This window comes from Kordia jejudonensis (assembly GCF_001005315.1).
Classification (GTDB): Bacteria; Bacteroidota; Bacteroidia; order Flavobacteriales; family Flavobacteriaceae; genus Kordia; species Kordia jejudonensis.
Genome location: NZ_LBMG01000013.1, coordinates 1 through 57,671, shown reverse-complemented (window position 1 = coordinate 57,671; position 57,671 = coordinate 1). Strand labels below are relative to the sequence as shown.

Genomic DNA, 57,671 nt, shown 5'->3' with positions numbered 1-57,671 from the left:
TAGAAAAACGTAGCGAAGTGTCTTTATCAACAGGAAGTTTTGGAACTATTAGAGCTACAGCAGATTTTACAGGACCGTTGAACGAGTCAAAAACATTATTATATCGTTTTAATGCCGCTTTTCAAGAAGCAGATTCTTTTAGAGATGTTGTAAACAATAATGCACTTCTAATTTCGCCTTCGCTGAGTTACATTCCAAACGAAAGTACTTCATTGAATGTGGAAATGATTTACAGCGATTCTGAAGGTAATTTGGATAGAGGTCAGCCAATTTTCGGTTCAATTAACGGAGAATTTGATTTGAATAGTACGCCAATCACAAGAAACGTTGGTGCTTCAAGCGATCATTATAAAAATAAAGAGTTCATTTTTATGGCAAATTTTAGTAAAAAGTTTGCAGAAAATTTTGGTTTTAATGCACAATACATGAAACAAACTTGGGATGAAGATTTAGCCGAACACCGAGTTGACGGAACAGCCGTTGATATTGATGGAAATGTAATTCCGACACTTGCGCGTATGCGTTACGACGAAAGACAACAATATTGGGAAACAGATAATTTTAGCACATATTTCACCTATGATATTGAAAAGGGAAACATTACCAATAAAATATTAGTTGGGTATGATGCCACGCGTTGGGAACGTAAAATTGGAGCAGGATTTTTACGTGCGAGAAGATACTTAACTGTTGCTGGCGGACAAGCAAATTTTGATCCGAGTAATCCTGGGAATTTTCAACAAATGACAGTTGATGGTGTTACCATGCCTGTTCCTGCGGTACCACATTTTAACTTAGAAAATCCTTTTAATGGCGCTAGAAATACAACAGGTTACAACCTTGCTGAATTGTCAATTCCTGCAAATTTGACGACTTCTAGTGGAATATATATTCAAAATCAATTTAAGATTGGAAAATTTTCAGCCTTGGTAAACTTGCGATACGAATGGTTTACAGATATTTTTAATTACGAAGCTGATGAGCAAGAGTTTAAAACTAGCGCGTTTGTCCCAAGAATTGGATTGACGTATGAAGTTACAAATGATATTAGTGTGTATGCCACATATTTGGAAGGATTTCAACCACATACCAACACTGTTTCCTTATCGCCTACTGCAGAAGGATTTTTCTGGTCTGCTTCTCCAAGTAGATTTGATCCTTTGGAAAGTAGTTTAGTAGAAATTGGAGCAAAAGGAGAATTTTTAAATGGAAAAGTATTTGCGAATCTTGCTATTTTTAATATTACTCAGAAGAATATTTTATTAGGAGATACGTACGATTTGGATAACTTATCGACAAGAGGTGAGCAACGAAGCCGCGGTTTCGAAATGGACATTTCTGGTTATGTATCTTCAAACTTTCAATTGACAGCTTCTTACGGATTTACAGATGCTGAAATTGTAGAAGATGCTGTGGAAGAATTTATTGGAGAACGCATTGGAGGCGCGCCAAAACACAATGCAAATTTTTGGGGACGTTATGATTTTATGAATACAACTTTAAAAGGCATTGGAATCGGTTTTGGAGCACAATATGTAGACGAAAGATTTACGTGGTATAATCCAACGTATGCGACAGATAGAGTGCTTTTACCTTCATATACCGTGTTTGATGCTGCGGTATATTACAGACCAAATAATACAGGAATTCAGTTGACGCTGAAGCTAAATAATCTATTTGACAAAACTTATTGGTTAGGTGGTTTGAATCCTTCTCGATTAGGACCTGGCGCACCAAGAAACGTACTGCTGAATGCAACTTACAAATTTTAATTGAATGAAAAATAATGCTATTATTTTAATTGGAACACAGTTTTTCAAAAAGACCTTTTACACCAAAGGTCTTTTTGTACTGTTATCGCTGTTTCTGGCTGTTTTAGCATATGTAACTATTTCTGGTTGGAATGCGTATCAAGCAAGTCATCATGTTGTAGAACATCATCAAGAATCGTCTAGAAAAAGTTGGGAAGAAAATCCTGATAAACATCCACACCGAATGGCACATTTTGGCACTTTTGCCTTTCGTGCACAACATCCTTTGCGCATTTTTGATTCAGGAATCGAAAGTTATACGGGAAATTCTATTTTTTTAGAAGCACATCGACAAAATACAGCAAACTTTTCGGAAGCTAGTTTATCAACAGGATTGGTACGTTTTGGCGATTTGAATGTTGCCATGCTTTTACAACTAATTTTACCATTGATTATTTTCTTTATTGGCTATGCTTCTATTACCGCTGAAAGAGAAAATGGAACTCTTAAAATAATGTACATTCAAGGTACACCACTACACAAAGTATTGTTGGGCAAAGCATTGGGTTTATTTCTTGTCTCATCACTTTTTTTCTTGCCTTCATTGCTTGCTTTGTGGAGCGTTTCATTTATAGAAAATCATACTCCGAATAGTGCTATCGTAATTAGATCACTATTTATTAGTGTTGGCTACATCGTTTTCTTCATGATTTTATGTTGTATTACGGTTATCGTTTCTGCAAAAAGCACAAATTCTAACAAAGCATTGTTGAGTTTGTTGGCTAGTTGGTTGTTATTTTTTATTATCATTCCGAAAACGGCACAAGTTGTTGGAAATTCTTTATATCCGAACCTTTCAAAGATTGAATTTAAAGCGGTTATTGAGGAAGAAGTTACCAAACAAGGCGATAGTCATAATCCTGATGATCCTTATTTTAATGCGGTAAGAGATTCTGTATTGAAAGCAAATAATGTAACCGATGTAAAAGATTTGCCTTTTAATTACAGTGGTTTTATTATGAGTAAAGGTGAAAAACAAACGGCTCTTATTTACAACGATCAGCATAAAAAACTCATTAAAACCTACGAACGTCAAAATAGTATTACGGATAATTTAGTGCTAATCAATCCGTATTTAGCCATAAAGAATCTATCGATGAGTTTGGCAGGAACTGATTTTTACACGTATACCAACTTTTTAGCTCAAACTGAAAAGTACAGATATCAACAATCGCAATACTTGAATGAATTACAAATGAAATTTATCAGTAATAAAGCAACAAGTAGCGAAGGGAAAATTAATGTAGTTGATAAATCATATTGGAAATCTGCGCCAACATTTTCATATAAATATGTATCGATAGTTGATACTATATCCAATCAAATTATAGCGATCATAGCATTGATTATTTGGTTGTTACTTACTATTGTATATATCACAAAGTTCACGAATCGTTTTAAAATTATTTAGTCATGTATTCTTTATTAATAAAACATTTCTTTAGATCAAAAACAGTATGGCTGGCTTTTGGTATTCTCATGTTTCTTGGAGTTTTAAGTATTAGCATGGGAAAGCAATTTTTAAATCAAAAACAGGCAACGATTGCAAAAACTGCTGAACAACAACAAAAACATATAGAAACGCAGACAAAATTATACGAAGATGATATCGGATTGTTGTTGTATTATTTAAAATTTTCTTTTGTAAATCCTGTAGAACCATTGGCAGGAGTTTCTATGGGACAAAGTGATGTGAATGCACATATTCAAAATGTGAGTATTTTAAATTTAGAAGGACAAAAGTATGATACCGACTTAGTGAATCCCATGCGATTGCAAGTGGGAAATTTAGATATTAGTTTTCTTATTATTTTTCTCTTTCCGTTAATCATTATTGCTTTGAGTTTTAATATTCTTTCGGAAGAAGAAGAAAAAGGAACTTGGAAAATGATCACGACGCAAGGTATTTCTCCATTCAAATTTTTATTGAAAAAACTATCTATTCGAGTTGTTTTTATTTACATCGCATTGAGCATCTTACTACTCTTAGCAAAAATTGTGTTGGGCATTCCTTTTTCAATTGCTTTTTTACAAATTGTAATTATTAGTTACTTGTACATACTTTTTTGGTTTGCTTTGTGCCTTTTTGTCATTCTTTTACGAAAATCTTCTAATACGAATGCGATTACTTTATTGACTAGTTGGTTGATTTTGGTCGTTTTTTTACCAGTTTTAGTAAACAATTACGTATCCAACAAATATCCTGTAGAAGAAGCTTTTGCGATGACTATTAAACAACGTGATGCGTATCACACAAAATGGGATACGGATAAAAAAGAGACTATGGAAAAATTCTATAATCACTATCCACAATTTCGAAAATATGAATTAAAAGAAACTGGTTTTTCATGGCTTTGGTATTACGCGATGCAGCAAATGGGCGATGACGAATCGAAAGCAGAAAGAGATGCCATGTTTGCAAAAATTCAAAAAAGACAGGAATTGAGCGCACGCATAGCTCAGTTTTTTCCACCGTTACAAGTCCAATTATCAATGAACACGATCGCTAATACGGACTTATCAAACTATGTCGCATTTTTGAATGAAACTACAAAGTTCCATGAAGACATTCGCTTGCAACTCTATCCAAAGATTTTTGAAAATCAGCCAGCTTCTAGTGTCAATTGGAAAAATTACAAACCTATATTTTTTGAACACCAAAATAATTTTAATATGTTGAAAAGTATTTTTTCTTTACTACTATCAACTTTGATACTTGTAGGTTTGGGAGTTTTTAGGAATTTAAAATACTTTCGTTAGGATGGTGTGAAATGTAGTATTTGTGGGTTTTTGATAAAAGGAAAAAATTGATATTGTAAGCAACGTTATAAAATAAAAGACTGGGTTTACTTCGTCTGCGCTCAGTATAAACTTCTCTCCCTGTATCTTTTCTATAATTTCACAATAGTCCAAAAAAAAAGCCTTCCGTTAAGAAGGCTTTATAAAAGGGTGAAAGACCGGGTTCGAACCGGCGACCTCTGGAACCACAAGCCAAAAACTCTTTTTAAAACACCCTAATTATCAAGTATTTAAAAAAAACAAGAGTCAGAAAAACTATTAAAAACGGTCAAAAACCATGCTCCAAAACCATGCTCCTATTAACTTAATAAGTTTACATTAAAGTCAAGTAATTCATTTCGTTAAAAAATTAAATTTATCCTTCTAATTAAAGTATTAATATTAGCGGGCTTTAGGGAGACTTAAAGAATTTACACAGTAATCAATTTACAAATTCTTACATTAAAGTAACGATTTTTGATAAAATTCAATTATTTTGTAAATAACTAAGTTTTTGTTTGATGTTCAAAAAGCAAAGTTTTGAAGTAAAATTCAAATTTTTTTTTTTAGATTATTTTACCACACCTTAGATATTATTGCTATGAAAATAAATACAAAAAAGATAATTTCTGAATTCAGTCAGAATAACAACGATAATAATACTCAGAGATTAATCGAAGTAGCAAAGTCGAAAGATTTTTTAATAGGAGATATTGCAAATTTAGCAAATACACTTGCTAAAAGTGGTAAAGTACTAAATAAAGAAAAAGGGATATATGATATACCGTCCTCTGGTGGACCTTCTTCCCTATCTACATTAATATGTCCACTAGTTCTTTCTGTGTATGGAAAAAAAGTTGTTAAGCTAGGGGTTCCTGGTAGACCAGCAGGTGGAATTGATGTTTTAGCACAAATTGAAGGATATAAGTATTCTTTATCATTAACTGAAATAAATAATTTAAACTCCATTAATAAATATGTACATTTTCTAGCAAACGATTTTTTTACACCATTGGATATCTTTCTTTTTAACTATCGTAAAAAAAATAATTCGTTAAATATCCCAAATCTTGTAATAGCGTCTATTCTATCAAAAAAAATTGCAGTTGGTGTATCAAATGTTGGCTTAGATATTAGAGTTTCAGATTTTGGAAATTTTGGAAGGACATTTAATGAAGCGGAAGCTAATGCTAAAAAATTTAATAAAGTAGCTAATTTAGTTGGCATCCAATCTAAGTGTTTTATTACTGATGGAAATTCTCCTCAGCAGCCATATATTGGAAGAGGTGAATCGTTAGTTGCATTAAAACGTATTTTTACTCAATCAAGAAATAGTCTATTGAAAAATCATTTTGATAATTGTATTCGGATGTCTTTGAGCTTAATTGATGAAGAACTTATTATTAAAGAAAAAATTGTAGAACTATTAGAGATAGAATTTAAAAATAATATTGAAAATCAATATGGAAGCTATGATTCATTTTTGAATTATACCGAAGAAATTGAATCTAAACATAAATATAATTTAATTGCAGAAAGTACAGGTTTTATTAATATAGATTTATATATTATTAGAAGTGCTATATGTGAAATTCAAAATAAATTTAAAAGTGTCAATTTTTCAGACCCTTGCGGTATAATACTTAAAGTTAATAACGGACAAATTATAAATAAAAATGAAATTATTGCAACGTATAGATGTCATAATGATTATAAATTGGTTTTTTTTGAATTAATTCGAAAAGCTTTTAGTATAAGAACGAAATATAGTAATAAAGAGAATATATTGATAATAAAATGAAAGAGAAATATAGCTGTTTTAATTGCCCAAGTCTATCAGATTACACCTTGAAGGAAAAAACGGATAAATGCCCTAAATGCGGTGATGAATATGGTTTCCCATTATCTGATCATCCAGAAAATATTGGTGATATCAAAATAATAAAACCTTTAGAAAGAGGTTTTTATGGCTCAACTTATGTAGGGGAAATTTCTCCTTTTGGAGGTGTTAAAATAAAAAAAGTAATTAAGATAATACCTGTTGAAATATACAGAATAAATAATAAAGATTTTAAAAAAGAGTGTGAGGAGCATTTAAAAGTATCCCTGAATTCAAATCATATAGTTTCTATTGACACAAATTTTTATCATGAAAATATAGAAGTAGTATTTAAAAATGGAAAGATAATTAATTGTCATGCTATAGGTATGGACTATATAGAAGGAGATACTCTTAAAAATTATTTAAATGACTCTATAATCATTGAAAGCAGATCTATCGCTCAAATAGCGATTGATTTAATTACACTTCTTAAAGAATTAAGACAAAATGAAGCATATCACAATGATTTGCATCCAGGGAATTTGTTGATTGAAAAACTGTTGCCTCAAAAAAAGAGAATTGATGGCATTGATGAGAATATAAAACTTATAGCAATAGATCTTGGAAGTTTAGGACAAGAAACTAAAAGTAACGATGATTCTAAAAGGGCTGGTGATTTACATTGGGTAGCAGAATGCATTAATAGATTAAGTAGAAAAATAACTGATAACGCATCTCATTATGATGAAAAAGATTGGAGATTAGCTTATTTATTAGAAGAAAAAGCAGATTATTTAAAACCTCCAGTTATTGCTCAAAAACAGTTGTCATATCAAGATTTGATAGATCAAATAAAAGACACTTATTATCAGCATAATAATCCTTGGGAAGATGATTTAAAATTAAAAAACTTCCATGACTCTGTAAACGCTCAATCTTTAAGACCTTGGTATATCCCCAATTTGTTTGTAGATCAAGATAATAATTGGATTAATAGTATTAGTACAAAAGGTCCACAGGTAATTACAGGAATGAGAGGCTGTGGTAAAACAATGTTATTAAGAACACTAGAGTTTCATGCCCGAATTGTTCCTCAAAATGAACAAGAAGTAAAGGACAAAAATTTAATTTTAGATAGAATATACAAAAAAGAAGAGTATTTAGGTTTATATGTATCTTGTGTTAAATTATTAGGTTTCGATTCCCATGATTTCGACACTAAAAAAGAAATTTTTCAACCATATTCCAAACTATTTATAAGTTATGCTTTACAAGCAATTCAAGCAGTTAAGCATCTGAGTTATGTTGATAAATCAAAGGTTAGAAAAGATTACTTTGAACTTATTGCTAATACTCTCAAAACTATAATAAATAATTCCGATTCTTTAGAATATGTGTCTAGCCCTTATGATTTAGAAACAAAATTAAAAGGATTTTTAAATTCATTAAGTGATGGTAATTCTAAATTTGAAATTAAGATTCATCCAAAAATCGCCTTCCCTCAATTAGCAAGTGCAATTAAACAGGCTTCAGAAATATTTAATAAATCATATGTATTTTTCTTGTTGGATGATGTTTCAACCAGATACTTATCAGAAAATAACATTATGAAATTAGTATCTGAATTATTATTTCAAGATGAGAACTGTTCTTTTAAATTTACGACAGAAGCTCAAACACTTGAGATGGTTATAAAAGCCCCTGGAAATAATCAACAAGCAAAAATTGGAAGAGATTATACGATTTTCGATTTGGGGTCTGAGGTTAATCGAATAATACATAAAAATCATTACAAAGGAAAGTCTTTTATTGAAAAGGTTCTAACTAAAAGAGCCAAGTACTATCCATCACATCCAAAAAACATATCAATTTCCGAAATTTTAGGTGATAAAACATTAATTTCAATAGCCCATGATATTGTGAAACCTGAAAAAGCATCGAACAAAAAAGATATTTACACAGGTCTGACTGCTCTTACTGCTGTCTGCATTGGTGATTTAGGCGATGTCATTACTTTATATGAGTTAATGTTAAAAAGAAATACCAATAGAAAATATCCTATTCCTCCAAAAATTCAAAATGCATGTTTCTTAGAATTATGTAATTCCCGTTTATATGATTTAAACAGGAAGGATAGTAAATACCTAGATTTTGTGAATTCATTTGCAGATGCTTCACATCACTTATTAGTTCAATCTGCTATAAAAAAAGATAAAAATGAAGTGAAAAAATTAAGGCAGTATACTTCAATTTTTATTACTATTTCATATGGTGACAAAGAAATTCAGTACAAAAAGGTTAGAGATTTGATTGATTCTGGCATCTTCAATTTTTATGGTGGTCCTGAAGCATCAAGAACAAATAGACAAGGATTAAATCCTGAACAACAATTTAAACTTGTATTTAGAAAATTATATGGAGTAACTAGACATATTGGACTATCAAACGCAGATAGATTTGAACTTTCTGGGGAAAAGCTTTTCAATTGGCTTAATAATCCAAAAGATGGTAAAGATATTCTCATTGGAAATCTAAATCCTATGACCGATAAAGAGATTAAAGAAGGTCTAAATGAAATGGATATTATTATACATGAGGAAGAAGAAAATTTGATACAACAGCAATTAGAATTTCCCATAAATAAAGCAGAAGTTGATGAGGAAATGATACTTCCAGATTATAGTCATATATTAAGTAAGCTTCCAGAAATTAAAGAAATTAAAAAACTACCAAATGATATTTCTATTGATAATATAATTCTAGGTTTAGGATTTGAAGATGCAACTTTAGAATCAGCAAGGAAACTATCAAAATTAGATGCATGTAATTTAATCCTTATTGAATTTGATGAAATAGGTAAAACGAATGAAATTATTGAAGTTTTTAAAGAAAATGGATTTAATACAGATAATATAATTAAGTATAAAGATTTTTTGACCTCATGGAATAATCTTCTGAAAGGTAACACGGTTTGTGATATTACTGGTTTGCCAAAATCAATAATTTTTGACTCAATAAGAAAGTTAATCTATAATGGAAATAATGTTTATCTAACTTGTACAGAACCAGAGTTCAGTTATCCATTAGATGAAAATATTAATAAGGTATTAAAAGATAATGGAAATAGTAATTCAATAAATCTATTAACCGAAGTTTCCGATTTAATTAAAGGGGAACAAGGACCTTATTCACACACAAATCTTTTATCAAAATATACAAATATTTCAGAGCCAAGAGTTTTATTTTCTTTTGCTCCTATAAAACATGAGCGTTTATATACATTATTAGGAGAAAGAGAATATGATAAAATAAATGTTGTTGTACCAGAAGGAAATTCTGCTAAGGAAAGATTAGCACAACTTTCAGCAAAATTCTCATTAACTAGATATAATAATGCTACAATCCATAAAATAGAATTAGATGATTTGAATAAGTTGATGGAAACCTTGGCTATAGATTATTATACATATTTTATTTTAAATAATTTTCCTTTTGAAATAGCATTAACAGGTTCTAAATTACAATCTGCAATTGTAGCTGCTTTTGCTTCAACCTTTAAAATATCTCAATGTTGGTATATGAAGCCAAAAAAGTGGGATGAGTCGAAATTTTCAAGAGGGCATAAAATAACTAGATTTTTTCATATAGTAACTAAATAATAAAGCAGTACGTAAATTATAAAGTCTGATTCAGCCTTTTTCACATAATCAATAGAATATTAAAACTAAAATACACTAATGCTTTAATAGTATAAAAAATCATCCAACTCTGTTTTCAAGAAGATATTAAATAAAATAATATAAACTTATATTATAAAAAAGTATATCTTTTTCTTGTATATAAAATTACTTGTATTTCAATTGTAACATTTAGAGATACAAATATTTTTTTATTCGGAACTTTTGTATACATTTGAGTAACTATCTCTAATAAAAGTAACATGACATTTCTTGGTAAATATCTTACTGACAAATCAATAAATAAGGCTGAAGTTTCACGGAAAACAGGCATAAGAAAATCACGCCTCAGTAATCTCAGTACAAAAGAAGATACAAATCTTAAAGCTGAAGAATTATATTTAATTTCTAAAGCAATTGATGCTAATCCAAATGAAATTCTTCAAAAGATTTATGGACATTTAAAACTGAATAAATAATCATGAAACATCTTAATTTCATAGATTTATTTTCAGGTGCAGGTGGTTTGTCTGAAGGTTTTATAAAGGCAGGTTTTAAGCCTATTGCTCACGTAGAAATAGATAAAAAAGCTTGTGACACTTTAGAAACTCGATTAGTATATCATAAATTAATTTCCGAAAATAAAACAGAAAAATATTATGATTATATTTCGGAAAAAATAACCAGAGAAGAATTTATAAAAAACTTTGGAGATTCAGCACTTTCCGATTCTGTTATAAATATACCAATCGGAGAAGATAACAATAGAATTATTTTTGAAAAAATAGACAAACTTGCATGTGGAAAACAAATTGATATAATTGTCGGTGGTCCGCCTTGTCAAGCCTACTCTCTTGTCGGAAGATCAAGAGATAAAAATAGAATGAAAAATGATCCCCGAAATTTCCTCTATAAAGAATACGCGAAGTTTCTCAAAAAATATCAACCAAAAGTGTTTGTCTTTGAGAATGTTATGGGACTAATAACAGCCGAAAACGGAAGTTATTTCAAAAATATGCAAGCATATTTCAAACGGATTGGTTATGAATTAGATTATACCATTCAAAAATCTGAACATTTCGGAGTATTACAAAGACGAAGACGAATTATTTTGATAGGCTGGCAAAAAGGATTGGGTTTTCAATACCCAAAATTTGATCAACTCAACGAAGAATTCACTATTAGTCAGATACTATCTGATTTAGAAAAATTAAATCCTGGAGATCAAAAAAATGTTACTAATTATATTAAACCAACAACAAAGTATCTTGAAAAATTTGAGTTAAGAAATGGAGTCAGCTTTGTGACACAACATATTGCTAGACCTCATAATGAAAGGGATTTAAAAATTTATAAAATAGCTATAAACAAATGGCTTAAAAAATCAGAGAGACTAAAATATCCTGATTTACCAACTGAACTTAAAACTCATAAAAACGAAAAATCATTTGTTGACAGATACAAAGTTGTTGACATTAATGGACTTTCACATACAATGGTAGCTCATATAGCAAAAGATGGTCATCATTATATCTATCCTGATACTAAGCAAGTAAGGTCAATATCTGTAAGAGAAGCTGCTAGAATTCAATCATTTCCTGATGATTTCTATTTTGAAGGTGGTAGAAGTGCCGCTTTTAGGCAAATTGGGAATGCTGTTCCCCCATTAATGGCTTTTTCAATAGCTAAATCGATTAAAGAACAACTATGTTAGAAGAAAATAAAATAAAAGACGGTTTTTATCAAATACGTCCAGCAGGAAGGCATATAATTACAATTGGTAGAGACTTAATAAAAGATAAGTATGCTGCTATAGTCGAATTAGTCAAGAATGCCTTTGATGCTGATTCACCAAATTGTAAAATTTCCTTACTTCCTTTTAAAAAGAATATCTTCGAGAATGGTGAAGAAATTGAGCAAAAGGGAATAAAAGTTATAATTAAAGATGAAGGTCATGGAATGACTTTCGAAACAGTTACTGAAAAATGGATGGTTCCTTCTACCGATGATAAATTACATAGAGGTGTAAGTCCTAAAGGTAGAATAATGCAAGGAAAAAAAGGTATAGGAAGATATTCTGCATCTATGATTGGTGATGATATGGTACTACAAACCATTGATGAAAGCGGTGACCTCACAACTTTATATCTTATTTGGGAACATTTTGAAAAAGCTAAATATTTAAGTGACGTTGATGTACTTATCGAGAATTACAAAACAAATGAATCAAGTGGAACAGAAATAATTATTGTTGGAGATGAGAACCATTTGGAAGAATGGTCTGCAAAACAAATACAAAACTTAAAATTTGAATTAAAGAAGTTAATTCCACCAGTAGAAAAAGATGAAGACGATGATACATCTACTAAAGACAATAACAAGTTTGAAATTCAACTTGAAATAGGTGATTTCCCTTTTGGTGAAGGATACTCTAATTATACTGAGACAATAGAACCATATCCATTATTTGAACTTTTCGATTATAGAATATCTGGCACAGTAAATAATGATGGAATAGCTAAATTAAAGTTTGAAAACAATCGAATTAAAAATGCGCCTAAAGAAATATTACCGTCATTTGAAATATCATTAAACATTGAATCTGATGACGATATCACCAAAGGTAAATATTGTGGTAACGTAAGATTTGATTTTCGAGTGTTTGATAGAGACCCAAATTCGATTGATGGGTTAATAGAAAGAGGTTTAAAAGATCCTACTACTGGAAAATACGTTGGTAGAAGAGAAGCTAGAATAATACTAGATAAATTTAATGGTATAGGAGTATATAGAAATGGATTTAGAATTCGCCCATTAGGAGATGCTGGTTTCGATTGGCTATTACTTGACAAACAAAGAGTCCAAAACCCATCCTTAAAAGTCGGGAGTGACCAAGTTATTGGTTTTATCCATATTGAATCAGAGGATAAATCTGGATTGATTGAAAAAAGTGCTAGAGATGGGTTGAAAGAAAATTCACAATATGCTGGATTAATCCAAGTCGCTAAAAGTGTTTTAAAAGAATTAGAAAACAGGAGGTTTGCATATCGTCAAAGTGTTGGACTGGGTCGTAACAATCGAGATATTAACGAGAAAATAAAACGTCTTTATAATTTTCAAGATTTACACGAAAAAATTAATAAGGAACTTGATACGCTTGGCGTTGAAAAGACCAGACGCGATGGTATTAATAAATTAATTTCTGATAAAGAAAAGAAAAATAACAAGATTGCAGATGAACTAAAGCAAGTTATTGCGCTATATCAAGGTCAGGCAACGGTTGGTAAGATTGTGAATGTAGTCTTGCACGAGGGAAGAAAACCTTTAGGTTATTTTAAAAATCAAATTCCATTAATTAAAGAATGGAGTGAGGAGTTAGAAAACGAATTTAGCCAAGATTTACTAAATAAAATTTTGAACAGACTTTCTGTCATTGATGAGCAAGGTAAAATCTTTATCGATTTGTTTGGAAAGTTAGACCCATTATCAGCTAAGAAAAGAAGTAGAAAGAAAGATTTTAATATTAGACAAGTTATAGAAAATGTAAAAGATGTGTTTTTATCGGAGTTAAATTCTCAAAATATTGACTTTGAAATAGATTGCGATATAAACTTGACAGCTTTAGGTTGGAAAGAAGATTTTTATATTGTTTTCACCAATTTAGTTGATAATAGTCTTTACTGGTTTCAGAATATTACAGATAGAGAAAAAAGAATATCCTTTAAAGTTTTTGAAGAAGAAGACGATGACCTTTTTATTATTGAATACCGAGATAATGGTCCAGGAATAGATAAACATCTAATTGAAAGTGAAGTTATCTTTGAGCCAGAATTTAGTAATAAAACAGGAGGAGGTACAGGTTTGGGGTTAGCTATTGCTGGTGAAGCGATTGATAGAAATGATGGTGAACTAAAAGCAATATATTCCGAGACAGGCGCATTTTTTAAAATTGAAGTAACCCTACAATAAAAGATTATATGAATTTACTTATAGTTGAAGACGACAAGGCAACAATTCAGTCCTATATCGATAATATAGATTCTTTTAACAAAAATTCTGAAATACAAATTGAACCTGAAGTAAAAGAAAACTTGGCAGATGCTAAAAAGTCACTTATCAGTCCAAATTTTGATGCTGCAATAATTGATTTAAAATTATCTTCAACTTCAGGTGATTTAGAAGGTTTAGAAATTGTTGAAGATATTCAAAATAAATTAAGGTTCCCAATTTTTATCGTATCAGGTAGTTTAGGTCAAGTGGAACAAGAAGAAAATGCCTTTTTAAAAAAACGTTCCAGAGATGGCAGCTTCAAAGATATTTTAACTGAAATAATAAACATTTATAAAACTGGTGTAACAAAAATTTTGGGAAAAAAAGGAACTATAGAGAAATACCTAAACTCAATTTTTTGGAATCATATGTCCAACTCTATGGATTTATGGGTAAACGATACAACAAGAACAGCTCTAGAAAAAGAAAAATCACTTCTTCGTTACACTTTGCTTCATATGCAAGAATACATAGATGAGGAATTAGAAAAATATCATCCTAGTGAGTTTTATATAACTAAACCCATTAAGAAAAATCTTTTTACTGGAGATATTGTTACGTTAGAAAAAAATAGATTTTTAATCCTTACACCATCTTGTGATATTGTACTTCGCAAAGATGGAAATAGAAATGCAGATTTTATTTTATTTTGCAAAATTAAGCCACTTAAAGATATAGTTGAAAATTATAATCTTTTGAATCATGATACATCAACTAATAATTCTAATAGAAAACGATTAATTAGTTTTTTTGAAAATAAAAAACAGAAGTATCATTTTATACCGAAAGCAGAGGGTATCGAACCAGGTCTAATAGATTTTCAAGAAAAGTTAACTATACTAACCAATGAAGTGAGTGAATTATTGAAAGTAAACAAAATAGAAAGAATAGCAACCATTTCTCAACCTTTTTTGAAGGATATAATTTCAAGATATTCAAATTATTATTCTAGGCAAGGCTCACCCGATTTTGATCCCAATGAAATCTATAATTCAATTTTTAAGCCCGAATAATTTTCTAAGATATCAACCCTCTTTCATGCGATTCCAAAGTGCTTTAATTCCTATTATCAAATTGAAAAGAAAATCACCCGCCTTAAATCAATTTGTATAAATATAGATAATCTAAATATAAAATAATGATAAATGTAAAGTTGAAGGATTTGGAACTTAAAGCTACTACTATTAATTATAAAAAGCATTAAACATTTCTCTATAAAAAATAATTCTAATTAAATCCACTAGATATAAATAAGGTTACATAGAGAAAAGAAAACTTTCTACTTTTCATATAAGATAAGGTATAAATTAATTACTTAAAAAATCAAAAACATATTAATTCTTTAAATTGTAAGCAGAATTAATTGACCGTTGTAAGTAAGAACATAAATATTTAATTTTCAATCACTTACTTACCCAAAGAGTTATTCAGACCTCTGATTTAAGAAAAGATCCTGATCTCTATAAATATAAAGTACTACAAATCAGCACATTAAAAGTTGAGAAGATAATTTTTTTGATCAATTTTTGGTCAAAACCATGCTCCTAAACCATGCTCCTCAGTAAAAAAGTAAGAAAATAACACCAAATATGAAGTCCTTAAAAAAAGAAACCCTCTCATTTTGAGAGGGTTATAAAGGGTGAAAGACCGGGTTCGAACCGGCGACCTCTGGAACCACAATCCAGCAGGTCTTCACGTAAATCGCTAATTATCAGTGTGTTTATAAAATGAAAATGTCTCGAAACGATACTTTTCGATGCGAAACAATACTTCTAAAAGATACTTTTTTACTTTTTTCTAATTTATCTAATAATATTGTCAAATTCATTTAATTGAATCGTCAATAGTAAATATACATTTTTAATATTAAAAATTGACTTTTTATGCAAAAGGATTAATCTCTGCTGGAGTCCCTGAAGGATATCCCCATGCCACAAATTGACTCTTATTTTCATCCACGTCAAGATGAACAAAAGTGCGACCAACGCCAATTCTTTTTATTCCTAAATTTCTCGCTTCTTCAATAATTTGATTTCGGATAAACTTTGATGGTGTTCCAATATCAACAGCTTTACATGTTGGAATTTTATGTGACGAACGAGAAGCGCCACCGACTTTTCTGTTATGTGATTCACTTCTTGCGCCTGAATTTATCCAATCGAATATTGGATATCCTGTACGCTTACTTAATGCATCTAAAGTCATTATTAAACGTCTATCTATACAGTTTCCTGAACCTGGTTCATCAGGACTATCAAATACGGACAAATCTATTCTCTGAACTACTGATTTATTAGATTTCTTTTTTGTCTTGGAGAGTCTATAAATGAAAAAGACACTTAACGCTGTAACTGCCAAAGTGCCTATTCCAATATAGATCATTTTTTTTTCATCTTTTAGTTCCACACCCACAGCCTTTTTTTTGTTCTTGTTTAGGTTTATAATGGCGACCATATAAATCTGAACATAATTTTATAGTACTGACTAATAGAAATGCGCCAAAGAGATAATTAAGTGAGGAATTACCTTTATTCAAATTCATAACTTCTTAATTTTTATATTTTAAAACTTCTTCTTCTAGTTCGTTTATTCGTTCACGTTGATTAGTGATGGTTTGATTCATTTCAGCATTTTTACTTTCAAGTTTGATAATACGATCTCTTTGCAGCCCAATAGTTACTTCCATTGATAAATTTTTACTTTCAAGTTCTTTTATTGTTCCTTCCATAAAAACGTTTTTACTTTCGAGTTCTTTGATCCTTTGATCCATATTCTCTGTCCAAAGCTTATAATTCTCAACAACTAAGCTATTTGCTTGTGTATTCAGGTTATTGATTTCAGCGTTTTTAAGACGCTTTTGTACTCTAAACTGCAATAGGATTTCAATAAGTTTCCAAAATCCCGTAGCACCAAATACAATACCGAATATTTGCAATACATTCATTCTAATTTATTTAATAATTAATACTCCAGTAACTATGGCAAGTCCAGTTCCAAGTAACCACTTTAGGAATTTACCACGCCTGATCTGCTTATCCTTTTTTTTGATCGTTTCGTTAAGCTGTTCGATATGAAGCTGATCGTTTGTCTGAATTTTGTTTAAATTCTCGATTTTGGATTCTAGGTCAAAAATGGAAAGTTCTTTATCTCGTAATAGTTTTTGATACCTAGTAATATCAATTTCAAACATACCGATAAGACTATCCTTATATTTTTCGTTTTCTAGTTTAGTGGCTATAAATCGTGATTGCTCGATTGAGAAACAGAAATATTTACTTCCGTTTATATTTTGTGGAATCGGTTCTAATGTTTGTTTTGATGTTTGCGAAATACTCAAACAACTCCACATCAGACATGCGATTAATGACATTAATTTTTTGTTGTAACTCATAGTGTAAATTTTGAATGATACGGTTACTTTGATCTAGTTTGAGAAGTAAACTATCGGATTTCTTTTTTCGCTTCAGTATATCTTGATCTAGCTTTGAATTTAGTTGCTGAAGCTTCAAGTTTTCTTGCTCCAACTTAATAATAGTCTCATTATAATTGCTATTATCACTTCTACCGAAATAGTGTGTAGTAGAAATATTAATAGCAATTACAATGACTATAAAAATTATATACTTTTTACTGCTCATATTTTATTGGTTCTTGTGGTAAGCTTGGCGAAAAAAAACGAACCACTTTGTCAATAAGCAACTTGTGAAATACCAATGTAAAAATGAATGATTGCACTAATTTTTCTATTTCATTAATGGTATAATCACGTATGAAGTAAATTGCAATACCATATAATACGCCAATAAATAGAACACGGTATCGTGTGGAAATTTTAAGTCCAAAGACTTTATAATAAAGCTTTTTTGCAAACACGCTATTTAGCATATAAACAATCAAAATAAGTGTGAAGATATAAGCCCAATCAAGGGAATTAATATAGTCTACAAATTGAAATACTATTTCTTTCATAATTCTTTTTTAATGAGTGATTTAATTAGCGCCACTTCTTTAAGTAGCAGCTTTTACAGATGGTTTTATTTTAAGGTTGTTGGCAAGTCTGGCTATTATAATGATGGCGACTCCTGTTCCTAGAAGCGTTAATGAAAGTCTAGTTAAAGTCCTATTTGTGATGTTTATAGTCACTTCAGTTTTTAACCCATCTTTATCAACCAAACTATCTAGCAAACCTTTAATATTTCTTTTTTGTGGCATTTCGTTTCTTTTTTCTACGTTGCTCCATATTCAGTTTGTTGTAGAGTTCTTCATTAACTTCATCTACTTTTAAAAAGCGTCTAACACGTTCTGCTGTTAGCTTATCAAAGTCATTTGTAATAATTCCTGCGCCACCATGATTTTTCATTAGATAAACTTTCAAGTTCCAAATACGCTTACCTTTACTTCCAAGTTTTAAAGGAAAATTGTCATTTGCTTCTACTATTATTTCTTGTGGCTTTACAACTTCCAATTCGTTTATAATTTCTTCTTTCTGCGGATCTATTTCCAAAACAGTACTAACAACTTTCATTTGTGTTATTTCCTGATCTGACTTTTCTTCAGTTTTCTTTAATAAAGGTGTAGATTCAATTTCTTGTTTTGGAAATTCAACATCTTGATCTTGCTCAATTGGAAGATTTACACTTTTGACAATTGAAACTTTTTCCAAAGAAGATTCGTCTGAAGCTATTGACTCATTTTTTTTCTGTTTTTCTACAGTTGTATCTTTTTCTTTTTTTGTTTCAACCACAATGTAGTATTCAGCATCTTCAATTTCTTCTTCCTTTTTACCGAATAAGGTATAACCTAAAAAACCAAGTATTATCAATCCTCCTGCGATTAAAAATCCTTTTTGCATATTATCCATATTATTTTCCTAGTGTTTTAAGTGTTTGTTTCATTTTTTCTATATCAGCTGTGGTAAATACTGTTTTACCAAGTTTACTTTTGGCTGCTCTTGAAGTTTTTCCTCCAAAAACTCCATCTACACCATCACGTTTTGCACCAAATTTTCCTAAGTCTGCCCCCAAAACTTTTAAGTATCGCTGTAGTACGCGGACTAAGCTTCCACGACTTCCATACTTTACTACTGCTTTGCTTGAACTCGATCTAGTAGGTGTTGTAGTTCCTGACCTTGTTGGTAGGTAAGGTGGAGTTATGGAAGCTGTACTTGTTCCAGGAATACTTACTGAATAATCAGTTGTACTATTCGTCTTTTTTTCTTCCTCTTTTTTCTTGTTTAAAAGAAAATATGTGAGTACTGCACCACCAATGACAACGACTGCACCACCAATTAGTATTGGCATTTTGTTGCGTTGAAAAAATGTAGATTTTACTTGAATGTTTGCGCTTTTCATACTTTAATTAATTTTATAAGGTTTTATAATTCGGTAATCTGTTAATGTATTTCCATACGTATAGCTTCATTTCTGAATGGCTAAGGAAGCTGTTTAAGTGCTGCCATAAATCTTTATTATTGTGGTTATTGTAGTAAGCTTTTGATAAGCTTGCTACGTCAGTTTTACTTCTTAATTTTTTGAAAGTATCTCTAACTGCATATTCATCATCATTGAAAGTTCCTTTTGCATTTTTTAGTGTTTTAGCAAGTTTTGAAGCTTTACTATCCCCAAGAATTAATAGCTTCTTAGGAGACACCCACTTTTTTACATCTTCTAAATAATTCATGTCAAATGGTGCATTCCAATTTGGTTCTTTTTTTACCGAAGCAGTCCCTGAAGTATTTACCTGAACACCACTTCCAATATTTGCCTGCGTGGATTGTACTGAATAGCCTAATGAATTATTTTTGCTGTTTTTCTTACTTCGATAGATTAGATATCCACCGAAACCAAGAACTACAACTGTTCCACCACCAATCATCCACCATGTTGTGTTTGTCATTTCCATATACTATACTTTTTAAGCTGTTCTGTAATTTGGTTTACTATTAACTATATCCAATACGATTTTGATTTCGTCCTTTCCGAAACGATATTTTAATACATCTATCAAATTTTTAGATTCGTCTTCTTGATACGCTTTAGCGACTTGAGAAACTTGTACTTTGTCCTTTAATTTTCTAAATACGCTGTATATCTTGTCCTCGTCATCACCACCTTTGTACCAAGGTAGAAACCCGCTTTTAATTTGTTTGGCGTAATATTCTGCGGTACTTTCTTTTAGTGCTAATACCTGACCGTTAACTTTTTGAATTACGTTATCCAAGTAGTTAATATCAAAGGCGTTTTGTGAACCAATACCATTTTTAACAGGCTCAATTTTTGCATTAAGTGCAATCAATAATTTGCTTGTAATTCGTTCACGTTTTCGATTGCGATCTCCTATAACAATACTGCCAACAAACAATACAAATACAAGTCCGCCTGATATGATTAATATGTTTTTTTTCATTTGCCAAGTAGTTTTGCGGTTCTTCCTGCTGGCGTGAATGCTGCTAGGTCTTTAAGCGTTGCATTCTTAGTTGAGTTTCTTAGAACCATGATTATTCCAATTAGGACAACAATAAGTACTATTGGGATTCCAATAGAGAGTATTTTAGTCATGTTTTTTCCAAAACCTAGAATGTTTCCACCTATCTCTGAAAGGTCTGCAACAGTTCTTGTCGCCATGTTGGAAACATCTAAATCATTGGCTTTAAGCCACCTTAAAAATGTTGGGCTTGTGGTACAGAAAACAGAACCGTTCGATTTCCAAGTGACAAGCCAAATCATCTTGGCATTTTTAGTACCAAGCTTCTTTTTTAATTGTGAGTAATAACTTGTCCAAAAATCACACGCGTCGTCAGCTTCAGGAACGAGGAAAATTTGATTTTCGACTTGTATTTGAATTGCCATGATTTTTAAAGTTTAAAAATTGATTGACTCTGTTTTTTTATTTCTGCTTTTTCAAAACCTTGTGATTTCAGCAAGGCTTCAAATTTTTGTTTTTGTTCATGTTGGATATACATAAATAGGCGTTTATGATACTTTTTTGATAATCTATTTGCTATCCAAAACCCTATTGCGATCATTAGGATTGTTCTCATCCATTTTTAGATTTTTTGATGTAGATGTGTTTTTCTGCAATTCCAATTTCACGAAGCCAATCATTGACGCTAAAAGCTGGACTGTCTTCTGCGGGTTTAGTAGGGACTTCATTAAATCCTAATATGACTATGTTTGGAAATCGCAAAACATAGAACTTTACAATGGCTTCAAGAGTTTGTTTTTGACTATTGGTTCGTGTGTCTTTATCAAAAGATTCTTTTAGTGTACGTCCACCAACATAGGCTAGATTTTTAGCGATTCCTGTTAAGTCTCTAAGTCCGTGACTAATTCCCCATAGGTCTGTTTGCGTTGGGTTGTCTTCAGCTATAATTGTCTCTAAGCTTCCATCAATTTTCACCAAATAATCAAATCCTGGTCTATTAAATCCTAAACCGTTTTCTTTTGTGCTTGCTGTATGTTTATCAATAATCACATCTTTCCCAAAGTCGTTTGCTTCTGAGGTATTTGTACTGTGTATGATTAAATAATCTACGTGTTTCATTTGTCTGTTTTTAAATGTTTTGTAATCTTCTAAAACCTAATAATCTACTTGTGGGATATCGCTTGATATTGACCATATTGTTTTGATTTCCACCTAATACATAGATTCCTTTTTTATCATGTGTATAGCCGATAAAAATCCCAACGTGTCCTTTCCAAGAACTTTTTTTTTCGCGCCAAAAGATGACTACATCGCCTTGTTTTGGATTGTCTATCTTCTGACCAACCGTAAGCCATGAACGCGCATTTAACTTTCCTGTTCGCTCCATGCCAGCTAGTAAGGCTACCCAATTCATATAGGCGCTACACCAAGCTGTTTCATCAGTTTTTACCCAACTATGTCCGATTTGTTTGAAATAGTCCAAAATGATCGGATTGTGTCTTTTCCCTACGATTTCAGTTACTCCGTACTGACTCATTGCAATTGCTAATAACTTTTTCATATTCTAATTTTTTATTAATCTTCCTGTAACCACGAAAGCGGAATGCCTTTGCTTTGCTCTACACCCGTTGAGACTCTGGATTTTTCAGGCAAGAAGTTGTACATCTCTAATTGCTTGTAATAGATCAAAAATGTTACTTGTTGATTCGGATTGATCTTAAACCGCCAACAAACGCGTCCATCCACAATTTGACCTTCCATTTCAAAGACTTCTGAAACATTTCCAAATCCCTGCGGAGACTGATAGCCACGAAGCGAAATTGGTTCACACGTCTGTTTACCTGAAATAGAGGTTTCAATAATTTGTAATGTGTTAATGCGCTGATCGGTAGTAGCCACAACTTTCATGTGTGCTATAATCATGGGATTGTGTTTGAAATCTTGACGAATAGACTCGTAGTTATCACTTACCTTCACAAACAGTTTTTGATCTAAACGAACGATCATAAGTTTATTTTGCGGTGGAAAGTTGAAGGCTAAATATCCATTTACGGTACTTATGGCAAAACTTCGCGCAAAATCAACTACTGAAATTGTATCTACAATTTTTAAACTTTCATCAATTTGTGTTACTTCCCGAAGACCATGAGCAACATAGATATTATTATCAATAGGATTGTATTCGATATCTACTGGTGCAGTAATATTAAATCGCTGCTCAAATCCTAATGTATTTCCATTAATGGCTAAAACCACATTTAATGCAGAATAGGATATGTACATATTTTGATTAACTGAATTGTAACAAAATGCGACATCGTTTTCAGCAAAAGTATTAACCTGAATGATTCCTTTTCTATTTCCTGCAACATTATAAACATCTACATCATTTGTAATAACTCCATTATTGTTAGAAATAAAATGAACATAGATATCTCCGTTATCGGTATTTACTCCTAAATACTTTATTCCAGCTTTGATAAATTGACTTACTGCTACATTATCAATAGTTGTAATTTTTACTAATGAATCTCTAACAGCTAGTGAAATATAATAGCTATCATTAACATGATTGTAAACTAAATCAATCGGGCTTCTTCCAAGTGGAATACGTCTAGCAATATCAAAATTCAAATCAACGGTTAAAAACTCAGTTTGTGCATCTCCTGTAACTGCTACAAAGCCATATTCAGGACTATTAGGGTTCGTATTAACTACAATATTGTTCGGATTGACAAACGTGAGCGGATCGGGACGAAGTTGAACTGTTTGAACTACTTGTGCTTGATCGTTAATAACTGTGATCGTATCAGTAAGATTATTTATTACATAAAATAGATCGTTTACTGGATTATATACAACCTCATAAGCCCGTTGACCTACATCAGCTTCTATTTTTGTAACTTCCTGACCGCCTAAAGGATTAGTAATTTCAGCACACTTATTAGTTCCCCATAGTGTAATTGTACGCTCATCATTTGTACAATTAGTTACAGTGATTTGTGTAGCATCATTATCGTCCAATAGTTCCTTATAGAACTTCTGCCATTTTCTATGCTGATTAAAATATTTATATACCTGATCTCTCATGCTCTTTTTCTGTATAATTTTCTATAAATCGTATCACATCTTTTGTTCTACTGATTTGTGATTTTCCGATCATTTCACGGTTTTTTCCAAATACTTTTGTAACTGCATAAACTGCTTCAATTTTTGGAAATCCATAGTCTAGGTATTGCTTTATACCACATAAATCTGCGGTGGTTTGACTACGTGTGTTCAAAAACCAATGGCAACCTTCATGGGCTAAAATCGCGACTCGAATAGGAACTGTATAGCCCTTAAACAAGCTTTGCGATATCTGTACGCGCGGCATTTTACGATGAATTCTAGCAGGTGTGATAAGATCATTACCAAACCTATCAGTGATACTTGGCAAGTATTGAAATAAAAATTCTCCATCCTTGCTTTCAAAAAAGCCTGGTGATACGTACCCAGCTTTTTCTGCAAAACCTATGGCAAATTCTAAAAATTTATGTTGCGTATCAGTAGCCCACAATTCAATTGCTGGCATTTTTTCTAGCTTTACATTTTCAATTACAAAAGCAGCATCACTAACACTATTTTTGTCAAAAATTTCCATTTCCAACACTTCAGGCGAAACAGGCATTGAAATTGTAAATTCACGTGTAAGTCCTGATTTTTTGAAAAGTGCTTTACGTCTGAAATAAAATGAATTTGAATACAAAGGATTGTACACTCTTATCCCTAATTCAAATGGTATTTTTGAAGCAATAGTGAGCTTTATTCTAAATCGCTCTTTGTTAGATGGGATGGTCGTAATCATTTACTGTTTTAGATTTATTTACTTCTTTTTTTGTGCGTTTATTACAACCAGTCCTATAATGCCGATTACTATAATTCCTCCAACTACATAAATTGCAGTTGGAAAAGATTTTTTATCTTCTTCTTCCTGTTTTTCACCTTGTGAACTTCCAACTGAAAATTCATAGTCTGAAGGAATTGGCGCATTTATGGATTGTGAATTATTACTATCTTTTCCAATAGTAAAAGAATCAATAATCCCTCCGATAGCAGTTGCACCACCAATGTCACGATAAACATTACCAACGTCTTTTAAAAAAGAACCGCCTTTTTCTCGATTCTGAATTTTTCGTAATTCTCGTTTTTTCCTGCGAGCTGTTCGCCTAGCTTTTCGTTTGGCTTTACGTTCTCTACGCTTTTTTTTACTTCCAAAAAAATCATCGTAATCATCATCGAAATAATGATTTTTAATAAGCTTCTCTGTTTCTCCTGTAATCATAATCAGCTTACTTTTTTAATTGTTGTTTTTTAAGCTTTTGATGCTTTATAATTCGGTATATGATATACCCAGTTATTCCCATAACTCCGACACCCGCTATTACCTTGACGACTTTACTAACTTTACTATCAGATGTTGCACCTACCTTTTTTTTAGTGTCACTTAGCAAAGCATCATTTGATGTAGCTTGTTTTAAAACTTTGGAACTTGTAGAGACTGTTTTATTTTTGATTTGGGCTTTAGAATTGGTTTTTGCAACTAATTCATTAATGCCTACTCTGGTTTTTACCGCTTTGCCACCTCGTTTAATCCAAATTGGTTTTGGTTTAGGAAAAGGTGTTGCTACTTTTGGCTTTATAACACCTGTATTTTTAATTGTTATTGGTTGTACTGGTGGAAGTTTTATCGCCTTATTTGGTGTTCCTTTGACAATTTTAGGCTGCTTTTTTGTTGGAAATTTTACCTTTACAGGAAATCCCAAATTTCCATAACGTGTAGGTGGTCTACGTCTTTTTAAATTTCTTCTTCTTTTTCTCCTACGACGAAGTTTTCTACGATTGTACTCATCGTAGTCTTCTGTATCTATATTCGTTAATGAATCTATCATAATTATCTTACTAAAGTTGGATTTGGTATCTGTGATGGCATCTGTGGTATCTGATAAGCTGGCATCATAGGTTTAGATTTTGAACTCATCACTAAGGCAACGCCAATCCCTAGAACTGCAATTCCGCCTATGACGAAATACATGGTTTGTTGCTTTTTCTTCGCTTCTTCTTCTCGTTTACGTCTTGCTTCTTCTTCACGTCTACGTCTTTCTTCAGCTTCACGTCTTTCTCGCTCCATTTGCAGACGCATTTGTTGCATTCTTCTCTCCATATCACGTTTTGCAGCAGCAGCTTGTGCAGCAGCAGCACCCGAAGCAGCAGCAGCACTTCCTGACGATCTTCTACGCTTCTTTTTGCCAATAAGTCCACCAACAACACCCAAAGCACCTTTTACAATACCCCAAAACTCATCGTTTTCTTGCGTGGAGAACTGTATCATTAATTTCTCTAGGGAATTGGTGAACTTTTCATTGTTCAAACCAATGAGTTCAACTACTTCATTGATGATTTGTGATTTGGAAGGTTTTCCCTTGAAAAATACGTTGTGATGTGATAACAGTTCAATCACGGGTTTGGGATAGTTTAATATCAGATACGTTAGGTTATCAATAACGCTGTTATATATTATTTGCTCTCTACTCATGCCTTTTGCGATTTAAAGTTTAATCCACTTCCAATGACAATCCCAATAAGTAGGGTGACTCCAATTATCATAAAGTCTACTTTGGTTGGTCCAAATTTGAACTTACCTGTTGAAGTGGATGGCTGTTTCTTTTTTCTAGCGATTGCCTTTCGTACGCGCAGTTCATTCCAAAGCTTTTGTACTGTTTCCGCTTTCTTTCTGTCACTTGGATTTAAGTTGGATTCTTTTAATATTTTATCATAGAGTTTTTGCAATTCTTCCGCGCTTAAATGCTCATACTCATCTGTAAAACTATACTCGGTTTGATGCGATATATAGTTTGAAAAACCACAAGAATTACACGAATTTGTAGCGTTACTGTAAGAATCATTTTGACATGATTCGCATACACTTAAATTGTCTTTTGGCTCTAATTTTAAAATCGCTTCTTTATCAGGATGAATTGCAATTAATTCTTTGATTATTTTGCGACCTCGTTTACGTACCAATTCACGCATAGCTTCGGCTAGATGTTTGGGATTTTCAGGTACTTCAAATCCATAATCCTCTAGCATATCGCTCACCTTTTCGCTATTGTGATACACGATATAATCGATGCGATTTTGTGCTAATGTTATTGCTTCTGTATTCATATTCGATGTGTAAAATAATAGCCAGTACAAGGACTTACCTTGAATACTGGCTATCTTAAAAAAGACTAACTAACAAGGTCTTTTTAGTGTTAATTATCGTTTTTTACGTCTAACAAGACGTGTTGACGCACGTTTTGCAGGCTTTGGACGAACATAACGAACTCTTGGTGGTGCGACACGACGCGGACGTACTCTACGTCTACGCGGTCTTACACCAAATGCCGTTGGTCTTCTTCTACGTATCAAATCCAATTGTGGTAACCCTGTGGTACGTGGTGCGCGAGATAATTCCGCAACGTTGCTACCTTTCAGTAAGTTTCCTAAATTTGCTCTTGCTTTGATTGTGAAGGTAAACACGGCAGTAACTCCATCTTGTACTACAACATTTAATGAATCCTGACCAGTGACGTCCATTTCAAAGTTGTCATCGTCGATAAGAGTTTGGTTAAAGTTCTGTGGTGAAGTGGCATTTCTAGGTTGATATACACGTGTGGTCTTTGAACCTGACGCGGTTCTACGATCAATACGTAATACATTATCAAACTGTAATGCGTTACTAACAGAATATTTCATTCCCGCAATTTTGAACGGGTTACTTTTACTTTCTTCTCTAACCTCTTTGTGGCTAGATTCTTCAATTTCAACGGTTACGCCTGCTGGCTGTGCTTTTTCAGCGTTTCCACCAAAAATTACCGCTTCGGCTGCTGCTCCTGAAGTATTTTTTACAACTACCGTTAAGGTTCTATCGTTAGGATCAATTTTTCCGATACTTGAACGCATATAATCGTTGTAGTCTTCTTCATCATCTTCATAAAGGTCATAGTCGTCATATTCCTCATCATATCCATCATAATCGTCTTCTAACCCTTCAAATCCAGTATCGAAGTCATCTTCTTCGTAAATATCGTCATCGTAGTTGTCGAACTGATCTTCAGCCGCTTCTTCGTAACGCATTAATTCGTCGTCATAACTCATAATTAATTTTTTTTGTGTTTTTAAAATGGCTGCTTTTAAACTGCCTTACTAATTTGTTTTATTGATTTAGCGTGTGAATCTCTAAATGCTACGCCGCTTTTTTTGGTGTGGATGCTTGTTTTTTACTCTCTGCTAGTTTTTTAGCTTTTCTTTTTTGCATTCTTGGAGCAACTACAAATGTTCCCACAATAATTCCTGTTACGCCTGCTAGTGCTAAAAATCCAATTTGTTTCCAGGCGATGTCTGTATTTCCCATTTTCATTTAATTTTAAATGTGATTTTTTAAAGGCTCTCTAAAGCCATTTTCTATTTGTTCTCTACGAAGATTGGATATATAGTTTAAAAATCATTTGTTCACTTTTGTAACTCGAACAATTTTGAACAAAACACCCGTATTTATTGGGAAAGAATCTATCTCATCTATACAAAACGAATAAAATACAAGGTCAAAGTAATAGCAAAGATGAGTTGTTATAATTTATTTTATATGAAGAAAAAACTTATTTTAGTGGGAAAATAAATTTGAAAATATGTCTAATAATAAGCCGAAAAAAGTAAAAATTGAAATTTCTAATTTTAAAGATTTAATCCCGTTACTTTTTAAATTTATTATAATAGTATGGTCACTTAGAATATTTTCAGAAACAATTTTTGACAACACTATTATATTTATTGTTTTAGTAATTTTTATATATAGCTTCTTTAGGAAAATATATAATTATAGAGAGAAACTTAAAAAGGAGATTGAAAGAGAAGTGCAATCTTATTTAATGGCTAATACTTATACCATTTACGAAAGAAAAATGCTAAAGCTTGATGATTTCATTAAAATAATTTTAATCTTAGTATCATCATTAATACTTTCATTACTCATAAAGGAAATAAATCCTAAACAATTTCCTAATTCAAATGAAATTGAGGAACTTGAAAAATTTAGATATGTTGTCTTTATTTCTGATAGTACTTCTTCTAACAATTATTATACTAACAAGATGCTTGAAAGCAAGAATTCTATGTATGATGATTATTCTGATTTACTTCATTTTTCAACTAATGATACTATGGTTTTAGGTGAAAATTATTCAGCAGAAGCCTTTTTTAATTTTAATAATGATTTAAAAAGCCAAGATTCAATTAGTACTAAATATAACTTGTATCCCTACGTAAAGAAAGGCTCACAAATCAAAATGAAGTTAAAATATGCTAATAAAGATTTTTTTGAAATAACAGATATATCTTCACCTTCACAAATTATGGATAGTCTTACAAGTTGGCAATGGAATATTCAACCTCAGAATAGCGGTTTACATAATTTGTTTTTAGTTCCAACTTTAATTAAAGATGATTTTTCAAAAGATCTCACTATTGTTAGTAAAAAAGTATATGTTAAATCCAATTATATGTATTCAACAAAAAAATTTATAACTGATAATACGGAATTTTTTATTACAGCTATAATACTTCCGATTCTATTCTGGCTTTTCACTTTGATAAATAATAGAAGAAAGAAAAAAGAAAAAGAAAAAGAAAAAGAAAAAGAAAAAGTTAAAGTTAATGGATTTACTAAAAGGAATTAAATTCTCAAAATAAAAATTATGGAGGAAAAGCCAAAATATGATTCATTCTTTATAAAGAACCTAATAAAAATAAAGCATTGGTACTTAAATGAAAGTACGCTCGTAAAGGCGACGATATCAATAGTATTGAGTGCCATTGGTGGTTCTTCCATATTTACTTTAATAAATAATTATGCTCTTTACTATCATGCGTATCGGCAAGGATTTAGAATTCCTGTTGAGGGTGTAGAATACATTAATTTAGCAATCAGCTTACTTGGAATTTGTTTAGTGATTTTATCCATTGTCGGATCATGGATTCTATTTTATCTACTCTATGGATTGAATAAGTTTATTAATACAATATTAAAAAAAAAGAGTTTATATCTTCTATCTATAATATTTGTTCTAGCTATAAGTATAACAATATCAATTTTTCTAAAAGTTGAAAATGAATACATGAATAAAAAAAGAAATGAACTTATAAATATTCAAATAGAATATAATAAAAAAGAAGATTCATTGATTAAGGGATTCTATGATGAAATTTCAAATACTAATTACATACCTAAAATCGAAGATTACAAGATAAAAATAAATTTTAGCAAGGATTCTGCAACACATATAGATTTTAATAAATATTTTACTAAATCTAAATCTTTAGAGAATCTTGCACATAGAGTATTTATAAGAATTAAATTACAAACTCAATTTAATGAAAATAAACAAGCTATAAAAAGGGAAATAGCAACATCACAAAGCAATATTTCAATCATACTTTTCATATTCGTTATTTTAGTATCTCTTTTAGCGTTCTTTGGTTTAGCTTTCTACAATAAAAAGAATTTAAAAAAGCTTGTATTTGCAATAATACTAATCTTTATAATCTCAACTATTGTATTACTTTTCAACCAAAATTTTTATAAATCTTTTTTAGGGCAAATCGGCTTTGGTGGAGAAATTCCAATTAATGTTGAATATAAACAAGCTGATGATACAAAAGCAATCATTAAAGGGCAGTTATTAATCAGAACGAAATATAGCATTACTTTAAGAAAAATTAATACTGGTTTGATAGAAGAAATTCCAAATGAACGTATTTACAGGTTAGAATATTATTAAAAGTTAATCCCCAAATACACTTGAAAAATGTGTAAATGGGGATATCACTTAACTACTTAAACACTAACTTATCTTATGAAAAAGATAAATCATAATGATTCAACTAAAATTGAATCATATATTTTAATTTTGACCAATAGATCATTTTCTTTTCTTGTCAGCTAATTTTCTTTTTCGCTCTATCGCTTTATATTTTGCTAATGTGATTATAGAAGAACCCCATGCAATTAGTTTTCTTGAATCATAATATTGAACGTCATTTCCTGTAAAAGAAGCAACGTCCAAATGGTTATAACTTGCTCCAATTCCATCAAAAAAATCACTATCATCATTGGAAATACGTGATGATGTCCAACCATCTTTTTTCCAATCAGCAATCATTTTTTTAATTCTAGGTGTTACTGTTTTTTTCCTAGTACTTGTTTTCTTTCTCATAGGTTTTATTTATGAATTATCGTGATATCGAAGTTTGTCAGTAATCATTTTTATAATTGCATCATTTTTGGTCTGATAAATTTTATTGCCATCGAAATCTTCTTCAGATAATAACATTCGTACTTTTTTACCTTCCTCCTGATCTATGTACTTTTTACACGCTCTAATAAATGCAGCACGTCCACAACCGACAATTCGTTGCTCACGCATATTTACATACACAAAAAAGCTTTTTTGGACTTTATACTCATGTTCTGACAAATTGCCTTTGGCAAAAGCTGCTGAAGCCAGCTCGTACTGCTCATCCACAATTAACTGTGCAATTCGTACCATTTCATACTTGGGTATTCGATCACGATACCTTGTCACATCATCTACTTGGTGATGCAAACGTAGCCATGTACAGTTTTGCCACTCTGAAGTTGTAATTTTTGCAACAGATTGATGCGTTAATACAATATCAATTCCTTTATGACGAACCGTACACAAAGCACCAATCATTGCCTGACCTTTCGCACCAGTCATATAATGGTCAATATCATCAAGAACCACTAATCCATTTTTAAAAGATTTCATAATCTTTTTTATTACTTCTTTCTTGTCCTCATTATCCATTGGAGAACCATCCGTATTAAAGGGACGTATACGACGTGCTGAAACTTTAGTAAGTGCCTTTAAATGATTTGGACTAACTGTAACAAAGCTAGGGTAGTCATCATCGTTGGTATCAAATGCTAAAACTTTACGACCTTTTTTCCCTATGGCTAAGTGATCCATCATGTAATGCTTGATTTCTTGTTTATTTCGGTATGTTTTCCCGACACCAGTCTCACCGCATACGAGCATTATCATTGGTTGTCTTTCTAGTTCTTCTTTGGAATAACTAATCGGCTTTCTTCCCCTAGAATCTTTCTTTTTTGGTACAGCCATTTATGAGTAATTTTGTGATTCGTCTTCTGAAAATTCTAAAATTGGATTCTCTACAATTACATCATTTTCGATATCATCTATAGCTTGTTCATGCTCCACTTGCTGATAAACTTCATTCTCATCTTCTTCGTCAGTATCAGTATAGTTATCTTGATTTGAGGTATCTTCGGTTTCATTGTCTTGATCTTTGATTATGGAAACAATTCGATTCTCTAAAAGCGTATTTTCAGCGCGGATTTCCATAACCACCTGAGCCTTTTTCATCAGTATAGATGCAACTGCCCCCATCAGTTGTTGCTCAGGTGTTAATTTCTTGGTTTTTTTTCTAAGTACTTCGGCTACTAAAGGACGAAGAAGTGTTTTATCTTCTTTATCTAGTAAAATACGGTCAACATTCTTTTGATTTTGTTCGTCAATCACTGTGACAACTTCACCGTATTCATAAAATTCAGGCTGCTTTCTAATCTTCACTAAAAGTCCACCGCCTGCTGCGAGCAAATTGTTAGTCATTCCTAGTAAAGCCGTAGCAGCTTGATTTGCCTGCGCTAGTGGAATTTCAAAATCTTTATTTGTGATTGTCTCACCATTATCATCAAATTCACCATCAAGATTTATTTCCTGTTCAGGTGCATCAATAGGTTCAGCTTGTTTTTCAGCTTCAACCTCATTTTCTATGGATGCGCGGTAGGTAGTAGTTTCTTGTGCATCGTGCGATAAATCATCCATTTCAGGTTTCCAAACATTCCAATCAGGATTATCTTTTTCTAGTACTTTTTTTTCACCACCAATATCTTTTTCAATTACTGGACGATTAAGAGGAGAGGAATCCTCATCTTGTATAGTTTCCAACACTATTTGATCTTGACTTTGTGTTAAAGCCTGTTTTACTTCTTCTGATATATTGCCTGTTTCCGCCATTTGTTTTTTATTTCATTTTTGCTATAAAGTTGATAATGTGATGTTCTAATATGGTGAAGCGTCTCATAAAGATTTTATAATAAGAAGGAATCGTAAGGATTTCTTCGCACTTATGATAAAAATACTGTACGGATCTTTTTCGTTGCTGAAATATTTCTGCTACGCTACCAAAACTAAAGTCTGTATATTTACGTATTAAATAGATACTTGCCATTCGTGCATCCTTATATTCATCCAATTGACTCTTATAAAAGTCTTCTTCTTTTAAATTGAATACTTCTATTGTTTTGGATTTGACAAATATTATTAGAAGCTTGATACGTTCATGTTCAGGTGATCTGATTTCGGTATTCGTTCTTAAACTAGCCATTACTTCAATGGTTTTTTTAAGTCCAAATTTGCCGATCAACGCATCAATATTGTCTTGCAAATCATTATATGTTAGTTCCTTTTTCTTCATTTGAGTTACCAAACTACAAAAAGAAAGTTTCCACTTTGTTTACTTTTTAATTACCTATAAATGACTTAAAAGTGACACTTTATTTACTTATTATTTACTCTTTATTTACTAATAAATTACTCTTTATTTACTTTTATTTTACTTAGCCGATACGTGAATATCGTATTTGTAAGCCATAACACTCGTTCGCTTTATTTGGTATTTTCCAATGATGGTATTCCAACCTAATGATGTTTGTAAGCCCAATTCTGTGAAGGTTGAAAGTCCAATATTCTTTGTACTACCAAGCGCTACTAATTTGCTTAAAATAGATTCATCGTTACTTAGTTTGGTAGTCTTATTTTGTTTCTTGGGTTTTACTGGTGATGCATCTTTTTTAATTGCTCCAATAGTCAATCTATCTTCATACTCATCATCAATATCATTCATTATCTCCGTATCAAGCATTTCTAACTCTTTTTTAATATCTTTCTTTGCGCATACAGAAGTACCTTCATAGAGTTTATGCATTCGATTAAAAATGTCTATTTTATCTCGAATCGGCTCTATAAGTACATTAGGCTTAATTTCATTTTTTTCAAAATAAATTCTGTGTTCTACTCTTTCCATTTTTCTACGCTATTGCTGGTGTTACTATTTTATTTGAAAATTTTTTCTCTAACATATTGGAAAGTGCTGCCGTAGCTAATGAAGTGACTATAACAATCCCAACTGTCTCTAAAAGCTCTGTTCCCTTTGGAGTCTGAATTTGAAAATTTTCTTTCCCTTTATTTGCTCCAATATTGTAGTAAATCATTGCTTCTGCAAATCCTACTATAAGTCCTGCTCCTGTAATTATAAGTGTTGTATTATCCATTTTTATCTTTATTAATTTTTGTTCTTTGTTCTTTGAATTTTTCTAAAATTGTTTTTTGTACTGAATCAATTTGCTTTGGATTCATTCGATAGATTTTCATAATCTCCCCAATGAAATCAGTAATAATTACTTTTGCATCTTCGATTGCCGATTCATTTACTTTTAAATAGTCAGGCATCAAATTCCAAATACTTACCATCTGTCTTTCGATTTTCTCATATCGCTTCAGTTTTGGCTTTTCAGGTTTCCCTTGATTTTTCTTTTTGTTATATTCCCGAATACGTATACGACATTGCTGAATTTCCTGTGCAAGCTTATCCAACTCACTTTTGGAGTTATTTGCGCCTTCAAGTTTCTTTTTATCTGAATCTTTTGGTTTGCTTTCAGATTTTTTTTTAGGTTGCTCTTTTTTCTTTATTGACTCTTTCTTTTTTGGGGTTTCGGCAGTATTTTCCAAAGTCTTTTCTATGACTTTTTTTGCCTTTTTTGGACTTTCTGTAAGCTGTGATGCACTTTCAAAAATTCCTGGATAATACTGCTCAATTTTTATGGAAATTTTTTTGATTTCGTCTACAGATAATTCTAAAAATTCTTCCTTTTCATCTTCCTCTAACTTCTCATAATCACCAATAAAATCAGTTAGAACAAAGAGTATTTTTTTATTCTTGATTTGACTCCTGTCGAGTGCTAATAATTTTTCTATATTCATAATAATTGATCTTTTAAGCAGCTGTTGAAGTTTCTAATTCTAAAAGCATCAGTTCTCTTGCTCTACGTTTTTTCTTTAACTCATACCTTTTTTTAAGTGACATTTTTTTTGTTTTTTTATCTTCTATTTCTACTGTTTGATTTTTCGATTTTTTGTCATTAACTATACTCTGTTCAGTATTATTTTTAAGTAAATAATCTAGCAATTTATCAGCTTCTTCTGCTTTGGAATTTGATACTGTAAAGTTTTGGCTTTCTTGTTTTATAACTTCCCAAATTACTAAAGGGCTAAGTTCATTTTTTGTCAGACGTACAATCTGTTTTTGATCTTTTATGAAAATTGATTGTAGCTGTGCTTTGGTTACATTTTTTGTTGTGTACATAAGTTCTAATGGATATGATTAACTGCAAATTGCTGCGTATAAAGCGGTATGAGATTTTCAAAAAACTCATTTGCTTTAGTTTGATCTTGATAATAAATGGAACACAACTGCGGCGTACCATCTTTCTCAAAACATTCGTAACGATATTTTTGTATCGGTTTTTCGATATTTGTAATATCTATTGTAGTCCAGCGTAATATGTAAATACCTTCGTGCAATGGTGATTCCATGATTTTAAAATTCCTGCACAATTCTGAACAATTATCATTTATCGCAATTGCCCTATCCATAATCTTATGAATGACAATTTCTTTTGGAATGTTATGAGCCTTTTTCATCTAACTTATTTTTATAATTTGTGATTATTCTATTGACTTCTGAAACAGCACTATTTAGAGAATAGCTTTGCTCAAATACGAATGCATTTGAACCCGTAGTTTTTACAAAACTTTTACCGATATTTTTGATACTTGAACCTAAACCATAACTTATATTGAGATCGAAGTAATCACTTATAGCTATCAGAGATTTGAACCCACGATAACGGAAATATCTAGGATCGCTACCCATAAGTAAAAGTTGGTTTTTATCTAATCGGTCTTGGAAACGTTTAACTCGAACCTTACTTACAATATTCTGACCTGAAAATGAAGTCTCGAAAAGCACATACACTTCAACTGGAATATCTCTTAGTTCCATAAACTCTACAAGTAGCGAAGATGCGAGTCCTATGTATAAAAGGTTATTACCTTTAACTCCAGCATTCCCGCCTGCAACTATATTGAGTTCTAATGATGGAAGATTACTATTTCGATTCTCAAAGTGTGCATACACATTTTTTACACTTGTCTTTACTTTCTTATTGCCAAGTGCAATATTTAATTGACTGATTCCTAAATCTAATGAAGAACTTGTATTGATTTGATAGCCTTTGTAAAGTCCCATAGCTGCACGATCAAAACAAAAAATTCCCAAACCGCGATCATTGTATGCGATTTTTGGCTTGGGAAGAACTCTTGTTTCTAAATTGGCTAAATATTTAGAAAATTGATCTTTGAGAAGTGGCTCAATCTCTTTTAGCAAATGCATACCTAAAAAAGATTTGTGTGATTCTAATTCACTTAAATTCTTTACAATTGGTGTTCCGTACCAGTCACTAGAATTATTGATTTTTTCTTGTGTGCCAGCCAAAGTCTTACGCCAAACATCAAGGTTGTGATTTGATAGCCTTTCTACTCTATAATCCACAAATTCATTAAATGCACTTACATTTTCAAAATTGAGATAATTAAAAGTACCTATACTACTTTGGACGCTATGTTTTTTTGGTGTTTTCATTCGATCACAATAAAAGTACTCGCTGTGATCGAGGTATCATTTGTTCACTTTTGTAACTTGAACCTAAAGCCTATTTATGCAGCCCTTTGTTTATTTCGCATGTTATATTCCATTTCAAATAATTGTTTATTCTCACTACTCTTGTAACGATTGTAGAAACTCTCAATATTTACACGCTCCATGATAATTTTTGCCTTATCAGGATTCATTACATAGAAGTAATTTGTAATTGCATCTTTTAAAGTTTTTCCATTTTTAAGACGTTCAAATATAGTTCCATTAGTATCTCTTATGCCCATTTCACGCATCATTTCCAGTTCATAATTTCGTTGAAAATTAGCCATTGTACGAAGTGTCATAATATCAGATGTATCATCATTAGTTGATTCTTTCCCTTCATAGTTTAAAATTTCTTCACGAATCCTATGACAAATTGTTACTACTTGATTATAAATTAATGCATTTTCCAAATCCGTATTAAATCCTATGTGATAAATACAACCACTAAAACGATCTAATAGGGATGCATCCTGTCTATTGTTTCCGACATAATTTGCACTAGCACCTTTTCCTGTGGTATTTCCTGTGGCAATACACCCAAAGTGTGGATGCTTTTTTACTGGCTCATTATTTCCATTAAAAATAATCGCATCTTTTTTTCCACTTTTAGCAAGTGCATCATTTAATAATCCTGCGGTATTTGCATCTAGTTTCGGCATCTCATCCAGTATTAAAATTTTTCCATCACGCCAAGCTTCGATAAGTGCGCCTTCTTTGTAACCTTCCATTGTTTGACCGCCTTTAATATCAGTTGGTGAAGTCCATTGATTACAGTTGACTATGGTATACGGAAGTTCTTTTCCATCTTCGTAACCACGACCGTTTATTGCATAGGAAACTTTTTCCGAAATAGTAGATTTGAAAGTTCCTGCACTTCCAACTAAAAAAACATTATTTCCAACCAGTAGATCATCCATGATCTTTGTAAAACTTGGAATTTGTTCTATCTCTGGTATATCATATTTTGGTATTCTCATTGTTCTTTGGCTATTTGTAATTGACTTAAAAATTCATCTAATTGATCTATCTCTGATATACTATCTTCATAGAAGACTCGCCCAAGATCGTAAACGGAATAATCACCTATAACAAATTCAGGATTTGCGTCTTCATGTAAATTGTTAAGGATATAATATCCTAGCTTCTCAATAGCATAATGTAATGGAAGTTCACGCGCCTGTGCAATGGCATATTTGGACTGATCTGCGAGCGCTGATTTTGAAGTAATCGTTTTCCATTCATTAAATGGTTCTTCTACGCTTTCAAAGACTGGATATAGCGTATAATTGTATTTCTCCCTAGTATTTAATTTTCGATTGTAAGTGACAAAACCATAATCAGATGAACTTTGTGTCTGTGGTTCAATATACTCTACAAGTCCAAAACTAGGGTTGCTATCAGCGCCATACTTTTTGCCAAGTCTATACTTGAAAATTTTTCCTTTTAACTTTTTGGTTTTGGCTTCCCAATCCTCTTTATTTTCAATCTCCCAATCTTCCATTTCTCTAGCTTCAGTATGATATTTTATGTCAAAAGTGTCAAGCTGTTTTAAAAAAGGTTCTAAATTTTCAATATGTAAAGTACCTGTCATTTCCGAAGCATTCTGAACAAAATTGGCAAGTTCATCACTGTCTTGGTTATCCTCTTTACGAATTAGCCTGCGAAGTTTGGAATCTAAACTAACTTCATATAAATTTTTCTTAGAAAGAAATACTTGGAGATAATTTTCGTCTTTACGTACAAAACGAACATTTGCCGTATGATCTTGAATGAATTCATCAATTTCTAAGGCATTTATTTTGTCCTTAGCATTAGAGATAGGTGCGAGTGCATAAAATATACCATCCATATCTTTTTCAAAAGATTTATGCATTAAAATCCCATTCTTTATAACACCATCCCTAGTATTGTATTTTACAAGTTTATTTTTAGTGCCTACAACATCACAAGCGCGTATAATATTCTCGGTCAGAATGTGACGTTTTTCACGCTTTTTTGAAGCAAGTTTAATCATTTCATTCCACTGAAAATTTACCCTTTTAATATCATCTTCACTAATATCTTTACTCTCTACGAAAATTTGAGATAAATATAATTGCTCATCAGGCTTTAAATCAAATGTCATCACCTTTCGTGAATCTGTAACTGCAAATTCAAATCTGAAATTGCCTAAAGTGAAAGGGTTTGTTTTCCAATAATCATACTTGACACCTAAAAATATTCCCCATGAAGGCATCAAATCAGAACCAATATGAGGTACTCTGACTACATCACCTGTATTCCAAAAATTTATATATTTTAAAATTGTTTTTTTAACTTCGGTGAGTTCTGTCAATACTTTTTCAAGACTTGCTTTTTTCTTGTCAATGAGTTTCTGCGCTTTGTCAATATCATTTTTAATTTTCTCATTTTCCTGTACATCTAAATCGCTATCAACTTCAGGTAAAGTTTTAAATTCTTTTTCTAACTTACTAATGTCAGATTCACGTTTTTTAACTCGCTTTTCTACAACTTTTGGAAATTCTTCAGCAATATGTTTTTCAATTCCTATACGAATCTGTGATGGTTTTTGACCATTTAATGTGTTTTCAATACGATCGTCAATTTCACTTTTCAAAAGTGGACGTTTAAGATTATTAATAATGGTAACATCGCGAATGGTATCTTTCCCAAACGGGGTTGTTCCTCCGTTTCCTTTTTCGTAAAGAAAACGCTGTTTAACCTCTGCATCTAATGGTAAGTATTCTACTTCTAAATCATACGTGCCATTTTGCTTTTCAACTTTCACAATATGATTGTATTGTGATATAAGATCGTTATATAGCTTTTCTTGTGCATCTACCATCAGTAGTCCTGCACGCCCTGTAAGTTGACGAATTGCGCCATCCCTAGATTTATTTCTAACATATATTCCTTCTTCTTTGTGATGCGTTGGATATCCCAATACAGACATCATGTGACTATTTTGTGTAATCCAATCCCATGCAGCCTGATCTCCATATTTATTAAAAATATCAGGACTTTTTAACGTATCTTCATTGGTGTTTTGCGAACCTGTTGTATTGGCATCTAAGGACTTTAATTTCCCTTTAAGCATGGTCATAAGTCGCTTTTCGGTAGGAATATCACTTGTGATGTAATAGTATTCGGGTAGATTTACCTGTCCTGTGCGATTAATGCGTCCACGTTTTTGAATTTCTACATAGATATCCAGTTCAAATTGATGAATAATCATAGCGCGTTGTCGCTGATCTTTAAACTCTTTTGAAGAATGTGCTGAAAAACCAGTGCTGCCACTTTGATTGATAAGTAGCACATCTATTTTACCTTCATTAAATAAACGGAATGATTCTTCTGTATTACTAGAATAACTCTCAACAACGGCAATATCATCTGACAAATCAATACGTTGTTTGCGTCCAGTAACTTCAGCCACTTTGTAATTTGAATTTGAGTGACCACCAACATAACTCGGTTTTTGCGAGGATTCTATAATCGAAATCAGTTCATCAATTGGAGAAATGGTAAGCCCTGTAGCTTCAAGTTTAATTCGTTTTTTTATCTCATTATAACGTGCTTTTCCATTTGCGCCAAGTGCATCAATTGGAATCTGCACACGAGATTTTTCACCTGTAATATCAGTATAACCGTAGCTTAAAATGGACTGTAATCCTTTTTCTAATGTACGTGTAAAATCAAGTCCTTCTGCTGGAATTTCTTGACCTGAAATTAAATTCAAATCTTTTAGATATGCACCCATTGTTGATTTAAAAGCAATGACTACTTTTTTATCCTCATTTAATAGATCAATCGTTTTTTCTGCTACCTCTTTTACTTTCAAAGAAAATAACATCTGATCTATAATATTAAATACACGGGAAAAATAAGGAGTACTATTCACGCCTAAACCTCTAACACCTTTAGAAACTCTGCCATTTTCTACTTTTGCCTTATAATGAATAGCATCCTTAATCGGCATTACATAGGCTTCTTCAAAAGCAACAATGTCATTCATTATTTTAATTATTCGGTCAACACTCGCACGGTTTTTACTTCGTTCAGGTTCACTATTAAGCGTGATGTAATCAATCTTAATACCTTTGTTAGATCGTTGGCGACGAATAAGCTGTCCACTCTCTGCCAAATTTGATGCTACGATCTCCTGTAACGCAAGTCCACCACCTTTCATCGCTCTTACAAATCTGTAATCACTCATATTGGTTTCCAAAATTGCCGTTTTCTTTGCATATAAGGGCATTACATCGGGATATTTGGCAAAGGTGGCACTTAGGTAGCAGCAAGCCTTACTATGTGGTAATACATTACGAATCCATTTTCCAATAATAGAGTCATAACCACCAGCCATGTGTGACTCGTCAGTTATAAAAATTACTTTTTGATATGTTTTACTTCCAAAAACACCGCGTTTTATAAGCTTCTCTAACCAATCACGCTTGTATGGGTGTGCTGATTGAATTTGAGAATAACTACAAAAAATCATATTATAGCCCTTTGGAAGATAATCCAATGGTTCTAATAAAGTGATATAAGGTGTTGACTCCGCATCGGGAAGTTTTATTCCTGCTTGTTTGTGCCAATTAATAGATTCAGGACTATCTATGGCATATTCTACCTCTGTTGTAATGAGTTCTATTTGAGACTCATTACTTAAAGGGCTAAATATCACATTTCCTTTTTCATCCTTGATATTTGCATTGTTTGTCGTATTGATGATAAAAGGGCTGATATCTCCAAAATTAATTGCCTTCAAATCACGGTAGATATCTGTAAATAAATCAGGTGATTTTGTGCAAAATATAGGCAAGTAACCATTAAGTACTGCGTGACGAATAACAGAAGCTGCTTGTCTTCCTTTTCCAATTCCTGCTTGATCTCCTATAATGATACCTTGATCGTTCTCAAATTGATATAAGTATAGCGCAATTGCATCAACTTGTTCAGCAGCTAGGGCTTTCCATAATTCCTCTTTTGAAGGATATCGCAAGCCTGTCATTACATACCTGTCAATATCTTTGTAGGTATCAACGATAGGTTTAAACGATTTTTTAATTTCAAATTCTAAATTTCTAGGCACAAGTGTACCAATGACAAACGGTGCTTTTGAAAAAGGCTTGTAGACGTGTAAAGCCTTACCATCTTCTACTATTTTTGCTAATTTCTCTGCATCCTCTGTAAATTCTTCTTTTGCAATTATTAATTCTTTTTCTCCACTATTCTCTATCATATCCTGCTAATGTTTCTAAATAAGTTCGTAATGTTCTCTGTGCGTATATCTCTGTGACATTTTGTTTGCTTAAACTGCTATACATCAAGGAATTTTCATTAATTTTTGTATCTAATTCACTCCATTTCTCTTTGAGTTCCCATAAAGCATTTTGCAAGCTTCCTGTTTGTATTAAATAATCTGTGATTTCACCTGTGGTTGTTCCACCATTATAAACCACATTCAAATAGTTTTCAATCATAGCTATTGGGTTTTCGCCCTGAAGTATTGCATCTTCAATTAGTAAATGAATTGTGATATAGATGGCTGCTTCGTGATCTTCGTATTGCTTAAAAGGTGATGGATTTTCTACCATAAATAAAATGGCACTGGTATCACCTGACATTAATTGACTGTTGTAATAAATCATTGTTTTACTGCTATTTTTAATTGTTGTAATACTACATCTATATTTGGTAGGATATGAGTCTGTACACGCATCCATAAATCTGTAAAAGAAGAAACGATGGTGTCAAGCTGTGGCTGCTCTTTTAGATTGGGTGGCACACCTTCAGGTATTGCCTTTAGACCACCAATTAGTATTAGCATCGTTTCTTTAACTGCTCCCTGTTTGTTGTAGAGTTTATAACTATTCATATTAATAACATCATCTACTTTATAGTGACGATAAAGCCAACTAAAAAATGGACGATATTTTTTCCAAGTCCCATCTGCATCAAAACTCAAATGTCCCATTATAATAATGGCTGCTTTACCATAGTTTTTCATGGTTCTAAGTGCCAAACCCGCCATAAGGTGTTCCAATCGGATATAATGGTTCATTCCCCTGTGATTGTGAAAATATTCTCGAATGATAAAAGCCTTTTCTTCCTTGGAATCTTCCCATTTGGCAAACGGTGGATTGGTCACAACTACATCATATTTTTTATTCATTTCTTTAGGGAATGGAAGGGCTGCATTTTCAGTTGTTATTTTTGAAAAGCGTTGATACGTAAGTGATTTTCGTCTGCTTTTATCAATTTCGTTGACATGAGTAATTGTAGGATCTGCACCAACTAATAAAAGTCCGTTCCCTGCGCTTGGTTCAAAGATTGATTGTGCGCTGTCCATGCCCGTATATTGTGCAATGATTGCACCTATCGGACAAGGTGTGGAATATTGCTTAAAGAGTTCTTTACTACTATCACTATATGCATAAGTAGGCTGTAATTTTTTCCAAAAATTATCCATTTTTATAAGACGATCATAAAATGGAAGTGGAAGCTGATACAATCGTTTATACCATAAAAGCCAGCTTAGTTCTACCGCTTCCCAAAGCGCTCCCAAACTTGGCGCATCTGTGGAAACACGCAAGTCTTCAATTTTCTTTTTTGTAAGTCGTTGCCCGTTCATATAGGCATCGTGCATGGCTACAATGACACGATCAATATAACTATCGTTTGGTATTGGCTCGGATGGAGTGACATTATCAATTAGTTCTTCTTCAATAGAATCGGTTAGATATTCTTTCAGACAAACTTTTGATTTTTTTAAATTTTTGATCTCAAAATCTAAATTATAGTAAGCTTCTCTATACTCTTTTTTTGTTTTTACTCTTTTTGTTGTGGGATTTATATACTCTTGCTGATCTACCAAAAGTTTAGCTATTTCATTATCTATGTAAGCAGTAGCTTTTGGAATGTCTGCAACTGGTCGCCAATGTTCCAAAGCTGTCCACCACCAATGATTTTTCCCATCTTTATCTATAACATATTTTAAGGATTGTATACTATTATATCCTGTATTAATATTTATATACGGATAGTTTATATCAGTCGGGAAACCTATTTCTTCAAATAGACTTTCGCCACGATGTTCTATCTCATTATGTACAGCTCTACGTGATATATCAATACCGTATTCTTGTGGATGACCTAATTGTGATAACCTAAAAAGATTCACACCTGATATATTGGGCAATTCTTTGGCTGTTATTGTATATAATTCAGGAAAGTCAATTTTCAAGTTCTCACGCTCATTCACATACACACCGCCTGACTGAAATGGCTCATTTGCAAGTATTGGAACTAATACCCTAACAATGGCTTTATTTTTTGTGATGATATCTTTTGCGATAGATAAATAATTAGGTGCTTCAATAAAGGAAATACCTTCATTTTTTAATGCGTTTATAAGACGACTAATTATTTTTGTAGTTTTTACACTTGTACCTTCTCTCAAATCAAAAACCCAATCTTTAAATGAACTAAGCGCAAGTTCAAGTTGAATTAAAAGTTTTTGTTCATCATCCTGGTCTTGCGCTTTCTCTAAATCAAATATTGTAGTTGATATAATAGTCTCATCTTCTCCAGTTAAATCATTACTCAATGTTAACAATTCAGAAATAACATCTGATAATAAATGGCGAATTTCACTTGTACTTTCATCCGAAGTCATTTCTTCAATATCCTGTAAAGTATCGTTTTCGTTTTGCTCAATTCTAGTGTCAGTTTCACTTACGGTAGTAGTGTTTTCGTTTTGTAAAATTGAATCAGAAATTGATTTTTTGTAATCTAGTATTACTTGCTTTGATTCTTTATATCTTTCAATATCACCTTCAAAACGTTCGAATACCTTTTGGTCATTAGATGTTGAAAAACTCTTTTCTTGTTTTATTCTTAAAGCTGATATTTCTTTATTAATAAAATTTATTGCTTCATCTAAATTTGCCACTGGACGCGCATGAATTACAGCAGTATCCCAATTTATAGGATTTAATGATTCTCTATGCTCTCTAATAAGTGAGATCAATGGAGTTACATTTTTGTAACCTCCTGCTTTGAAAACATAAGGATATTTTAAATCTGTTGGATATCCAAGATCAAGAAAAGCTTTTCTACCTCTGAAATTAAATGTTCGTCTAACATTGTCATAGTCAATGAAAATATTTAATGTCGCTAACCTACGTTTTTGTAAAAGTTTAAATAAAGTAACAGATGATACTTTGGATAAATCTTGATCTTTAAGACTTTGCAATTCAGGAAAGTTTCTCTTTATAGTAATGTCTGTTTCATGCTCAAAATTTCCTGACTGAAATGGCTCTTTTACTCCCGCAGGAATTAATACATTTGGAATTATTTGATCCCTTGTTTTAATATCCTTTACAATAGTTAAGGGCTTATTTACATCTAAATTTTTAGGCTTAATACTTTCAATTGGCAAGCTTTTTATTGGCTCTTTAACTTGCTTTTTACTTATGGAAAATATATAGTTATCTATTTTTGTTTTGGAACTTTCCAAAAATCTAATTTTAGTACTGATCGTATCATACTGATCTTTAAAATCTAGCTGATCTTCAAACTTATTTTTATTTTTTAAAATATCAGCAAGTTCATTGTGTGACTCGGTAAGTAACTCATCTATATATTTTTTTGCTAAAGAGACATCTGCAATTGGTCGCCAATTTGTTAATGCATTCGCATAATTTAGATAATCACTTGTAGAACTAATAATCCTAGAAAGCGGTAAAACACTTTTATATCCTTGTCTAATATTAACATAAGGATAATTATAGTGTAGAGGATATCCAAGTTCTTTAAATAGTTGTTCGCCTTTTTTATTTACAACTCCAGCTCTCATCGTGTAGCTAAGATCAATACCAAACTTTTGATGATCTTCCAATTGTAAGAGTCTGAAAAGTTGGATCGTTGTAGCTTTTTCAATGTTGGAATCATTTAGTAAAAAGAGTTTTGGAAAATGCTCTTTTACATATTTTATTTTATCTAGGTCAATAACGCCTGACGCGAAAGGTTCTAATGCAGCTTTTGGAACTAAAACATTTTTTATAAGTCTACCATTTACAACAATCTCTTTTTCTATGGTAAGCGGTTTTAAATCTTTGACTTGATTTACTAAATATTCAAGTTTATTAATAAGTGGATTACTTACTGATCTTGTTTGTAAATCTAAATCACTTTTTAATCCTTTATATTCATAAATAACCGAAAGAATATTATTTTTAAAATCAACATCACTTACTTTCAAAGAAATTGCTGCCAAAACATCTTTTGCAGTTGAAATTATATACTCACTCTCTCCTTCCAATCCTAATGCTAATACTTCAAATTCATCAATGATGGTTTTTGTAATTTCTCTTAGTTCTTTAATAATGTCTTTTTCACTTTGAAAGCTGTCCGTATTTAAAGTTTGCTCTTTTTTATTTGGAACTAAATAGTCAAGTATGTTTTGCTTGGAAATTTTATATTGCTCAATATCAATATCAAGCTGTTCTAGTTTCTTTTTAAAACCTTTAATTCTATATGGAGTATTAGTATCAGGATTTATATACTCTTTACGTTTTTCGTTGAGTTTTTGAATTAGTTCATCAATGATCTCAATTCCACTATTAAGATCAGCGATAGGACGTGCTTGCGCTATTGCTTTCCACCACATCTTTTTTTCACCACTTGAATAAATAAATCTTCTTAATGGTCTTACATTTTTATAACCGTGAATAAGTGAGATATGTGGATAATCTAAATCAGAGGGATAACCTAAAGATTCATATAACTTTAGACCTCGTTTTCTTTGTTCATCAAAAATTTTCATTTTTGATATTGATAGATCAGTATGTTCAGGATATAATATTTGTGATAGTTGAAAAAGTTCAATAGCTGTTAAACTTGCTATATCATCATCTTTTTTTGTGATTAAATCAGGAAAATCCGATCGAATAATTTCTAAATCTTTAGCACTTACATTTCCACTTTGAAAGGGTTCTTTTGCAGCAGTAGGAACTAAAACATTTTCGATCTCTAGCGAGTCATCTGGACGTATTATCTTTGAAATAACAAGTACGTCATTTTCTACCTCAGGTAATACTTCTAAAACTTCTGTTTCAACCTTATTTTCGTTACTATTTATGTCATTATTTTCAGTTTCAACAATTGATTGGTTACTTGTTTTTTCTTTTTTTAGACTATCAATAATTGATTGATTGATAATTTTTTTTGCTTCAAAAATACTTCGTCCTTCCTTTATATACTTTTTAGCAGTACTAATTGTTACGAAGTTTTCTCCATATTTGAGTCTACCATAACTACGCGCTAAATCAACCGCGTCATTTTCCCATAATTGAAAAATAATATGTGGTTCTTTTTTTTCTGTAGTATCATCCGTGTAGTGTATGTTGATAATAATGAATTTCCTTCCTGCAATACTCTCATAGGTTTCCTCAAAAACTGGAAATACATTTACTCCTCGCCAATCACCACCACTATTAATTAGAGATTGTAAATTCTCAATAAAACCATCATAGGCAGGAATTTTATCTGCTGTATAAATATTTTTATCACTTTGTGTTTTTTTGATTTCTAAATCTCTTAAAAAAGCATTAAATGCACGATTGAGTGCCTTACTAAATCGTAACTGTAACTTGTTGCTTTTTTCGTCGTTAATAATTTCTAATTTCATATATATCGTTTGAGTATTAGTACTCGTTTGATATAAATGTAGAAACGCTTAATTATAAATCATTTGTTCACTTTTGTAACTTGAACCTAAAGTGTACTTTGATTATTGATTTTTTTACGTTATTTAAGAAAAAACAACCAATTTAGTTAAGAGAATGATAACTGAAAATTCAATTTTGTAGAGAAACTCCATGAAGACCTATTGACCATTGAGGTAATTATAGAAAGAATGTTATTTCTGTCAAATAACTAAAATAAAATAAATAAATTCTGTAATACTTTATCATTACTTACTGCAACTACCTTTAGTTTTGTAAGAATAAAGGGTGTTATCTAAAATCATATAGATTCCTTTTTCAAATTCATTGATAAAATATATTTTATCAATGAATTATTAAGAGTAGAGTGAACTTTTGCAACTACTAGCGTTTTAGAGCCTATTTCTGTATTAGACTCTACTCTTTTTGATAAGTTGTTAAGAACCAAATAGAATTTTAGAATGTCCTCATTAAAGGTGTTAGTTAAAACAACTTATTTTAAATATTAACCGTTTAATAATTAATTAATGAAAGTAAAAGAGGTTATAGGAATTGACATTAGTAAATCTGTGATAGATGTTTGTATTCACACTATTCAAAATAATCAACAATTTGAAAATACTCCTAAAGGGTTTAGAAAAATGATTGTTTGGACGTTTAAGAATATCACGTTTTCAAAGCAAGAAGTCCTATTTGTTTTAGAACATACAGGTTTATATTCATATCAATTATCACAATTTCTAAATGATGAATCATTACTATTTTGTATGATTTCAGGTTTAGAAATTAAAAGGTCTTTAGGAATAGCAAGAGGAAAAAATGATATGATTGATGCAGGTCGAATTGCATTATATGGCTACAGATTAAGAGATGAACTAATACCTAGTAAAACTCCAAAAGTCAATATTTCTAAACTTAAAAGTCTTTTATCTCTAAGAGATCGATTAGTAAAACAGAGAGCTGGATTTAAGGCAACATTAAGGGAACAAAAGAGAGTTTACAAGGAAAAAGAATACGAAACGATCTTTTCTGTACAAGAAAAAATGATTGAAGCACTAAGTGAACAAATAAAAATTATAATGAAAACCATTAAAAAAATAATCAGCAATGATAAAGTTATAAAAGAGCAGTATGAGTTAATAACAAGTATTCAAGGACTTGGTGCTATTTCAGCTATATCTTTGATCGTGTATACCGATTGTTTTATAAAGTTTAAGACATGGCGGCAGTTTGCTTCTTATTGTGGAATTGCTCCATTTCCTCACCAGTCTGGTTCTAGTATAAACAGACGAAATAGAGTATCGAATTTAGCTAATAAGAAATTAAAAAGTATTTTAAATATGTGTGTAATTTGCGCGCTACAAACTGATCCTGAAATAAAAGATTTCTTCAATTCACGTATTGAAAAAGGCAAACATAAAATGAGTACAATTAATATAATCAGGAATAAATTGGTGGCAAGAGCTTTCGCTGTTGTGAGAAGAAAAACACCCTACATAGTAAAATATGAAATAGATACTTTGAAGATGATTTAGATAATGTTTATAATTTAAAGACTAATACAATTTGTTCGATAATTTTAAAAAATGTAAATTAGGAACTACAATAGTAATTGATTTTACTTATAATTTCAAATTAGATGTTTATTCAGAATAATACAGTAGTAGAGTATTCAGAATAATCAAAAAATTATTACTTAACGATATAAGATTCGCTTTAAAGGAAATCTTTACAAAACCAAACATAGCATAAGTGTATAATCGCTTGACAGTAAGCTGTTTATGTTGCATTTAGATAGACCCTATAATTAAAATAAAAATAAAACGTAATGCCTATACTTAGGTGTTAGGCAAAATACAAAAAATGAAACTACACATTGAACAATGGATTGAAAATAATGAATTTTCTAAGAATGTGAATATTCTATTTAAAGATTCAATTATCTGTTACAAGTCAGGTGCTAATCGAGCTTCTTTATTATTTTCATATTTAGGTTTTTTGACCTTGCTAAAAGAAAGAATTATTGGTGGAACAAAACCTAATTTATTTCCTCCTGGAGAATGGGATCAAATCATATCCAAGCTACAGAATGAAGATTTATGGGAAAAAACGGTATTTGAATCTACTCAGCAACGTGAAAAGATTGACCAAAAAACTAAAGATCCAATAAAATCTCCAATTTTTAATATTAATGAAAATCTCAGATTGCAAATAAAATATTGGAAAGATCGAAGAAATGATTGTGCGCACTACAAAGACAATATTATAGATAATTATCATATTGAATCGTTTTGGGCATTTATAGAAAGTAACTTATCTAAAATCACCATCGAAGGAGGATTACAGTCATTAATTAATAAGATTTATAAACACTTTGACCCTACAATAACTCCTCCAGATAAAGACGTTACACCTTTAATAAAAGAAATAGAACATTCTGTACAGAGAACTGAATTAAACTCGTTTTGGAATACCTTATTAAGTAATGGTGAAATATATTTTGATTTATCTGAGAAAAAACAAGAACTAATTAGTAGAAGTTTAGAAGTTAATAGTGATGACACAAATGAAAGCTTAATATCTATTTTAAAGGGCAAAAAAACTTTTTTAAATAATTTCTTAGCTAATTACCCTGATAAAGTTTTATGGTTTAATTTCTCTCCAGAAGAAGTTAGAACATTTTGGAAAACTCAATTAAGCAATTGTAATAATATTTTAGAAATTTATATTTCTTTTTTGAGAAACGATTTAATACCTGAAAAAGAAATTTTAGAATCCAATATAATCGTTATAAATGCTATAAGAGATTATTCTCCTGATTCTAATGGTCATCAATTATTAAGTCAAAATGGTTTTTATGAAACATTTAAAAGTGAAATTTTATACAATAGAGGTTTTACAAAATATAAATCTTATCTATGGGTAAATGAAAGAGCTAGCCTTATTTCTGGGATTATTAAAAATTACCCTCCTGACAAAGATGTAGTAGACAAATTAATTGAACATTATAATGAAAATGAAAATTCTGATTGGTTATTAGAAAGATTTGATTCAATTTTTATAACAGGAAATCAAATAACGAATGATTATAAAGATATAATACAAGCTAGTAAAATTACAATTCCTGAAAAACTAAAAAAGTACTTTGCCTAATTAAGATATAAACTGTATTACTAGCTTTTTGCTTATTTACGAAAGTCTTAGCAGACTTTCTTGGTTTATATTTTTTCACTAAATAACTACTTAAAACGCTAACAAAGCTTATACAACAACGTCAAGCATAATAAGCTAAAAAAAACAAATTAATATGTTTATCAGAGAGCTTAGAACAAGGTTCAGAAATCTAAATATTTCAGTTGAAATAGATACAGCGCTTTTGGCTTCTCTTGATAGTCCTGATAAAATTTCAACAAGTAGAATAATTAGTATCAATCTATACAAACTGATTTACCATATAGGAACCATTCAGACAAGAAGATTTGCTCCATCTAACAGAAATAAATTTTTAGATAAATCAGATTTAATTGAAAAATTATATGGTGAAACTAATGATTTCAGAGTAAAAATTGATGAAATTAGGGCTACAGGAGGCTCAGAAACACTTACCTCAATATCTGAGGACTTTGGAGTTGGTATATCTATTATAATTGCTGAAAGTTTATACAATATCAAAAGGTCTACAATTCAGAGAATTTATGGAACTCAAAAACGTCCAGATTGGAAAGCTCAAACTGTTGATAACAGAATATTAGTAGTAGAATGTAAAGGGTCTACAAGTCAAGCAACTTCAAATCAGCAAGAGCGAAATGCTTTAATTCAAAAAACAAGAGAGTCAGGAGATATAAAAATAGCATCACTAAGTGTATTAAATGAAAATGCAGTAAGTACAAATAGATTTTTAGACCCTCCAATTGAAACTGATAATAAATCTCCAGAAATGGAAAATCATATTCTAAGAGCAGGGCATTATGCTTCGGTATTCAGTTTTTTTGGAAGTAGTAAATTAAGTAGGTACTACTCTCAAATGAGAAAACGATTATTAGGAAAGATAACTCCATTTGAACAGGGTACTAAAGAGCGTACATATATGGAACTGACTTATAATGCGCCTACTGTTCCATTCAATAGAGAAGATTTTACAGGACACTTTTACAGAACTACACATAATAAATATCTTTTTGTAGGAGTAGATAAAAGGCTTCTATCATATAGAGGTTTTATCAATTATACAGATTTTCAAAATGATATTGATGAAGTGAGCAGTGAAAATTATTTTTCATTATTTAAAGATGGTGTTTTAATTATTGAGATAAATAGAATTGAAGAATTCTCAGAAATAATTAACTTAAATGAAATCAGATACTATCAAGATAATATCACAATAAGTGATATAGATGAAATGAATGAACTAACATTTCAAAAGTATATTAACTACCTATTAAGAGAAAATGGGTTTAGCGAAATATTAGAAGAAGTTCAACGAAATGATTTTAGATTTGATATTTCAGCAAGAAAAAACAACATTACTTATCTCATTGAACTAAAGTTATTCAATAAGAAAAAAATATCTCAAGATTTAATAAATAGATTAAACTCTTATCGAGATTTTGTTGAATTCACCAAGTTAATCCTGTTTACAAATGGAGAATTAGGTTCTAATTTGAACTTTGATAACCAGAATATAGTAATTATAGATAGAAACAAATTGAAGGAAGTTATCAGCAATAGAATATCATTGGAAGAAGTAATAAATACCATGCCCAACAATGGCTGAAACTACAAATAGCTCCCATTCGGTCGCTACTGCGTTTAACCGAAACATTAACTAACATTAAAATTATCTGAATGCGGAAAACCGTAAAGGTAATTTCGACTGAATTTATAAATTTGAATTTAATAAAAAAGAATGAAAAGAATTATACTAACATTTTGCTTTTTGACTTTAATCACTTCTTGTGAAAGTAATCCTGAAAAAGAAAAAGCAACTGAATTACTTAAAGCTAAAATTGGAAGAGAATTACCTTTTAATGATATTAAAATAGCAAAAATTGAAAATGGAACTGGAGTAATTGTTGATGGAAGTTGGTGTTATTGGATTGACGAAAATGATAAAATTTATTGTGTAAACGGAACGTCAATCACAATATATAACGTGAATAATCCAGAATGTGAAAATGCGCCAATCAAAGCAATGTTTTCGGATATTGAAAAAATAGCAAAATGATTTTCTTGATTAGAGAAATTTTAAATAAACAACGTACACTAACAATCAATAATTGCAATTACGGCAGATTCGACTACGTCCAAATCGGCTTGGAATTACAGAGGTCAGTGCTTAACCGAAAATTAGTGAGTCTAAACCCGTAACTGGCGGTTATACGAGACTGTTACATACAAAAAACTTTTAAATTTAAGACTTCATGAACAGAAATACAGATTATGAAACCTTTGCAAGGGATATATACCAAGAACTTTTAGCTCAGGACGGTTTAACAGTCAAAGTGTTACATAATCAAGTAATTCAAGGTAAAGCTGCCAAACATCAGATTGATGTGTTTTGGGAGTTTGATTTTGCTGGTGTTAAACATAAAGTAGCTATTGAATGTAAGAATTACAGTAATAATGTTTCAATCGGTAAAGTCAGAGATTTTAAATCAATTATAGAAGATATTGGTAATACCAATGGAATAATAGTGACAACCAAAGGATTTCAGAGTGGAGCAATTGAGTTTGCTGAACATCATGAAATTCAATTAATTATACTAAGAGAACCTTTGGAATCTGATTGGAAAGGGAAAATACGATATCTGGACACTACAATTGAAGTTCATGATCTTTCCATTACAAATACATTTGTTAAATTAGATTTAGTTTGGTTCAAAGAAAATTTTCCAGATATAGACCCTAAATCTGTTAATATATCTTTCACTGGATTAAATAATGAAATGTACATAGTAGATGAATTAGGAAATGAAATTACGAACTTCCTAGAATTAGAAAATAACTTACGTGAAGTTTTTGACTCAGACGATTTTACTCACTTCTTTCCATTCTCGAACGGTTATATGAACACTGATGATTATGGAGCTATTAAAATAGAACGAATTGAATTAACATATGAAACATCTAAAACCCGATCGAAACATATATTTGATAGGCAATTATTTATTAAAGCACTTGTCCATGATATAAAAACAGGAAAAAAACAGTTCATAAAGAAATAACTCATATAACATTGTATAAAAAAACATAGGGGAGCTAAACTAAAGGTCTGTGAATTTTAATAATGTCCGCTAAATATAAAGTTTGGCGTTTACAATAGAAAATATAAAAAGCAAAATATTTATGTTTAACTAAGTAATAAATCGAACGAAAGTGCTTATGAACAGCCCTATATTTCTTTTACTAACCTATATGCACAATTTATATGAATCCAACAGAAAGATTTTGTCAATTATTGAGAAGTCGTTCAGAAGAGAATAAAAAATCATTTGCTGTTCTCTTCCAAAATAAACTATACGGAAATTGTTTTTCTGTGCTGCGACAAGAATTGGATTCAATGGTTAGAGTTATTTATTTACTAAACGAAACTGATTTAAACAAAAGAGAATCCTTTATCCGACAAACTTTAGATGGAGCAAAATGGTCTTTTGTAAATCACAATGGAAAAAAACAAAAAGTTACAGATAGAGATATGGTTGAATTATCAGACTCTTTGAATGGTTGGACTCAAAACGTATACAAGTTTGGTTGTGCTTTTATTCATTTGTCAAATTTTCATGATTATCAATCTGAAGATCCTTTTCAATCATTGGAAGACTTCGACAAAGACAGTATAATTAATCAACTAATTAATTATCATGGTGCGAACTTGAACAAAAAATCAACTTTAAATGACCTGATCCGCTTTTTGCCAAGTGTGATGAACAAAATCAGTTCAAACTATGAATGTGAAATTAAATCACTTGAAGAACAAAAAATAAAAAGTGTATAAAACCATAATGGTTCTGCCGCATCGGTTCATCACGAACCGTTAAACATTCTTAATAATTATCTTCATATTAAAATCTAATTAAACATTTAAGATTAACTTGCCTTTACAGACGATTATCGTTAATAACTTTTCAAGGATATATTTTCTTTATACATAGAATACAGAAAGAGTTGTGAGAAAATGAAATTGTCATAAAATTGACATTAATACATTCGTTTTCCCTTAAACTCAAAATATACTTGCGTATGTATGCTCTAGTTGATGTGAACAATATGTATTGTTCTTGTGAACGTGTTTTTAATCCTAAACTGATCGGTAAACCTGTGGTGGTGCTATCTAATAATGATGGCTGTGTTATATCTCGAAGTAATGAAGCCAAGGCACTAAGTATCCCTATGGGCGCGGTCGCTCATTTATTTGAAAAAACATTTAAAAAAAATAATGTATACGTACATTCATCCAACTATGCACTTTATGGCGATTTGAGTGATAGACTGATGCACATACTTTCAAATTTCACACCTGATATAGAAGTCTACAGCATAGATGAAGCTTTTTTACAGTTCAGAGGATATGAACGCTTCAATCTTGAAAAAATATGTATAGAAATAAAAAGATACGTTCTACAATGTACAGGGCTTCCAATAAGTATTGGTGTAGCGAAAACGAAGGCTCTTGCTAAAGTAGCGAACAGAATTGCAAAAAAGTTTGATAATAAAACAGGCGGTGTATATGTGATGGATACGGAACAAAAAAGAGCCAAAGCGCTTAATTGGCTTAATGTTGAAGATGTATGGGGAATCGGTAAACGTAATGCTAGTAAGCTAAACCGCTATGGAATTTCTAAAGCAATTCAATTTGCTGATGCGCCTGATAATTGGATTCGTAAAGAATTTTCAGTTGTAGGTCTTCGTCTTAAAAAAGATTTACAAGGCATTCCAACACTATCATTAGAAGAAGTTGAAAATAAAAAATCAATAGCAGTCACGCGAAGCTTTGCTAAAACAAAAAACAATCTTGATGATATGAAAGAAATTATAGCAAGCTACGCATGTGTTGCTTCTGAAAAATTACGTTTTCAAAAGAGTTGTTGCAATATTATCATGGTCTTTATTCATTCAAATCGATTTAGAAAAGATTTACCACAATACAAAAATTCGTTAGTAGTTAAACTTCCTTATCCAACTAATTCAAGCCTTATCATAGCAAAGTTTGCAAAACAAGCTATACAATCAATATTTAAAAAAGGATATGAGTTTAAAAAAGCTGGAATTATGGTCATGGGATTAGTGCCTGAAGAAGTACAACAGCTTAATATGTTTGAAACTTGTAATTCAGATCACAAACAACTAATGACAACTATTGACAGCTTGAACTTAAAATATGGAAAAAACACCTTGAACATAGCAAGCCAAAAGTTAGATTCTCCATGGGCAATGCGTCAAAATAATTTGTCACCTAACCATACAACTAAATTCAAGGATATTATTATATTGAATTGTAAAATCTAAAATTAATTTTAATGTTGTAGAGATCATAAATTCAACTTCTTTAATATCAATAATATTCGAACTTTTCAATTTACTTAAAATTACGTTTTTTCCATAGATTTTTTACGGTTAAGTAAATTTTCATTTTTGTCGTAAAAATATTACAAATAAGTGTCGTATATTGGAATTAAATAAATTAAAACTATTATAAATCATGAAAAAAAAGAATTTAATTTTATTGCTATTACTAATTGTGGGGATGATTAGTTGTAGCGATAATGTGGACACCATCGAGGAAGCAAACCTTAAATATTCGCTTGTCTCCCCTGATAATGTACGAATTGCCAAATCGGCTGAAGATCTCAATTCTAAAATTACTGACGGAAAAGGGACGATTTCAAATGTTAATTACATTAAGACAGATAAGAATTCGGTAATTGCAATCATTGATTATAAAATTGACTCGGAAGAAATAAGCATAATTTTAATTAGTGGAATCGAGAATTTTAAGTTCCCTAAAGATGCAGTGATTAAGTTAGGAAACTTTTCATCAAATATTAGTAAAACTAATGGCGAAGATGATATTTATATTTCATGTATAGGGAAAAATTGTTGCGCACCTGGAGGAACTTATAATCCAAATACCCAACTTTTTACAACATTTTGTAAATGTGAGAGTGGAGATAATTCAGGATGTACTATGAAAGTAAGCAGAAAACCACCTGAAATCTCTCAAAATTGATTTTATGACTAGAAAGATTTATCTATAAATGATGTAATTAAAACTAAAGCCATTTCAAAAATAATTGAAATGGCTTTTTTAGTATTCATAAATTTTCTTAAACAATCAATTTAAAATAAATCATTATTGAAAACGAAAAACTAAGCAACTTTATAAAAAAAAATGGGAATTATAATCAAAGTTTAAGTTCCTAAAAAAGTTCAACAACTCAATATGTTTGAAACTTGTAATTCAGATCACAAACAATTAATGACCGTCATTGATAAACTGAATTCAAAATATGGAAAGAACACCTTGGATATTGCGAGTCAAAAATTAGATTCATCTTGGGCAATACGACAAAATAATCTATCGCAAAACTACACAACAGACTTTAAATATATCATCATAATAAACAGTAATTTTTAAATACTTAATCTTCCTTGATAGGACAATTACGTTTTTACCATAAACATCTTATTGATCAACAATAAAAGTTATTATTAATAAATTAAAAGTTATTGTTTTTATAAAATAAAAATTTACATTAGCCAAATCGGATGAAATTTTGGATAACAAAAATTCTTCTAAAATTAACACTTTTTAACAAAAAAATCAACGCTTATTTTTAAAACACGACGCTTATGAAAAATTTTTGTGACTGATCTTGAAAGGAACTTCCTTTACAAATAAACCCGAACTCCAACCTTACCATTTTATGATTTAACAATAAAACTGTACTGTATGATGCAAGTAGAAAATAATACAACAAATACAAGTGAAATACTCTATAACAATGAGTATATATGTTTGGGCAGTAAGCATAAAGGGCAATACATACTTAAATATAATATTCTTTTTGTAGAAGCTTATGAAAACTATGCATGGCTCTATTTAAATGATAATACAAAACAATTAAGTTCTAAACCAATTGGTTATTACGAAGAACTATTAGCTTCTGACGGATTTACACGTATACACCGATCGTATCTTATCAATATATCACACCTAAAACTGTATGAACGTAAATACCGTCTTGTACATCTTAGAGGAGCAATAACCTTGCCTGTAAGTCATCGAAAAACACACACATTCTCAAAGTATTTACAAAGTGCATAATAGGATCTATTAGCACATAAAATCCCTTAACAATAAAATCATAGTAAAAAAATAGTCTGCTGAAATCGGAGTCCCTACTCCACACACATTCATGTTTAATTTAAA

Annotated in this window: 56 protein-coding genes (1 of these 56 running past the window's edge); 21 read left to right on the top strand and 35 right to left on the bottom strand. The window is 31.1% G+C overall.

Features of this window, described 5'->3' with window-relative positions:
• The 9 genes from AA089_RS09250 to AA089_RS09210 form a co-directional block, all read left to right on the top strand.
• Window positions 1-1,772 carry the 3' portion of a TonB-dependent receptor gene (locus AA089_RS09250; protein WP_046756656.1) on the top strand. 727 nt of this gene lie to the left of the window's left edge, so the window shows 1,772 of its 2,499 coding nt (coding positions 728-2,499); the start codon falls outside the window, past its left edge; the stop codon is at window positions 1,770-1,772.
• Between the two features lie 4 nt (window positions 1,773-1,776).
• The gene (locus AA089_RS09245; protein ID WP_046756655.1) at window positions 1,777-3,222 is read left to right on the top strand and encodes an ABC transporter permease; all 1,446 of its coding nucleotides are present in this window, start codon (window positions 1,777-1,779) and stop codon (window positions 3,220-3,222) included.
• 2 nt (window positions 3,223-3,224) lie between these two features.
• On the top strand, window positions 3,225-4,571 hold the full coding sequence (locus AA089_RS09240) for a DUF3526 domain-containing protein (protein WP_046756654.1): 1,347 nt from the start codon (window positions 3,225-3,227) through the stop codon (window positions 4,569-4,571).
• Between the two features lie 619 nt (window positions 4,572-5,190).
• The gene (locus AA089_RS09235) at window positions 5,191-6,390 is read left to right on the top strand and encodes a hypothetical protein (protein ID WP_046756653.1); all 1,200 of its coding nucleotides are present in this window, start codon (window positions 5,191-5,193) and stop codon (window positions 6,388-6,390) included.
• Entirely contained in the window at window positions 6,387-10,070 is a 3,684-nt protein-coding gene (locus AA089_RS09230; RefSeq protein ID WP_046756652.1) for an ORC-CDC6 family AAA ATPase, read from the top strand. The genes AA089_RS09235 and AA089_RS09230 overlap by 4 nt, the downstream gene beginning before the upstream one ends.
• A 281-nt stretch (window positions 10,071-10,351) precedes the next feature.
• On the top strand, window positions 10,352-10,567 hold the full coding sequence (locus AA089_RS09225) for a helix-turn-helix domain-containing protein (RefSeq protein WP_046756651.1): 216 nt from the start codon (window positions 10,352-10,354) through the stop codon (window positions 10,565-10,567).
• A gap of 2 nt (window positions 10,568-10,569) precedes the next feature.
• The gene (locus tag AA089_RS09220; protein WP_046756650.1) at window positions 10,570-11,802 is read left to right on the top strand and encodes a DNA cytosine methyltransferase; all 1,233 of its coding nucleotides are present in this window, start codon (window positions 10,570-10,572) and stop codon (window positions 11,800-11,802) included.
• The gene (locus AA089_RS09215; protein ID WP_046756649.1) at window positions 11,796-14,057 is read left to right on the top strand and encodes an ATP-binding protein; all 2,262 of its coding nucleotides are present in this window, start codon (window positions 11,796-11,798) and stop codon (window positions 14,055-14,057) included. The genes AA089_RS09220 and AA089_RS09215 overlap by 7 nt, the downstream gene beginning before the upstream one ends.
• An 8-nt stretch (window positions 14,058-14,065) precedes the next feature.
• Window positions 14,066-15,151 (top strand): response regulator, encoded by a 1,086-nt coding sequence (locus AA089_RS09210; RefSeq protein WP_053002288.1) that lies wholly within the window; start codon window positions 14,066-14,068, stop codon window positions 15,149-15,151.
• Between the two features lie 868 nt (window positions 15,152-16,019).
• On the opposite strand, the gene AA089_RS09205 is transcribed toward AA089_RS09210, so the two are convergent.
• From AA089_RS09205 to AA089_RS25450, 21 genes are all read right to left on the bottom strand, one after another.
• Window positions 16,020-16,520, bottom strand: a complete 501-nt coding sequence (locus AA089_RS09205) for a D-Ala-D-Ala carboxypeptidase family metallohydrolase (protein WP_046756714.1) — start codon at window positions 16,518-16,520, stop codon at window positions 16,020-16,022.
• A 166-nt stretch (window positions 16,521-16,686) separates the two neighbouring features.
• Window positions 16,687-17,082, bottom strand: coding sequence for a hypothetical protein (locus AA089_RS09200; RefSeq protein ID WP_046756647.1), 396 nt, complete (start codon window positions 17,080-17,082; stop codon window positions 16,687-16,689).
• Between the two features lie 6 nt (window positions 17,083-17,088).
• Complete coding sequence (locus AA089_RS24685) at window positions 17,089-17,529, bottom strand: hypothetical protein (RefSeq protein WP_156168957.1); 441 nt, start codon at window positions 17,527-17,529, stop codon at window positions 17,089-17,091.
• A 236-nt stretch (window positions 17,530-17,765) separates the two neighbouring features.
• On the bottom strand, window positions 17,766-18,107 hold the full coding sequence (locus AA089_RS09185) for a hypothetical protein (RefSeq protein WP_046756644.1): 342 nt from the start codon (window positions 18,105-18,107) through the stop codon (window positions 17,766-17,768).
• A gap of 39 nt (window positions 18,108-18,146) precedes the next feature.
• Entirely contained in the window at window positions 18,147-18,350 is a 204-nt protein-coding gene (locus AA089_RS09180) for a hypothetical protein (RefSeq protein WP_046756643.1), read from the bottom strand.
• Window positions 18,328-18,999 (bottom strand): hypothetical protein, encoded by a 672-nt coding sequence (locus tag AA089_RS09175; protein WP_046756642.1) that lies wholly within the window; start codon window positions 18,997-18,999, stop codon window positions 18,328-18,330. The genes AA089_RS09180 and AA089_RS09175 overlap by 23 nt, the downstream gene beginning before the upstream one ends.
• Before the next feature lies 1 nt (window position 19,000).
• A complete protein-coding gene (locus tag AA089_RS09170) occupies window positions 19,001-19,489 on the bottom strand; it encodes a peptidoglycan-binding domain-containing protein (RefSeq protein ID WP_046756641.1) in 489 nt (162 codons plus the stop codon).
• 13 nt (window positions 19,490-19,502) lie between these two features.
• Window positions 19,503-20,033 (bottom strand): hypothetical protein, encoded by a 531-nt coding sequence (locus tag AA089_RS09165; RefSeq protein ID WP_241479984.1) that lies wholly within the window; start codon window positions 20,031-20,033, stop codon window positions 19,503-19,505.
• An 18-nt stretch (window positions 20,034-20,051) separates the two neighbouring features.
• Window positions 20,052-20,543, bottom strand: coding sequence for a hypothetical protein (locus AA089_RS09160; RefSeq protein WP_046756639.1), 492 nt, complete (start codon window positions 20,541-20,543; stop codon window positions 20,052-20,054).
• On the bottom strand, window positions 20,540-20,986 hold the full coding sequence (locus tag AA089_RS09155; RefSeq protein ID WP_046756638.1) for a hypothetical protein: 447 nt from the start codon (window positions 20,984-20,986) through the stop codon (window positions 20,540-20,542). Before AA089_RS09155 ends, AA089_RS09160 begins: the two co-directional genes overlap by 4 nt.
• A 5-nt stretch (window positions 20,987-20,991) precedes the next feature.
• Entirely contained in the window at window positions 20,992-21,177 is a 186-nt protein-coding gene (locus AA089_RS09150; RefSeq protein WP_046756637.1) for a hypothetical protein, read from the bottom strand.
• On the bottom strand, window positions 21,174-21,680 hold the full coding sequence (locus AA089_RS09145) for a peptidoglycan recognition protein family protein (RefSeq protein WP_046756636.1): 507 nt from the start codon (window positions 21,678-21,680) through the stop codon (window positions 21,174-21,176). The genes AA089_RS09150 and AA089_RS09145 overlap by 4 nt, the downstream gene beginning before the upstream one ends.
• Before the next feature lie 10 nt (window positions 21,681-21,690).
• Window positions 21,691-22,122: a TIGR02594 family protein gene (locus tag AA089_RS09140; protein WP_046756635.1), complete on the bottom strand. Its 432-nt coding sequence runs from the start codon at window positions 22,120-22,122 to the stop codon at window positions 21,691-21,693.
• A gap of 14 nt (window positions 22,123-22,136) precedes the next feature.
• The gene (locus AA089_RS09135) at window positions 22,137-23,651 is read right to left on the bottom strand and encodes a YncE family protein (protein ID WP_046756634.1); all 1,515 of its coding nucleotides are present in this window, start codon (window positions 23,649-23,651) and stop codon (window positions 22,137-22,139) included.
• Window positions 23,632-24,408, bottom strand: coding sequence for a hypothetical protein (locus AA089_RS09130; protein WP_046756633.1), 777 nt, complete (start codon window positions 24,406-24,408; stop codon window positions 23,632-23,634). Before AA089_RS09130 ends, AA089_RS09135 begins: the two co-directional genes overlap by 20 nt.
• A gap of 18 nt (window positions 24,409-24,426) precedes the next feature.
• Window positions 24,427-24,885 (bottom strand): hypothetical protein, encoded by a 459-nt coding sequence (locus AA089_RS09125; RefSeq protein ID WP_046756632.1) that lies wholly within the window; start codon window positions 24,883-24,885, stop codon window positions 24,427-24,429.
• Between the two features lie 7 nt (window positions 24,886-24,892).
• The gene (locus AA089_RS09120) at window positions 24,893-25,492 is read right to left on the bottom strand and encodes a hypothetical protein (RefSeq protein WP_046756631.1); all 600 of its coding nucleotides are present in this window, start codon (window positions 25,490-25,492) and stop codon (window positions 24,893-24,895) included.
• Window positions 25,493-25,494: 2 nt separating this feature from the next.
• Window positions 25,495-25,932 carry a hypothetical protein gene (locus AA089_RS09115; protein ID WP_241479983.1) on the bottom strand — a complete coding sequence of 146 codons (438 nt, stop codon included), beginning with the start codon at window positions 25,930-25,932 and terminating at the stop codon, window positions 25,495-25,497.
• 200 nt (window positions 25,933-26,132) lie between these two features.
• Entirely contained in the window at window positions 26,133-26,768 is a 636-nt protein-coding gene (locus AA089_RS09110; protein ID WP_046756629.1) for a hypothetical protein, read from the bottom strand.
• 93 nt (window positions 26,769-26,861) lie between these two features.
• Window positions 26,862-27,743 carry a hypothetical protein gene (locus AA089_RS09105; protein WP_046756628.1) on the bottom strand — a complete coding sequence of 294 codons (882 nt, stop codon included), beginning with the start codon at window positions 27,741-27,743 and terminating at the stop codon, window positions 26,862-26,864.
• 88 nt (window positions 27,744-27,831) lie between these two features.
• Window positions 27,832-27,999: a hypothetical protein gene (locus AA089_RS25450; protein WP_173427054.1), complete on the bottom strand. Its 168-nt coding sequence runs from the start codon at window positions 27,997-27,999 to the stop codon at window positions 27,832-27,834.
• A gap of 274 nt (window positions 28,000-28,273) precedes the next feature.
• On the opposite strand from AA089_RS25450, the gene AA089_RS09100 reads away from it, so the two are divergent.
• Together AA089_RS09100 and AA089_RS09095 are read left to right on the top strand one after the other, a co-directional pair.
• Window positions 28,274-29,320, top strand: a complete 1,047-nt coding sequence (locus tag AA089_RS09100) for a hypothetical protein (RefSeq protein ID WP_046756627.1) — start codon at window positions 28,274-28,276, stop codon at window positions 29,318-29,320.
• Between the two features lie 18 nt (window positions 29,321-29,338).
• Entirely contained in the window at window positions 29,339-30,421 is a 1,083-nt protein-coding gene (locus AA089_RS09095; protein ID WP_046756626.1) for a hypothetical protein, read from the top strand.
• A 141-nt stretch (window positions 30,422-30,562) separates the two neighbouring features.
• Here the strand turns inward: AA089_RS09095 and AA089_RS09090 are convergent, their stop codons facing one another.
• The 14 genes from AA089_RS09090 to AA089_RS09025 all read right to left on the bottom strand — a co-directional run bounded on the left by AA089_RS09090 (window position 30,563) and on the right by AA089_RS09025 (window position 47,205).
• A complete protein-coding gene (locus tag AA089_RS09090; RefSeq protein ID WP_046756625.1) occupies window positions 30,563-30,856 on the bottom strand; it encodes a hypothetical protein in 294 nt (97 codons plus the stop codon).
• A 9-nt stretch (window positions 30,857-30,865) separates the two neighbouring features.
• Window positions 30,866-31,702 carry a zonular occludens toxin domain-containing protein gene (locus AA089_RS09085; RefSeq protein ID WP_046756713.1) on the bottom strand — a complete coding sequence of 279 codons (837 nt, stop codon included), beginning with the start codon at window positions 31,700-31,702 and terminating at the stop codon, window positions 30,866-30,868.
• 84 nt (window positions 31,703-31,786) lie between these two features.
• Window positions 31,787-32,704: a hypothetical protein gene (locus tag AA089_RS09080; protein WP_046756624.1), complete on the bottom strand. Its 918-nt coding sequence runs from the start codon at window positions 32,702-32,704 to the stop codon at window positions 31,787-31,789.
• A 7-nt stretch (window positions 32,705-32,711) separates the two neighbouring features.
• The gene (locus tag AA089_RS09075) at window positions 32,712-33,164 is read right to left on the bottom strand and encodes a hypothetical protein (protein WP_046756712.1); all 453 of its coding nucleotides are present in this window, start codon (window positions 33,162-33,164) and stop codon (window positions 32,712-32,714) included.
• A gap of 138 nt (window positions 33,165-33,302) precedes the next feature.
• A complete protein-coding gene (locus AA089_RS09070) occupies window positions 33,303-33,773 on the bottom strand; it encodes a hypothetical protein (RefSeq protein ID WP_046756623.1) in 471 nt (156 codons plus the stop codon).
• A gap of 4 nt (window positions 33,774-33,777) precedes the next feature.
• Window positions 33,778-34,020 (bottom strand): hypothetical protein, encoded by a 243-nt coding sequence (locus AA089_RS09065; protein ID WP_046756622.1) that lies wholly within the window; start codon window positions 34,018-34,020, stop codon window positions 33,778-33,780.
• Entirely contained in the window at window positions 34,013-34,729 is a 717-nt protein-coding gene (locus AA089_RS09060; protein WP_046756621.1) for a hypothetical protein, read from the bottom strand. The genes AA089_RS09065 and AA089_RS09060 overlap by 8 nt, the downstream gene beginning before the upstream one ends.
• 13 nt (window positions 34,730-34,742) lie before the next feature.
• On the bottom strand, window positions 34,743-35,111 hold the full coding sequence (locus AA089_RS09055) for a hypothetical protein (RefSeq protein ID WP_046756620.1): 369 nt from the start codon (window positions 35,109-35,111) through the stop codon (window positions 34,743-34,745).
• A gap of 5 nt (window positions 35,112-35,116) precedes the next feature.
• Window positions 35,117-35,449 (bottom strand): hypothetical protein, encoded by a 333-nt coding sequence (locus AA089_RS09050; protein ID WP_046756619.1) that lies wholly within the window; start codon window positions 35,447-35,449, stop codon window positions 35,117-35,119.
• Complete coding sequence (locus AA089_RS09045; protein ID WP_046756618.1) at window positions 35,433-36,449, bottom strand: hypothetical protein; 1,017 nt, start codon at window positions 36,447-36,449, stop codon at window positions 35,433-35,435. The genes AA089_RS09050 and AA089_RS09045 overlap by 17 nt, the downstream gene beginning before the upstream one ends.
• Before the next feature lie 74 nt (window positions 36,450-36,523).
• The gene (locus tag AA089_RS09040; RefSeq protein ID WP_046756617.1) at window positions 36,524-37,486 is read right to left on the bottom strand and encodes an AAA family ATPase; all 963 of its coding nucleotides are present in this window, start codon (window positions 37,484-37,486) and stop codon (window positions 36,524-36,526) included.
• Window positions 37,483-41,754 (bottom strand): strawberry notch C-terminal domain-containing protein, encoded by a 4,272-nt coding sequence (locus AA089_RS09035; RefSeq protein WP_046756616.1) that lies wholly within the window; start codon window positions 41,752-41,754, stop codon window positions 37,483-37,485. Before AA089_RS09035 ends, AA089_RS09040 begins: the two co-directional genes overlap by 4 nt.
• A complete protein-coding gene (locus AA089_RS09030) occupies window positions 41,741-42,139 on the bottom strand; it encodes a hypothetical protein (RefSeq protein ID WP_241479982.1) in 399 nt (132 codons plus the stop codon). Before AA089_RS09030 ends, AA089_RS09035 begins: the two co-directional genes overlap by 14 nt.
• Before the next feature lie 20 nt (window positions 42,140-42,159).
• Complete coding sequence (locus AA089_RS09025) at window positions 42,160-47,205, bottom strand: Eco57I restriction-modification methylase domain-containing protein (RefSeq protein WP_046756614.1); 5,046 nt, start codon at window positions 47,203-47,205, stop codon at window positions 42,160-42,162.
• 564 nt (window positions 47,206-47,769) lie between these two features.
• Between AA089_RS09025 and AA089_RS09020 the strand changes: the two genes are divergently transcribed.
• The 10 genes from AA089_RS09020 to AA089_RS08975 all read left to right on the top strand — a co-directional run bounded on the left by AA089_RS09020 (window position 47,770) and on the right by AA089_RS08975 (window position 57,566).
• On the top strand, window positions 47,770-48,777 hold the full coding sequence (locus tag AA089_RS09020; RefSeq protein ID WP_046756613.1) for an IS110 family RNA-guided transposase: 1,008 nt from the start codon (window positions 47,770-47,772) through the stop codon (window positions 48,775-48,777).
• A 328-nt stretch (window positions 48,778-49,105) separates the two neighbouring features.
• A complete protein-coding gene (locus AA089_RS09015; protein WP_046756612.1) occupies window positions 49,106-50,395 on the top strand; it encodes a hypothetical protein in 1,290 nt (429 codons plus the stop codon).
• 154 nt (window positions 50,396-50,549) lie between these two features.
• On the top strand, window positions 50,550-52,016 hold the full coding sequence (locus tag AA089_RS09010) for a restriction endonuclease (RefSeq protein WP_046756611.1): 1,467 nt from the start codon (window positions 50,550-50,552) through the stop codon (window positions 52,014-52,016).
• Window positions 52,017-52,148: 132 nt separating this feature from the next.
• Complete coding sequence (locus AA089_RS09005) at window positions 52,149-52,466, top strand: hypothetical protein (RefSeq protein WP_046756610.1); 318 nt, start codon at window positions 52,149-52,151, stop codon at window positions 52,464-52,466.
• A gap of 196 nt (window positions 52,467-52,662) precedes the next feature.
• Window positions 52,663-53,466 (top strand): restriction endonuclease, encoded by an 804-nt coding sequence (locus AA089_RS23620; RefSeq protein WP_053002287.1) that lies wholly within the window; start codon window positions 52,663-52,665, stop codon window positions 53,464-53,466.
• Window positions 53,467-53,669: 203 nt separating this feature from the next.
• On the top strand, window positions 53,670-54,236 hold the full coding sequence (locus tag AA089_RS08995) for a hypothetical protein (RefSeq protein WP_046756609.1): 567 nt from the start codon (window positions 53,670-53,672) through the stop codon (window positions 54,234-54,236).
• Window positions 54,237-54,481: 245 nt separating this feature from the next.
• Window positions 54,482-55,747, top strand: a complete 1,266-nt coding sequence (locus AA089_RS08990; RefSeq protein ID WP_046756608.1) for a Y-family DNA polymerase — start codon at window positions 54,482-54,484, stop codon at window positions 55,745-55,747.
• Between the two features lie 193 nt (window positions 55,748-55,940).
• Window positions 55,941-56,468 carry a hypothetical protein gene (locus tag AA089_RS08985; RefSeq protein ID WP_046756607.1) on the top strand — a complete coding sequence of 176 codons (528 nt, stop codon included), beginning with the start codon at window positions 55,941-55,943 and terminating at the stop codon, window positions 56,466-56,468.
• A gap of 213 nt (window positions 56,469-56,681) precedes the next feature.
• Window positions 56,682-56,876 carry a DUF4113 domain-containing protein gene (locus AA089_RS08980; protein WP_046756606.1) on the top strand — a complete coding sequence of 65 codons (195 nt, stop codon included), beginning with the start codon at window positions 56,682-56,684 and terminating at the stop codon, window positions 56,874-56,876.
• 315 nt (window positions 56,877-57,191) lie between these two features.
• Window positions 57,192-57,566: a LytR/AlgR family response regulator transcription factor gene (locus AA089_RS08975; protein WP_046756605.1), complete on the top strand. Its 375-nt coding sequence runs from the start codon at window positions 57,192-57,194 to the stop codon at window positions 57,564-57,566.
• Window positions 57,567-57,671: the final 105 nt, after the last annotated feature.

What these genes read in the sequence shown, in the direction of transcription:
- AA089_RS09055 (WP_046756620.1), bottom strand. Translation starts at nt 35,111, where the DNA reads ATGTACACAACAAAAAATGTAACCAAAGCACAGCTACAATCAATTTTC.
- AA089_RS09105 (WP_046756628.1), bottom strand. Translation starts at nt 27,743, where the DNA reads ATGAGTTATGACGACGAATTAATGCGTTACGAAGAAGCGGCTGAAGAT.
- AA089_RS09045 (WP_046756618.1), bottom strand. Translation starts at nt 36,449, where the DNA reads ATGAAAACACCAAAAAAACATAGCGTCCAAAGTAGTATAGGTACTTTT.
- AA089_RS09125 (WP_046756632.1), bottom strand. Translation starts at nt 24,885, where the DNA reads ATGATTACAGGAGAAACAGAGAAGCTTATTAAAAATCATTATTTCGAT.
- AA089_RS09225 (WP_046756651.1), top strand. Translation starts at nt 10,352, where the DNA reads ATGACATTTCTTGGTAAATATCTTACTGACAAATCAATAAATAAGGCT.
- AA089_RS09185 (WP_046756644.1), bottom strand. Translation starts at nt 18,107, where the DNA reads ATGAAAGAAATAGTATTTCAATTTGTAGACTATATTAATTCCCTTGAT.
- AA089_RS09150 (WP_046756637.1), bottom strand. Translation starts at nt 21,177, where the DNA reads ATGAGAACAATCCTAATGATCGCAATAGGGTTTTGGATAGCAAATAGA.
- AA089_RS23620 (WP_053002287.1), top strand. Translation starts at nt 52,663, where the DNA reads ATGAACAGAAATACAGATTATGAAACCTTTGCAAGGGATATATACCAA.
- AA089_RS09115 (WP_241479983.1), bottom strand. Translation starts at nt 25,932, where the DNA reads ATGATACAGTTCTCCACGCAAGAAAACGATGAGTTTTGGGGTATTGTA.
- AA089_RS09070 (WP_046756623.1), bottom strand. Translation starts at nt 33,773, where the DNA reads ATGGAAAGAGTAGAACACAGAATTTATTTTGAAAAAAATGAAATTAAG.
- AA089_RS25450 (WP_173427054.1), bottom strand. Translation starts at nt 27,999, where the DNA reads ATGGGAAATACAGACATCGCCTGGAAACAAATTGGATTTTTAGCACTA.
- AA089_RS08995 (WP_046756609.1), top strand. Translation starts at nt 53,670, where the DNA reads ATGAATCCAACAGAAAGATTTTGTCAATTATTGAGAAGTCGTTCAGAA.
- AA089_RS09220 (WP_046756650.1), top strand. Translation starts at nt 10,570, where the DNA reads ATGAAACATCTTAATTTCATAGATTTATTTTCAGGTGCAGGTGGTTTG.
- AA089_RS09130 (WP_046756633.1), bottom strand. Translation starts at nt 24,408, where the DNA reads ATGATTACGACCATCCCATCTAACAAAGAGCGATTTAGAATAAAGCTC.
- AA089_RS09175 (WP_046756642.1), bottom strand. Translation starts at nt 18,999, where the DNA reads ATGGATAATATGCAAAAAGGATTTTTAATCGCAGGAGGATTGATAATA.
- AA089_RS09050 (WP_046756619.1), bottom strand. Translation starts at nt 35,449, where the DNA reads ATGAAAAAGGCTCATAACATTCCAAAAGAAATTGTCATTCATAAGATT.
- AA089_RS09200 (WP_046756647.1), bottom strand. Translation starts at nt 17,082, where the DNA reads ATGAATGTATTGCAAATATTCGGTATTGTATTTGGTGCTACGGGATTT.
- AA089_RS09085 (WP_046756713.1), bottom strand. Translation starts at nt 31,702, where the DNA reads ATGCTCGTATGCGGTGAGACTGGTGTCGGGAAAACATACCGAAATAAA.
- AA089_RS09005 (WP_046756610.1), top strand. Translation starts at nt 52,149, where the DNA reads ATGAAAAGAATTATACTAACATTTTGCTTTTTGACTTTAATCACTTCT.
- AA089_RS08980 (WP_046756606.1), top strand. Translation starts at nt 56,682, where the DNA reads ATGTTTGAAACTTGTAATTCAGATCACAAACAATTAATGACCGTCATT.
- AA089_RS09095 (WP_046756626.1), top strand. Translation starts at nt 29,339, where the DNA reads ATGGAGGAAAAGCCAAAATATGATTCATTCTTTATAAAGAACCTAATA.
- AA089_RS09025 (WP_046756614.1), bottom strand. Translation starts at nt 47,205, where the DNA reads ATGAAATTAGAAATTATTAACGACGAAAAAAGCAACAAGTTACAGTTA.
- AA089_RS09035 (WP_046756616.1), bottom strand. Translation starts at nt 41,754, where the DNA reads ATGATAGAGAATAGTGGAGAAAAAGAATTAATAATTGCAAAAGAAGAA.
- AA089_RS09240 (WP_046756654.1), top strand. Translation starts at nt 3,225, where the DNA reads ATGTATTCTTTATTAATAAAACATTTCTTTAGATCAAAAACAGTATGG.
- AA089_RS09160 (WP_046756639.1), bottom strand. Translation starts at nt 20,543, where the DNA reads ATGAAAAAAAACATATTAATCATATCAGGCGGACTTGTATTTGTATTG.
- AA089_RS09090 (WP_046756625.1), bottom strand. Translation starts at nt 30,856, where the DNA reads ATGAGAAAGAAAACAAGTACTAGGAAAAAAACAGTAACACCTAGAATT.
- AA089_RS09215 (WP_046756649.1), top strand. Translation starts at nt 11,796, where the DNA reads ATGTTAGAAGAAAATAAAATAAAAGACGGTTTTTATCAAATACGTCCA.
- AA089_RS09075 (WP_046756712.1), bottom strand. Translation starts at nt 33,164, where the DNA reads ATGAAGAAAAAGGAACTAACATATAATGATTTGCAAGACAATATTGAT.
- AA089_RS09080 (WP_046756624.1), bottom strand. Translation starts at nt 32,704, where the DNA reads ATGGCGGAAACAGGCAATATATCAGAAGAAGTAAAACAGGCTTTAACA.
- AA089_RS09020 (WP_046756613.1), top strand. Translation starts at nt 47,770, where the DNA reads ATGAAAGTAAAAGAGGTTATAGGAATTGACATTAGTAAATCTGTGATA.
- AA089_RS09065 (WP_046756622.1), bottom strand. Translation starts at nt 34,020, where the DNA reads ATGGATAATACAACACTTATAATTACAGGAGCAGGACTTATAGTAGGA.
- AA089_RS09135 (WP_046756634.1), bottom strand. Translation starts at nt 23,651, where the DNA reads ATGAGAGATCAGGTATATAAATATTTTAATCAGCATAGAAAATGGCAG.
- AA089_RS09100 (WP_046756627.1), top strand. Translation starts at nt 28,274, where the DNA reads ATGTCTAATAATAAGCCGAAAAAAGTAAAAATTGAAATTTCTAATTTT.
- AA089_RS08990 (WP_046756608.1), top strand. Translation starts at nt 54,482, where the DNA reads ATGTATGCTCTAGTTGATGTGAACAATATGTATTGTTCTTGTGAACGT.
- AA089_RS09140 (WP_046756635.1), bottom strand. Translation starts at nt 22,122, where the DNA reads ATGAAAAAGTTATTAGCAATTGCAATGAGTCAGTACGGAGTAACTGAA.
- AA089_RS08985 (WP_046756607.1), top strand. Translation starts at nt 55,941, where the DNA reads ATGAAAAAAAAGAATTTAATTTTATTGCTATTACTAATTGTGGGGATG.
- AA089_RS09245 (WP_046756655.1), top strand. Translation starts at nt 1,777, where the DNA reads ATGAAAAATAATGCTATTATTTTAATTGGAACACAGTTTTTCAAAAAG.
- AA089_RS09030 (WP_241479982.1), bottom strand. Translation starts at nt 42,139, where the DNA reads ATGTCAGGTGATACCAGTGCCATTTTATTTATGGTAGAAAATCCATCA.
- AA089_RS09235 (WP_046756653.1), top strand. Translation starts at nt 5,191, where the DNA reads ATGAAAATAAATACAAAAAAGATAATTTCTGAATTCAGTCAGAATAAC.
- AA089_RS09230 (WP_046756652.1), top strand. Translation starts at nt 6,387, where the DNA reads ATGAAAGAGAAATATAGCTGTTTTAATTGCCCAAGTCTATCAGATTAC.
- AA089_RS09155 (WP_046756638.1), bottom strand. Translation starts at nt 20,986, where the DNA reads ATGGCAATTCAAATACAAGTCGAAAATCAAATTTTCCTCGTTCCTGAA.
- AA089_RS09110 (WP_046756629.1), bottom strand. Translation starts at nt 26,768, where the DNA reads ATGAATACAGAAGCAATAACATTAGCACAAAATCGCATCGATTATATC.
- AA089_RS09145 (WP_046756636.1), bottom strand. Translation starts at nt 21,680, where the DNA reads ATGAAACACGTAGATTATTTAATCATACACAGTACAAATACCTCAGAA.
- AA089_RS24685 (WP_156168957.1), bottom strand. Translation starts at nt 17,529, where the DNA reads ATGAGTTACAACAAAAAATTAATGTCATTAATCGCATGTCTGATGTGG.
- AA089_RS09210 (WP_053002288.1), top strand. Translation starts at nt 14,066, where the DNA reads ATGAATTTACTTATAGTTGAAGACGACAAGGCAACAATTCAGTCCTAT.
- AA089_RS09165 (WP_241479984.1), bottom strand. Translation starts at nt 20,033, where the DNA reads ATGACAAACACAACATGGTGGATGATTGGTGGTGGAACAGTTGTAGTT.
- AA089_RS08975 (WP_046756605.1), top strand. Translation starts at nt 57,192, where the DNA reads ATGATGCAAGTAGAAAATAATACAACAAATACAAGTGAAATACTCTAT.
- AA089_RS09040 (WP_046756617.1), bottom strand. Translation starts at nt 37,486, where the DNA reads ATGAGAATACCAAAATATGATATACCAGAGATAGAACAAATTCCAAGT.
- AA089_RS09015 (WP_046756612.1), top strand. Translation starts at nt 49,106, where the DNA reads ATGAAACTACACATTGAACAATGGATTGAAAATAATGAATTTTCTAAG.
- AA089_RS09060 (WP_046756621.1), bottom strand. Translation starts at nt 34,729, where the DNA reads ATGAATATAGAAAAATTATTAGCACTCGACAGGAGTCAAATCAAGAAT.
- AA089_RS09205 (WP_046756714.1), bottom strand. Translation starts at nt 16,520, where the DNA reads ATGATCTATATTGGAATAGGCACTTTGGCAGTTACAGCGTTAAGTGTC.
- AA089_RS09180 (WP_046756643.1), bottom strand. Translation starts at nt 18,350, where the DNA reads ATGCCACAAAAAAGAAATATTAAAGGTTTGCTAGATAGTTTGGTTGAT.
- AA089_RS09120 (WP_046756631.1), bottom strand. Translation starts at nt 25,492, where the DNA reads ATGATAGATTCATTAACGAATATAGATACAGAAGACTACGATGAGTAC.
- AA089_RS09010 (WP_046756611.1), top strand. Translation starts at nt 50,550, where the DNA reads ATGTTTATCAGAGAGCTTAGAACAAGGTTCAGAAATCTAAATATTTCA.
- AA089_RS09170 (WP_046756641.1), bottom strand. Translation starts at nt 19,489, where the DNA reads ATGAAAAGCGCAAACATTCAAGTAAAATCTACATTTTTTCAACGCAAC.